This is a genomic window from Clostridium intestinale DSM 6191 (genome assembly GCF_900130055.1).
GTDB classification, from domain to species: domain Bacteria; phylum Bacillota; class Clostridia; order Clostridiales; family Clostridiaceae; genus Clostridium_T; species Clostridium_T intestinale.
Genome location: NZ_FQXU01000009.1, coordinates 184,524 through 242,194 on the forward strand (window position 1 = coordinate 184,524; position 57,671 = coordinate 242,194).

Annotated in this window: 50 protein-coding genes, 1 riboswitch and 1 other annotated feature (1 of these 52 only partly in view); of the genes, 37 read left to right on the top strand and 13 right to left on the bottom strand. The window is 30.5% G+C overall.

Going from position 1 to position 57,671, the window contains the following annotated elements; translation table 11 throughout:
- The first annotated feature begins 596 nt into the window (after positions 1–596).
- From BUA92_RS15145 to BUA92_RS15185, 9 genes are all read left to right on the top strand, one after another.
- Entirely contained in the window at positions 597–806 is a 210-nt protein-coding gene (locus BUA92_RS15145) for a FeoA family protein (protein ID WP_021803039.1), read from the top strand.
- A 36-nt stretch (positions 807–842) separates the two neighbouring features.
- Positions 843–1,064, top strand: coding sequence for a FeoA family protein (locus BUA92_RS15150; protein ID WP_021803038.1), 222 nt, complete (start codon positions 843–845; stop codon positions 1,062–1,064).
- Between the two features lie 57 nt (positions 1,065–1,121).
- Positions 1,122–3,272 (top strand): ferrous iron transport protein B, encoded by a 2,151-nt coding sequence (gene feoB, locus BUA92_RS15155; protein WP_073020848.1) that lies wholly within the window; start codon positions 1,122–1,124, stop codon positions 3,270–3,272.
- A 1-nt stretch (position 3,273) separates the two neighbouring features.
- Positions 3,274–3,411, top strand: coding sequence for a FeoB-associated Cys-rich membrane protein (locus tag BUA92_RS15160; RefSeq protein ID WP_021803036.1), 138 nt, complete (start codon positions 3,274–3,276; stop codon positions 3,409–3,411).
- A 98-nt stretch (positions 3,412–3,509) separates the two neighbouring features.
- Complete coding sequence (locus BUA92_RS15165) at positions 3,510–3,983, top strand: GNAT family N-acetyltransferase (protein ID WP_073020850.1); 474 nt, start codon at positions 3,510–3,512, stop codon at positions 3,981–3,983.
- A 42-nt stretch (positions 3,984–4,025) separates the two neighbouring features.
- A complete protein-coding gene (locus BUA92_RS15170; RefSeq protein ID WP_242950175.1) occupies positions 4,026–4,631 on the top strand; it encodes a protein kinase in 606 nt (201 codons plus the stop codon).
- Between the two features lie 297 nt (positions 4,632–4,928).
- Positions 4,929–6,221 (top strand): phosphopyruvate hydratase, encoded by a 1,293-nt coding sequence (gene eno, locus BUA92_RS15175; protein WP_073020852.1) that lies wholly within the window; start codon positions 4,929–4,931, stop codon positions 6,219–6,221.
- A gap of 134 nt (positions 6,222–6,355) precedes the next feature.
- Positions 6,356–6,586: a preprotein translocase subunit SecG gene (gene secG, locus BUA92_RS15180; protein WP_073020854.1), complete on the top strand. Its 231-nt coding sequence runs from the start codon at positions 6,356–6,358 to the stop codon at positions 6,584–6,586.
- Positions 6,587–6,666: 80 nt separating this feature from the next.
- Complete coding sequence (locus BUA92_RS15185; RefSeq protein ID WP_073020856.1) at positions 6,667–8,373, top strand: methyl-accepting chemotaxis protein; 1,707 nt, start codon at positions 6,667–6,669, stop codon at positions 8,371–8,373.
- A 48-nt stretch (positions 8,374–8,421) separates the two neighbouring features.
- Here the strand turns inward: BUA92_RS15185 and metA are convergent, their stop codons facing one another.
- The 4 genes from metA to uvsE all read right to left on the bottom strand — a co-directional run bounded on the left by metA (position 8,422) and on the right by uvsE (position 12,655).
- Positions 8,422–9,339 carry a homoserine O-acetyltransferase MetA gene (metA, locus tag BUA92_RS15190; protein WP_073020858.1) on the bottom strand — a complete coding sequence of 306 codons (918 nt, stop codon included), beginning with the start codon at positions 9,337–9,339 and terminating at the stop codon, positions 8,422–8,424.
- A 93-nt stretch (positions 9,340–9,432) separates the two neighbouring features.
- Complete coding sequence (locus tag BUA92_RS15195) at positions 9,433–10,788, bottom strand: PFL family protein (protein WP_073020860.1); 1,356 nt, start codon at positions 10,786–10,788, stop codon at positions 9,433–9,435.
- Between the two features lie 14 nt (positions 10,789–10,802).
- On the bottom strand, positions 10,803–11,072 hold the full coding sequence (locus BUA92_RS15200; protein WP_073020863.1) for an ACT domain-containing protein: 270 nt from the start codon (positions 11,070–11,072) through the stop codon (positions 10,803–10,805).
- Between the two features lie 49 nt (positions 11,073–11,121).
- Positions 11,122–11,283 (bottom strand) — a binding site (T-box leader).
- A 124-nt stretch (positions 11,284–11,407) separates the two neighbouring features.
- Positions 11,408–12,655: a UV DNA damage repair endonuclease UvsE gene (gene uvsE / locus BUA92_RS15205; RefSeq protein WP_073020865.1), complete on the bottom strand. Its 1,248-nt coding sequence runs from the start codon at positions 12,653–12,655 to the stop codon at positions 11,408–11,410.
- Between the two features lie 123 nt (positions 12,656–12,778).
- Here uvsE and msrA point away from each other — a divergent pair, with 123 nt between their 5' ends.
- The 9 genes from msrA to recJ all read left to right on the top strand — a co-directional run bounded on the left by msrA (position 12,779) and on the right by recJ (position 25,465).
- The gene (gene msrA, locus BUA92_RS15210; protein WP_073020867.1) at positions 12,779–13,255 is read left to right on the top strand and encodes a peptide-methionine (S)-S-oxide reductase MsrA; all 477 of its coding nucleotides are present in this window, start codon (positions 12,779–12,781) and stop codon (positions 13,253–13,255) included.
- Between the two features lie 63 nt (positions 13,256–13,318).
- Positions 13,319–14,665, top strand: a complete 1,347-nt coding sequence (gene gdhA, locus BUA92_RS15215) for an NADP-specific glutamate dehydrogenase (RefSeq protein ID WP_073020869.1) — start codon at positions 13,319–13,321, stop codon at positions 14,663–14,665.
- Positions 14,666–14,815: 150 nt separating this feature from the next.
- Positions 14,816–15,082: a DUF1294 domain-containing protein gene (locus tag BUA92_RS15220; protein WP_073020871.1), complete on the top strand. Its 267-nt coding sequence runs from the start codon at positions 14,816–14,818 to the stop codon at positions 15,080–15,082.
- A 268-nt stretch (positions 15,083–15,350) separates the two neighbouring features.
- Entirely contained in the window at positions 15,351–16,742 is a 1,392-nt protein-coding gene (locus BUA92_RS15225) for a glycosyltransferase family 2 protein (RefSeq protein WP_073020873.1), read from the top strand.
- 225 nt (positions 16,743–16,967) lie between these two features.
- Positions 16,968–18,920 carry a DNA gyrase/topoisomerase IV subunit B gene (locus tag BUA92_RS15230; protein ID WP_073020876.1) on the top strand — a complete coding sequence of 651 codons (1,953 nt, stop codon included), beginning with the start codon at positions 16,968–16,970 and terminating at the stop codon, positions 18,918–18,920.
- 15 nt (positions 18,921–18,935) lie between these two features.
- Positions 18,936–21,839, top strand: coding sequence for a DNA topoisomerase IV subunit A (locus tag BUA92_RS15235; RefSeq protein ID WP_073020878.1), 2,904 nt, complete (start codon positions 18,936–18,938; stop codon positions 21,837–21,839).
- Positions 21,840–21,851: 12 nt separating this feature from the next.
- Entirely contained in the window at positions 21,852–22,415 is a 564-nt protein-coding gene (locus tag BUA92_RS15240; protein ID WP_073020880.1) for a DJ-1 family glyoxalase III, read from the top strand.
- Between the two features lie 58 nt (positions 22,416–22,473).
- Positions 22,474–23,682 carry a M16 family metallopeptidase gene (locus tag BUA92_RS15245; RefSeq protein WP_073020881.1) on the top strand — a complete coding sequence of 403 codons (1,209 nt, stop codon included), beginning with the start codon at positions 22,474–22,476 and terminating at the stop codon, positions 23,680–23,682.
- 10 nt (positions 23,683–23,692) lie between these two features.
- The gene (gene recJ, locus BUA92_RS15250) at positions 23,693–25,465 is read left to right on the top strand and encodes a single-stranded-DNA-specific exonuclease RecJ (RefSeq protein ID WP_073020883.1); all 1,773 of its coding nucleotides are present in this window, start codon (positions 23,693–23,695) and stop codon (positions 25,463–25,465) included.
- 510 nt (positions 25,466–25,975) lie between these two features.
- On the opposite strand, the gene BUA92_RS15255 is transcribed toward recJ, so the two are convergent.
- Complete coding sequence (locus BUA92_RS15255) at positions 25,976–26,158, bottom strand: alpha/beta-type small acid-soluble spore protein (RefSeq protein WP_073020884.1); 183 nt, start codon at positions 26,156–26,158, stop codon at positions 25,976–25,978.
- Positions 26,159–26,331: 173 nt separating this feature from the next.
- Here BUA92_RS15255 and BUA92_RS15260 point away from each other — a divergent pair, with 173 nt between their 5' ends.
- The 5 genes from BUA92_RS15260 to BUA92_RS15280 all read left to right on the top strand — a co-directional run bounded on the left by BUA92_RS15260 (position 26,332) and on the right by BUA92_RS15280 (position 33,699).
- Positions 26,332–27,405, top strand: coding sequence for an undecaprenyldiphospho-muramoylpentapeptide beta-N-acetylglucosaminyltransferase (locus BUA92_RS15260; protein WP_139259355.1), 1,074 nt, complete (start codon positions 26,332–26,334; stop codon positions 27,403–27,405).
- Between the two features lie 354 nt (positions 27,406–27,759).
- A complete protein-coding gene (locus tag BUA92_RS15265; protein ID WP_073020886.1) occupies positions 27,760–28,188 on the top strand; it encodes a flavodoxin in 429 nt (142 codons plus the stop codon).
- 86 nt (positions 28,189–28,274) lie between these two features.
- The gene (gene nifJ, locus BUA92_RS15270; protein ID WP_073020887.1) at positions 28,275–31,784 is read left to right on the top strand and encodes a pyruvate:ferredoxin (flavodoxin) oxidoreductase; all 3,510 of its coding nucleotides are present in this window, start codon (positions 28,275–28,277) and stop codon (positions 31,782–31,784) included.
- 300 nt (positions 31,785–32,084) lie between these two features.
- On the top strand, positions 32,085–32,708 hold the full coding sequence (locus BUA92_RS15275) for a DUF47 domain-containing protein (protein WP_073020889.1): 624 nt from the start codon (positions 32,085–32,087) through the stop codon (positions 32,706–32,708).
- On the top strand, positions 32,701–33,699 hold the full coding sequence (locus tag BUA92_RS15280; protein ID WP_073020891.1) for an inorganic phosphate transporter: 999 nt from the start codon (positions 32,701–32,703) through the stop codon (positions 33,697–33,699). The genes BUA92_RS15275 and BUA92_RS15280 overlap by 8 nt, the downstream gene beginning before the upstream one ends.
- 55 nt (positions 33,700–33,754) lie before the next feature.
- Here the strand turns inward: BUA92_RS15280 and BUA92_RS15285 are convergent, their stop codons facing one another.
- Positions 33,755–34,243 (bottom strand): flavodoxin family protein, encoded by a 489-nt coding sequence (locus BUA92_RS15285; protein ID WP_073020893.1) that lies wholly within the window; start codon positions 34,241–34,243, stop codon positions 33,755–33,757.
- Positions 34,244–34,371: 128 nt separating this feature from the next.
- Here BUA92_RS15285 and BUA92_RS15290 point away from each other — a divergent pair, with 128 nt between their 5' ends.
- The 4 genes from BUA92_RS15290 to adhE all read left to right on the top strand — a co-directional run bounded on the left by BUA92_RS15290 (position 34,372) and on the right by adhE (position 40,431).
- On the top strand, positions 34,372–34,980 hold the full coding sequence (locus tag BUA92_RS15290) for a DJ-1/PfpI family protein (protein WP_242950177.1): 609 nt from the start codon (positions 34,372–34,374) through the stop codon (positions 34,978–34,980).
- A 110-nt stretch (positions 34,981–35,090) separates the two neighbouring features.
- Positions 35,091–36,254, top strand: coding sequence for an enoyl-ACP reductase FabV (fabV, locus tag BUA92_RS15295; RefSeq protein WP_073020896.1), 1,164 nt, complete (start codon positions 35,091–35,093; stop codon positions 36,252–36,254).
- 47 nt (positions 36,255–36,301) lie between these two features.
- A riboswitch (purine riboswitch) is annotated at positions 36,302–36,403 on the top strand.
- A gap of 257 nt (positions 36,404–36,660) precedes the next feature.
- Positions 36,661–37,233 (top strand): xanthine phosphoribosyltransferase, encoded by a 573-nt coding sequence (locus BUA92_RS15300; RefSeq protein WP_021803010.1) that lies wholly within the window; start codon positions 36,661–36,663, stop codon positions 37,231–37,233.
- A 606-nt stretch (positions 37,234–37,839) separates the two neighbouring features.
- Positions 37,840–40,431 (top strand): bifunctional acetaldehyde-CoA/alcohol dehydrogenase, encoded by a 2,592-nt coding sequence (gene adhE, locus BUA92_RS15305; RefSeq protein ID WP_073020898.1) that lies wholly within the window; start codon positions 37,840–37,842, stop codon positions 40,429–40,431.
- A 28-nt stretch (positions 40,432–40,459) separates the two neighbouring features.
- Here adhE and BUA92_RS15310 read toward each other — a convergent pair whose 3' ends face one another.
- Positions 40,460–41,578, bottom strand: a complete 1,119-nt coding sequence (locus BUA92_RS15310; RefSeq protein WP_073020900.1) for a hypothetical protein — start codon at positions 41,576–41,578, stop codon at positions 40,460–40,462.
- Positions 41,579–41,660: 82 nt separating this feature from the next.
- Here BUA92_RS15310 and BUA92_RS15315 point away from each other — a divergent pair, with 82 nt between their 5' ends.
- The 3 genes from BUA92_RS15315 (at position 41,661) to hcp (ending at position 45,085) form a co-directional block, all read left to right on the top strand.
- The gene (locus tag BUA92_RS15315; RefSeq protein ID WP_073020902.1) at positions 41,661–42,437 is read left to right on the top strand and encodes a hypothetical protein; all 777 of its coding nucleotides are present in this window, start codon (positions 41,661–41,663) and stop codon (positions 42,435–42,437) included.
- Positions 42,427–43,293, top strand: coding sequence for a CPBP family intramembrane glutamic endopeptidase (locus BUA92_RS15320; RefSeq protein ID WP_073020904.1), 867 nt, complete (start codon positions 42,427–42,429; stop codon positions 43,291–43,293). The genes BUA92_RS15315 and BUA92_RS15320 overlap by 11 nt, the downstream gene beginning before the upstream one ends.
- Positions 43,294–43,453: 160 nt before the next feature.
- Positions 43,454–45,085: a hydroxylamine reductase gene (hcp, locus tag BUA92_RS15325; protein WP_083553549.1), complete on the top strand. Its 1,632-nt coding sequence runs from the start codon at positions 43,454–43,456 to the stop codon at positions 45,083–45,085.
- Positions 45,086–45,596: 511 nt separating this feature from the next.
- On the opposite strand, the gene BUA92_RS15330 is transcribed toward hcp, so the two are convergent.
- From BUA92_RS15330 to BUA92_RS15345, 4 genes are all read right to left on the bottom strand, one after another.
- The gene (locus BUA92_RS15330; RefSeq protein ID WP_073020910.1) at positions 45,597–46,436 is read right to left on the bottom strand and encodes an AraC family transcriptional regulator; all 840 of its coding nucleotides are present in this window, start codon (positions 46,434–46,436) and stop codon (positions 45,597–45,599) included.
- A gap of 83 nt (positions 46,437–46,519) precedes the next feature.
- The gene (locus BUA92_RS15335) at positions 46,520–47,560 is read right to left on the bottom strand and encodes a zf-HC2 domain-containing protein (protein ID WP_073020913.1); all 1,041 of its coding nucleotides are present in this window, start codon (positions 47,558–47,560) and stop codon (positions 46,520–46,522) included.
- A complete protein-coding gene (locus tag BUA92_RS15340; protein WP_073020915.1) occupies positions 47,553–48,056 on the bottom strand; it encodes an RNA polymerase sigma factor in 504 nt (167 codons plus the stop codon). The genes BUA92_RS15335 and BUA92_RS15340 overlap by 8 nt, the downstream gene beginning before the upstream one ends.
- A 351-nt stretch (positions 48,057–48,407) precedes the next feature.
- Entirely contained in the window at positions 48,408–48,827 is a 420-nt protein-coding gene (locus tag BUA92_RS15345; RefSeq protein ID WP_073020919.1) for a GNAT family N-acetyltransferase, read from the bottom strand.
- A 203-nt stretch (positions 48,828–49,030) separates the two neighbouring features.
- Between BUA92_RS15345 and BUA92_RS15350 the strand changes: the two genes are divergently transcribed.
- The 4 genes from BUA92_RS15350 to BUA92_RS15365 all read left to right on the top strand — a co-directional run bounded on the left by BUA92_RS15350 (position 49,031) and on the right by BUA92_RS15365 (position 52,705).
- Positions 49,031–49,522, top strand: a complete 492-nt coding sequence (locus BUA92_RS15350; protein WP_139259353.1) for a hypothetical protein — start codon at positions 49,031–49,033, stop codon at positions 49,520–49,522.
- A 51-nt stretch (positions 49,523–49,573) separates the two neighbouring features.
- On the top strand, positions 49,574–50,059 hold the full coding sequence (locus BUA92_RS15355) for a hypothetical protein (RefSeq protein WP_073020924.1): 486 nt from the start codon (positions 49,574–49,576) through the stop codon (positions 50,057–50,059).
- 584 nt (positions 50,060–50,643) lie between these two features.
- Positions 50,644–51,792 carry a trans-sulfuration enzyme family protein gene (locus BUA92_RS15360; protein WP_073020926.1) on the top strand — a complete coding sequence of 383 codons (1,149 nt, stop codon included), beginning with the start codon at positions 50,644–50,646 and terminating at the stop codon, positions 51,790–51,792.
- 1 nt (position 51,793) lies between these two features.
- Positions 51,794–52,705 carry a PLP-dependent cysteine synthase family protein gene (locus tag BUA92_RS15365; protein WP_073020930.1) on the top strand — a complete coding sequence of 304 codons (912 nt, stop codon included), beginning with the start codon at positions 51,794–51,796 and terminating at the stop codon, positions 52,703–52,705.
- A gap of 74 nt (positions 52,706–52,779) precedes the next feature.
- Here BUA92_RS15365 and BUA92_RS15370 read toward each other — a convergent pair whose 3' ends face one another.
- Both BUA92_RS15370 and rbr read right to left on the bottom strand, forming a co-directional pair.
- Positions 52,780–53,616 (bottom strand): methyl-accepting chemotaxis protein, encoded by an 837-nt coding sequence (locus BUA92_RS15370; RefSeq protein WP_073020934.1) that lies wholly within the window; start codon positions 53,614–53,616, stop codon positions 52,780–52,782.
- A 70-nt stretch (positions 53,617–53,686) separates the two neighbouring features.
- Complete coding sequence (rbr, locus tag BUA92_RS15375) at positions 53,687–54,274, bottom strand: rubrerythrin (protein WP_073020937.1); 588 nt, start codon at positions 54,272–54,274, stop codon at positions 53,687–53,689.
- Between the two features lie 181 nt (positions 54,275–54,455).
- Between rbr and BUA92_RS15380 the strand changes: the two genes are divergently transcribed.
- The 3 genes from BUA92_RS15380 to BUA92_RS15385 form a co-directional block, all read left to right on the top strand.
- Positions 54,456–55,097, top strand: coding sequence for a restriction endonuclease (locus BUA92_RS15380; RefSeq protein ID WP_083553545.1), 642 nt, complete (start codon positions 54,456–54,458; stop codon positions 55,095–55,097).
- Positions 55,098–55,107: 10 nt separating this feature from the next.
- Positions 55,108–55,284 carry a hypothetical protein gene (locus tag BUA92_RS23355; RefSeq protein ID WP_175550914.1) on the top strand — a complete coding sequence of 59 codons (177 nt, stop codon included), beginning with the start codon at positions 55,108–55,110 and terminating at the stop codon, positions 55,282–55,284.
- A gap of 129 nt (positions 55,285–55,413) precedes the next feature.
- Positions 55,414–57,671 carry the 5' portion of a hypothetical protein gene (locus tag BUA92_RS15385; RefSeq protein ID WP_073020940.1) on the top strand. The gene runs 127 nt beyond the window's last position, so only the first 2,258 of its 2,385 coding nucleotides appear in the window; the start codon lies at positions 55,414–55,416; its stop codon lies beyond the right edge, outside the window.

Sequence of the window (57,671 nt, forward strand, 5' to 3'; positions counted from 1 at the left end):
TGAATGTCTGAATGTCTGAATGTCTGAATGTCTGAATGTCTGAATGTCTGAATGTCTGAATGTCTGAATGTCGTAATGTCGTAATGTCGTAATGTCGTAATATCATAATGTCGTAATATCATAATGTCGTAATATCGCAATATCGTAATTTATTATGTTGAAGTTAAAAGGAATTTAATGGAGCTTGAAAAGAAGAGCTTCTACAGGATAGAAGTTAAAAGGAATCTAATGGAGCTTGAGAAGAAGCTCCTACAGGGCAGAGGTTAAAAGGAATCTAACGAGACTTGTGAAGAAGTCTCTACAGTATATATGTGCACTCCTAATCGGTAGGCGTGATCCTCAGCGCCAGTCTAATCCTTAGACTAAATAAAAATGAATCTAATGGAGCTTGAGAAGAAGCTCCTACAGGATATATGTGTGTAAATGTATACTTAAGAAAAAGTAGGATATTAATAATAAAAATGTTAAAAAATATACTAAAAGATATTGAAAATTATTATCTATAGGTGTATTATTTAATCATTGAAAAGAATTTTCATTTGCATATAGATAAAAGGCTATGGATATTTATTTTAAATGAAAAGGGAGTGAACGGTATGCCAATTACAATGATAAAAGTAGGCGAAACAAATATTATAAAGAGAATCACAGGTAATGATGAGACTAGACGTCATCTAGAACATCTTGGGTTTGTTATAGGGGGAAATGTAACAGTGGTTAACGAGATGGCTGGTGATTTAATTGTTAATGTAAAAGATGCTCGTATAGCATTAAGTAAGTCTATGGCAAACAGAATAATGGTGTAATAAGTAGGATGTTTATATAGAAAGGGGATATATAATATGAAAACATTAAAAGATGTTAAGTGTGGTGAATCTGTTAAGGTTGTTAAACTACATGGACAAGGCGCTATTAAGAGAAGATTTATGGACATGGGTATAACTAAAGGAACTGAGGTTTATATAAGAAAAGTAGCTCCACTTGGAGATCCTGTAGAAATTAATGTAAGAGGATATGAACTTAGTTTAAGAAAAGAAGACGCATTAATGATTGAGGTAGATTAAGGAAGCTAATTTTTACTAATATATACTTTAAAGAACACACCAATAGGAGGGATATAAATGTCAATTAAAATAGCTCTTGCCGGAAATCCTAATAGTGGTAAAACCACAATGTTTAATAGTTTAACCGGTAGTTCACAACACGTAGGTAACTGGCCTGGGGTAACTGTAGAAAAAAAAGAAGGTAAACTTAAAGGTTATAAAGATATAATTATACAAGATTTACCTGGAATATATTCGCTTTCACCTTATACTTTAGAGGAAGTTGTTTCGAGAGAATATTTAGTTAATGAAAAACCAGACGCTATTATAAATATTATTGATGGTACTAATATTGAAAGAAATTTATACTTAACTACACAACTTAAAGAAATAGGTTTACCTATGGTTGTGGCAGTAAATATGATTGATGTCGTTAGAAAAAATGGCGATGTTATAGACATAAAAAAATTAAGCCAAGCTCTTGGCTGTGAGGTTATTGAAGCATCAGCTTTAAAAGGTATAGGATCAAAAGAAGTAGCAGAGAAAGCTATAGAACTTGCTAAAGCTAAAAAAACTACTCAAGTTGTTCATAAATTCTCAAAAGATGTTGAAAGTTCAATAGAACAAATAGCTGAAATTATAAAAGTTCCATTAAATAATGAAAATGTTCATTGGACTGCTATAAAATTATTTGAGAGAGATGAAAAAGTTAAAGAAAAAGTAGTACTTTCAAGTGATGTTAAAAATAAAATCGAAGAGATTATAACAGCTTGTGAAGCTAAACTTGATGATGATAGTGAAAGTATTATAACTAGTGAGAGATATGATTATATAACTGAGGTTATAAAGCAATCAGTTAATAAGAAAAATAAAACTAACCAAACAACATCGGATAAGATTGACAAAATTGTAACAAATAGATGGCTTGCTTTACCTATATTTGCATTAGTAATGTTTGGAGTTTATTACGTATCTATATCTACGGTGGGAACATTAGCTACTGACTGGGTTAATGATGTATTGTTTGGAGATATTATACCAACAGCAGTAGGAAACTTCTTAACTTCAATTGGAACAGCGGATTGGCTTAACTCATTAATATTGGATGGTATAATAGGTGGAGTTGGAGCTGTATTAGGTTTCGTACCTCAAATGATGGTACTATTTTTATGCCTAGCTATAGTAGAAGATTGTGGATATATGGCACGTATAGCCTTTATAATGGATCGTATATTCAAAAAGTTTGGACTATCAGGTAAATCATTTATTCCAATACTTATTGGTACAGGTTGTGGTGTTCCAGGGATTATGGCATCACGTACAATTGAAAATGAAAAAGATAGAAGAATGACAATAATGACAACTACATTTATTCCATGTAGTGCTAAGTTACCTATAATAGCTCTTATAGCAGGAGCCTTATTCCCAGAATCAACTTGGGTTGGACCATCTGCTTATTTCTTAGGAATAGGAGCAATAATCACATCAGGTATTATGCTTAAGAAAACAAAACTTTTTGTTGGAGATCCAGCACCATTTGTTATGGAACTTCCTGCATATCATGTACCTGGAATTAAGAATCTTCTTATTCATACATGGGACAGATCAAAGGCGTTTATTAAGAAGGCAACTACTGTAATACTTCTTGCTACTGTTGGTGTATGGTTCTTAAGCTCATTTAGCTGGAGCATGGAAATGGTTGATACTACTGATTCTATACTTGCTAGTATAGGACGTGTTATAGCACCTATATTTGCACCACTTGGATGGGGTGAATGGCAAGCAGCTGTAGCAACATTTACTGGATTAATAGCAAAAGAAAATGTAGTAGGAACATTTGGTATTCTTTATGGATTTGCTGAAGTTGCTGAAGATGGTGCAGAGGTTTGGGGAAATCTTCAAGCTGCATTTACGCCACTTGCTGCATACTCATTCCTTGTATTTAACTTAATTTGTGCTCCATGTTTTGCAGCTATAGGTGCATTACGTGGTGAAATGAAATCAGGAAAGTGGACAGCTTTTGCTCTTAGCTATCAAACAATATTTGCATATGTACTTGCATTAATTGTATTCCAAGTAGGATCATTTATTTCAGGTGGAAGCTTTGGAATAGGAACTGCTGTAGGATTTGCATTAATTGCAGGAATAATATATTTATTATTTAGAAAACCAAGTAAAGTTTCTTCAAAAATTATTGAAGGATCAATAGAAAAAAAGGCGGCGATGTAATATGGCTACATTTATAGTTGGAGCTATTGTATTTGGCATCATAGGTTTTGCAGGATATAGAACTTATAAATCCTCTAAAAGTGGAGGAAGTTGTAGTGGGTGCTCTGGTTGTAGTAAAGCATCTAGTTGTAAACACTAAAATATAATGTTTTAAAAGGTACAGGCTATACAAAAATAGTCTGTACCTTTTATTATTTAGACACTATAATTAGAATATTAAAAATTGTAGGAGAAAATATGAAAAAATTTATTAAGCCGCAAGAAAAATATTTTAAAAGTTTTATAAGTGCAATTAATGATAGCAAAAATAATAAAGAAGATAATGAACTAAATTATAGTGTTCGTAGCTTTGAAATATTCATGGAAGAAGTTTCAAAGGTTTGGGAAAGTGAAGAATACTATTGGTTAGTAGATGGTGAAAGATTTTTAGGTGATGTGGTTTTAAGAAAAAAACCATCAGTAGAGCAGCTCGTGATTGGAGGGAATGTAAGTTATTTTGTTTCTATATCTGAAAGAAATAAAGGGTATGGAAAGATGTTATTAGAATATGGATTAAAAAGAGCAAAGGAACTAGAGTTAGATAAAATAATAATAACTTGCTATGAGGATAATAAATACTCAAAGAGGCTTATAGAAGGGGTTGGGGGAATTTTAGTAAATAGCTTTTTTTTAAAAAGTATGGATAAATTCCTTTTAAGATATTTATTGTAATTGTCAAAATAAGGGAGTGGTGCATAGTATAAATATAAAGCAATGTATTTGGGTATAAGTATGGATAAAAAATATGATGTCAGCTTAGATTTTGATGAAGAAGTTGAAAAGCTCTTTAGACAAGGTGAGTATTTAGACAGAGGACATAATGGAGTTGTGTATCTACTGCCTGGTAAAAAAATCATAAAGATATTTTATGATAAAAAAATCTGTTTAAAAGAAGCCTATACCTTAAAAAAGGCTAAAGGATCTAAATATTTTCCTAAAATGACGAAGTACGGAGATTACTATATTATAAGAGAAATGGTAGATGGAATCAGATTAGATAAATACATCAAAAAGGTAGGCTTAACTAAAGATATATCTAGGCAGTTATATGATTTGATTAAGGAGTTTAAAAGGCTAAAATTCACCAAACTGGACATAAGATGTAGAGATATATACGTTGATGATAAAGGGAACATAAGAGTTATAGATCCAAAAGATAATTACGTAAGAAGAAGAGAATATCCTAGACATTTAATGAAGGGGTTAGAAGGAGTAGATGCATTAGAAAGCTTTCTTGAAAATATAAAAGAGTTTGATAGAAATGTGGCCAAAGTGTGGAAGAGCAAAATTGATAAATATTTTAAACTTAATATTAAATGATTAGGTAAAAAAGAAGCTATTAAAAATCTGAGATAGCTTCTTTTTTATTTTTTGGTACTAATATAGAAAGTAGGTAATATAATTTTTAGGAAGGTTTAACATGAAAATAAATGATAATTGATTTCAATTGGTTGAATTTATGTAAAATAAAAGGTATAATATAACTGTAAAAAGGAAAAATACTATTATTATAGTAATAATTAGTACGAAAATGTTTTAAAATTAACATAGCTGTATTATTATTATTACAAAATGAAATAATAAAATGAGTATTTAAATTTAAGGAGGTAATTTCTTATGAAACAATACGTTGAGATTGTAGACGTAGTAGCTAGACAAATATTAGATTCAAGATGTTTTCCAACTGTAGAGGTTGAGGTAGTACTAGAAGATGGAACAGTAGGTAGAGCAGCAGTTCCTTCAGGAGCTTCAACTGGTATATATGAAGCAGTTGAGTTAAGAGATGGAGATAATAGCCAATACTTAGGTAAAGGTGTTTTAAAAGCAGTAGAAAATGTTAATGAAGAAATCGCTACAGAATTAATAGGAATGAACGTTTTTGATCAGCCTTTAATAGATAAGGTATTAATAGATTTAGATGGTACAGACAATAAAGGTAAATTAGGAGCAAACGCTATATTAGGTGTTTCTTTAGCTGTAGCTAAAGCTGCTGCTAACTATCTTGGATTACCTTTATATCAATATATAGGTGGAGTAAATGCAAAAGTTCTTCCAGTTCCTATGATGAACATTATAAACGGTGGTAAACATGCTGATAACTCAGTTGATTTACAAGAATTTATGATAATGCCAGTTGGAGCTGCAAGCTTTAGCGATGCATTAAGAATATCTGCTGAAGTATACCATGCATTAAAGAAGATCTTAAATGATAAATCTTATGCTACTGGTGTGGGTGATGAAGGTGGATTTGCACCTAACCTAAAGAGTAACGAAGAAGCTTTAGAAGTTATTATAGAAGCTATACAAAAAGCTGGTTATGAGCCAGGAAAAGATGTATTTATAGCTATAGATGCTGCATCTTCAGAATTCTATAAAGATGGTATGTATGTATTAGAAAATGAAGGAAAAACTTTAACAGCAGCAGAAATGGTCGATTTCTATGCTAAATGGGTAGAAAAATATCCAATAATATCTTTAGAAGATGGAATGGCAGAAGAAGATTGGGAAGGTTGGAAGCTACTAACTGATAGATTAGGAAGCAAGATCCAATTAGTTGGAGACGATTTATTTGTAACTAATACTAAGAGATTAGAAGATGGTATAAATAAAGGAGTTGCAAACTCAATCTTAATTAAACTTAACCAAATAGGAACTTTAACTGAAACATTAAACTCAATAGAGATGGCTAACAGAGCTGGATACACAGCAGTAGTATCACACAGAAGTGGTGAAACAGAAGATGTTACAATAGCTGATTTAGTTGTTGCTGTTAACGCAGGACAAATAAAAACAGGAGCTCCAGCAAGATCTGAAAGAGTTGCTAAATACAATCAATTATTAAGAATTGAAGAAGAATTAGGAGAAGTTGCAGAATACAGAGGTAGAAAAGCATTCTTCAACGTAAAATAGTTTTTCTTAAAGGTAATGGGGTTAATCTCATTACCTTTTTTAAGTCTAGGATTAACATTAATAATTATTGTAATAATGGAAGCATTATGTTATTATATACTAAGGTATTTTAAACGGAAAGTAGGAGGTGCCCAATGGAGACACTATTGATAGTATTAGAATCGCTATTAGGATTAGGAATAATTATAACCATATTACTTCAACCTAGTAAATCAGATGGATTAAGTGGATTAATTCAAGGCAGAAGCGAAACATTTTTTTCAAAGAATAAAGGTAGAACAAGAGAGGCAATGTTAGCCCGAATAACGGTTGTTTTAATGGCAGCATTTGCAGTTAATACCATAATTTTAAATTTAATAAAGTAATTAACTCAGCCATATTGGCTGAGTTTTGTTCTAAATATACATAAAATATAACAAAAGATTACAAGAAAGGTGGGAGTAAGATGGATAATCTAAAAATTAGTAAAAAAATAAGAATACTTTCTATTGGTTCAATTATAATAACGCTTCTATTTGGTGGAATATCTACTGTTTTTTTGAAAGTTGCAGATAACAAAATAGATGACCTTTATAATAACAATGTAGTATTCTTACAAAAGTTAGTACAAATAAACAATAGTTCTAGAGACTTAAGGGTAGCACTTTCATCGGCGGGACAAAATTATAAAGATAAAAATGTTTTAACATCCTTGCAAGAAGACTATAAGAGAAAACTTAAACAACTAAATGATGAGATTAAAGATGTTACGGATAATAATTATGGCATAAAGGAAAGTTATATCGGATTATTGCAAACACGTTCGCAAACATTAAATAACATAAATATTGATTTAAAAGATTATGTTACAAATGAGGACAAGGTTAAAAAAGATATAATAACGGCTACGGAATCCTTAGGCTCTATAGATGGTACTTTAGATATAATATCCAAAAGTAAAACTGAAGAAGTAGCAACTCTTAAAGCGAATAATAAAAAAGAAATGGGATTAATAATAAAGGTAATAATTGGATTAGTTTTATTATTTGCAGCTTTAAATGTAGCAATTACGAGAGCGGTTACTCAAGGGATAGTTAAATCAATAAAAGAATTTGTAGAGTACATAAAAACTATATCCTCAGGAGATTATAGAAAAGAAATTCCAGAAAAATTAAAAACTAGAAAAGATGAAATTGGTACTATGTATTTAGCACTAGACGAGATGCAGAGAAATACTAAAGCAGTTCTTTCTAAGGTTAAAGAAAGTTCAGATGTAACAGTGGAAACATCTAGTTCAGTAAATAATCTAGTAAATAACCTTCATAATAAAGTTAAGGATATGAGTGAAACTACAGAACATATAGCAGCAGGTATGGAAGAAACAGGTGCATCTACGGAAGAAATGAGTGCATCATCTCAGGAACTTGAAAAGGCCCTTGAAGGTATATCTGATAAAGCTAACCATTCACTTAACATAGTTCATGATATAACAAAGAGAGCAAATTCATTAAAAGAAAAATCATTGCTTTCAAAGGAAACAGCATCAGAGATAGGTAGAAAACATCAAAATGACTTAGCTTCTGCTATAGAGGATTCTAAATCAGTTGAGAAAGTTAAGATACTAACAGAGTCTATATTAGAAATAACATCACAAACTAATCTTTTAGCCTTAAATGCAGCTATAGAAGCAGCTAGAGTAGGGGAAGCAGGAAAAGGCTTTGCAGTAGTTGCAGACGAAATAAGAAAACTTGCGGAAGATTCTCAAGAAGCTGTAGGAAAGATACAAAGTGTTACATCTGGAGTAACTGGTACAGTTAATAGATTAGTGGAAAGTTCAAAGGCTCTAATAGATTTCATAAACAACATAGTTATAAAAGATTATGAAACTTCTGTTGTAACTGGTGAAGATTATGCAAAAGATGCTGATTTCATGCAAGAGATAATAACAGATTTCTCTAGCACATCAGAAGAAATATTAGCTTCTATTAGAAACTTAAATGAAGTTATCACAAATATAGCTGAAGCTTCAAATCAAGGAACCATAGGAATAACTAATATTACAGAAACAACATCATATTTATTGCAAGATGCTAATGAAATATTAGAGATGGATGAAAAATCACAAAGTGCTAACGATAAATTAGTAAAAGAATTAGAAATGTTTAAGATATAAATAAAAACCATTATAGCTATAGGTTGTACAAGCTATAATGGTTTTTCTCTATTTTAAATCTTCTAAATTAAACGGAGTCTTTTGATATACACAATAATTCAGCCAGTTAGAAAAAATTATATTAGCTGATGCTCTCCAAGTAACGTAAGGAAGTTTTGAAGGATCGTTATTAGGGAAATAATTATCAGGAATATCTATATCTAAACCTTTATTTACGTCACGTAAATATTCATCTCTTAAAGTAGATCTTTCATACTCTAGATGACCAGTTATAAATATCTTTCTCCCAGACTTTTCAGAAACTATAAATACACCAGATTCTTCAGATTCAGAAAGAATTTCTAACTCAGGAATTTTTGCTATATCTTCTCTTAATACTTCTGTATGCCTTGAATGAGGAGCATAGAAAATATCATCTAATCCTCTTAAAAGTTCATGATTATTTTTGTATACTACATGAGGGTAAACCCCAAATACTTTATTACTTAGTTTATATTTTGGAACTCCATAGTGATAATATAATCCAGCTTGCGCTCCCCAACAAATATGCAAGGTTGAAAATACATTATGACTGCTCCAGTCTAAAATTTCTTCAAGCTCATTCCAATAGTTTACTTCTTCAAATACCAAATGTTCAACTGGAGCTCCAGTTATAATTAATCCATCAAACTTTTGGTCTTTTACATCTTCAAAATAATTATAGAATTTATCTAAATGTTGAGAAGCCGTATGGGAAGAAGTATGAGTACGAGTTTGAAGTAATGTTATATCTACTTGTAATGGTGAATTAGCTAAATGCCTAAGCAGTTGAGTTTCTGTTGAAATTTTTGTAGGCATTAGATTTAAAATAGCTATTTTAAGAGGTCTTATATCTTGAGACTCAGCCCTTGAATCACTCATTACAAATATATTTTCCTCTTTTAATATATTAAAAGCAGGTAAATCGCTAGGAATTTTTAAAGGCATTTTTTTGCACCCCCATTTTATTATTAAGCTGAGGACTCAAGTACTCAGGTAGTCATGTACTTAAGTGCTCAAGTAGTCAGGTTTTAATTTTTATTAGTTTTTAAATGAATGTATAGGAGCTGGTATTCTTCCACCCCTTTGAATGAAATCAAAAGAAGAGAATTTATTTGTAGGCATTACAGGAGCGTAACCAAGTAATCCACCAAAATGAACTATATCTCCAACTTTAGTACCAGGAGCAGGGATGAGTCTAACGGCAGTTGTTTTATTATTTATAACACCTATTGCAGATTCATCAGCAATCATTGCAGCTATAGTTGAAGCAGAAGTATCGCCAGGGATTGCTATCATATCTAATCCAACTGAACAAATAGCAGTCATAGCTTCAAGTTTTTCAAGATTTAAAGAGCCCTTCATAACTGCATCAATCATTCCAGCATCTTCAGAAACAGGAATAAATGCGCCGCTTAATCCACCAACGTGGCCACAAGCCATAACTCCACCTTTTTTTACTGCATCATTTAGAAGTGCAAGAGCAGCTGTAGTTCCATGAGTTCCAACAACTTCTAAGCCCATCTCTTCTAATATGTGAGCAACAGAATCTCCTATAGCAGGCGTTGGAGCTAAAGATAAATCTACTATTCCAAATGGAACCCCTAATCTACTTGAAGCTTCAAGAGCAACTAACTGACCCATTCTTGTTATTTTGAAGGCTGTCTTTTTGATTGTTTCAGCAACCACATCAAAAGATTCACCTTTCACTTTTTCTAAAGCAATTTTAACAACACCAGGACCACTTACACCTACATTAATTACTTTATCAGCTTCCCCAACTCCGTGAAAAGCTCCAGCCATAAATGGATTATCCTCTACAGCATTAGCAAATACAACAAGCTTAGCACAACCTAAACCTTGAGTATCTTTAGTAAGTTCAGCAGTTTGTTTAATTATTTCTCCCATTTGTTTAACAGCATCCATGTTAATTCCACATTTACTTGAACCAACATTTACAGAGGAGCACACTTTTTTAGTTTTTGCTAAAGCTTCAGGTATTGATTTGATAAGTATTTCGTCTCCTTTGGTGTAGCCTTTATGTACAAGAGCAGAGAATCCACCTATAAAATCTACGCCTAAAGTTTCAGCAGCTCTATCTAAGGTTTCAGCAAACTTAAGATAGTTATCTGCATCAGTTGCACCACCTATTATTGAGATAGGAGTAACTGATACTCTTTTATTTACTATAGGAATACCAAACTCTGTTTCAATTTCATTACCCACTTTAACTAAATCTTTGGCAGAGTTAGTTATCTTATCATATATTTTAGAGCATGCTTTATCTATATCTGGATCTATGCAATCAAGTAAAGATATACCCATAGTTATGGTTCTTATATCTAACTTTTCTTCTTCAATCATTTTTATGGTTTCTAAAATATTATTAACGTTCATTAGTTACCCCCCAATTATAGTGTGTGCATGGAATTAAAAATTTCTTCTCTTTGGATTTTTACATTAACTCCAAGAGATTCACCTTTTAAAACTAAAGAATTTTTTATGTCTTCGAAAGATTTTTCGCTTTTTTCTAGGTCTAACATCATTATCATAGTAAAATATCCTTGCATTATTGTTTGGTTGACATCAAGAATATTTATATTTAATTCTTGAAGCTCATGACTTATTCCAGCTATAATTCCTACTTTATCTTGTCCTAGTACTGTTAAAATTGCTTTCATTGATATCTACTCCTATCTAAAATTTAATAAACAAAAAGGACCTTACCAATAAAGGGACGAAATAATCCGCGGTTCCACCCTTCTTAGCAAATGCCCAACTTAAAAGATAAATACTCCAAAGTTCCCTTCATAATATTAACCTAGTTGTTTCCACCAAACACAACTTCTCTGTAAGGATTATATTATTACTTTTCTTTTTCATCGCATAAATATTTAATTATATTGATTATTTTATATTGTATATGTAAAATTGTCAATTTGTAAAGAAATAAATTAATAATAAATATATTATTTAATAATTCAAAGAAATTTATTAGAAATAGTTAATTGTTATTTTAGGGTATTTCATGAAAAAAATAACCCTTTTTTAAATACTCAACATCGTATTTATTAGTAAGTTTAAATAGATAATCTTTAGCACTAGAAAACTTTTTTTCACTCATCATTTTTGTGAAATGATTTTTTTCTTGAGTTTTTGAGATGTCTTTAAAGTATCCCCATACATGATGTAAAGTATTTATATAGTTTCCTTCATCCAAAGGATTTTTTAAAGTTTCATCTATATATTTATATAAAGATAATATATCTCCATTATCCTTAATTATTTTCCTACATGTTTTATAAGATTCATAATTATATGCCATAACAACATACTTATATTTAGCCCATTCTTCTGTTATTGTGGACTTAGTATTAGTTCCTTTAAGAGAATTTAGGGAATTAATAACCTTTATAGCAGATATATCTTTATCTTTAACCTCAAGCATTATATCTGGATTAAAGTCTTTTGCTTCTTTAAAATATTCTAAAAAGTCCTCAATATTAATTGTTGTAGAGTGAGAACCTATTTTTTTATTTTCGGCTTGCTGAGAATAATGAACTTTCATATTTCCATCTTCTTTTTTCCAGGTTTTGTGTACTAATTTATAAATTTCTTTGACACTTAAGTCATTACTACCATAACAAGTATTATGAAGATTATCATATACAACAGGAATATTAATTTTTTCACTTATTTCTAAAACGTCTTCTAAAGAATAATTTTTTTCATCATTTTCTATAATCATTCTTTTTTGTGCAGAAGAGGAGAGTCTTTTGAAATTTTCTATAAAGCGTTTTTTAGCAAGAGGCTTATCACCATAAACTCCACCTATATGTAAAATTAATTTATGAGTATAGTCAAGCTCTAAAGAATCTAAAAAATCTGTGTGATATTCAAAGTCTCGTATGGATTTATTTACTATATCTTCACTTGGAGAATTAATAATGGTATATTGACCAGGATGCATGGATACTCTAAAAGAATTTTCTTTTATGTAATTTCCTATAGAGGTTAGCTCAGATTTAAATATGGTTTTCCAAGGTAAATCATTAATTTCATGGCTTCCTAGAGGAATTATATCTGAAGATATTCTAAAAAGGTCAATCTCTCTTTTTTTATTATATTCTAGTATTTTATGTAAATCTGAAAGATTACTTTCTATAATTTCTGAAGCTTTTTCATATGTAAAGTCTTTAAGTAATAGTCTTCTATTGGTTCTAAAGGGGATAGTTAAAGGGATACATGCATAGCCTATTTTCATAAAAAGTTTCTCCTTAATTTTATAAAGTAAATTTAGTATATATTTTAAACATAAAAGTATTCCTTATAATTTTTTTTAATAATATAATAATATAATATAACATTTTTTAAAGAGGTGATTTTTATGAAAAAAATAGTTTTAGCTGGAGGATGCTTTTGGGGAGTTGAAGAGTATTTTTCTAGAATTAATGGAGTTAAGGAAACTAAAGTAGGTTATGCTAATGGACATAAAGAAAATCCAACCTATGAGGAGGTATGTACAGGATTAACTGGTCATGCCGAGGTTATATACATAGAGTATGCAAAAGAGGAAGTAACTTTAGATAAGATTTTAGAAAAATATTTTGGAATAATAGATCCAACAGTTTTAAATAGACAAGGACCAGATATAGGTCATCAATATAGGACTGGAATATATTATATTGATGAAGAAGATTTAGAGGTTATAAATGAATATAAAGAAAAAGAACAATTAAAATATGATAAACCAATAGTTACAGAGATAGAACCATTAAAATGTTTTTATGATGGAGAAGAATATCATCAAAGTTATTTAAAAAAGAATCCAGGTGGATATTGTCATATTAATTTAGACGCTTAAGATATGTAACATATAGCCTTTCTAAATTTTTAAGGCATAACAATTTTTTGCTAGGAGGAAGATATGAAAGGTATTGAATATGTAGAATCGGTATTAGATATAGTTAAAAAAAGAAATCCAGGGGAGATAGAATTTTTTGATGCAGTAAGAGAGGTATTAACCTCTTTAGCACCTGTATTTGATAAAAATCCTAACTTTATTGAAGCTGCTTTATTAGAAAGGATAACTGAACCAGAAAGATTAATATACTTTAGAGTTCCTTGGGTAGATGATACAGGAAAAATTCATGTAAACAGAGGATATAGGGTTCAGTTTAATTCAGCTATAGGACCTTATAAAGGTGGTATCAGATTTCATCCTACAGTAAACCAAAGTATTATAAAGTTTTTAGGGTTTGAGCAGATTTTTAAAAACTCACTAACAGGCTTAGCTATAGGTGGCGGAAAAGGTGGAGCTGACTTTGATCCTAAGGGAAAATCAGATAATGAAATTATGAGATTTTGCCAAGCTTTTATGGGAGAATTGTATAAATATATAGGCTCAGATATGGATATACCAGCAGGAGATATAGGTGTTGGTGCTAGAGAAATAGGGTATATGTATGGATATTATAAAAAGATAAAAAGCATGAGTGATCAAGGTGTATTAACTGGAAAAGGTATTACCTTTGGAGGTAGCCTAGTTAGAACTCAAGCTACGGGATACGGCCTTGTATATTTTACAGAAGAAATGCTAAAGAATAAAGGACTAAGTTTTAAAGGGAAAAAAGTGATCGTTTCAGGATCTGGAAATGTAGCTATTTATGCTATGGAAAAAGCTATAGAACTAGGAGCTAAAATAGTAGCTTGTTCAGATTCTAGTGGATATATATATGATGAAAATGGCATTGATTTAAAGATGCTTAAGGACATAAAAGAAATAAAAAGAGCAAGAATTAAGGAGTATATAAAAGATAAACCAACAGCTAAGTTTGTAGATAATTATAAGGGGATTTGGAGTAATAAATGTGATATAGCTCTTCCTTGTGCAACTCAAGGTGAGATAGATGAACATGGAGCAAGTGAACTTATAAAAAATGCTGTTATAGCTGTATCAGAAGGTGCTAATATGCCCTCTACATTAGATGCTATAGATTTATTTTTAAAAAATAATATATTATTTGGTCCATCGAAAGCTGCAAATGCTGGTGGAGTAGCTTGTTCAGCACTAGAGATGTCTCAAAATAGTATGAGATATGCTTGGAGCTTTGAAGAAGTTGATGAAAGATTAAAAGAAATAATGAGCAATATATTTAATAATATAAAAAATACTGCAAAAGAGTATGGTGAAGAAGATAATTTAATTATTGGAGCCAATATTGCAGGTTTTATAAAAGTGGCTAATGCCATGTTAGCACAAGGGGTAGTATAAATTTTATGCTGTATCTTTAAGTTTAAAGATACAGCATTTTTTCATTTGATAAAAAATCTTAAGAAATTTGTAGTGGAATTTAATAAAATTTTAGCCTATCCTTAAGAGAGAAGGAATAATAAATTATTTCGTTTATAGAGAGGTATTGTTTTGAATAAACATATTTATATATATTTTTTTATATTAAATTTAATAGGATTAATCATAATGTGGAAAGATAAAAGAGCAGCTATAAAAAAGAATTGGAGAACTAAAGAAAGTACTATATTTTTAATAGCTATGTTTGGAGGAAGTTTAGGAATAATAGGTGGAATGAATTTCTTTAGACATAAAACTAAACATAAAAAGTTTACATATGGAATTCCCAGCATTCTTATTGTTCAAATACTAATATATATGTATTATATTAATTTTTAACTTATCAAAAATATAAAGTGTATTTTATTATTTTTGATTTAATCAGTATAAATTTTAAAAATATTATCATATTTTAATTAAATTGCAATAGTTTTTTAAGAAAAATATAAGAAAAATAATACATACTTGAGAGTAAGAGAGCACTTGATTTTTTTTATACTATGCAATATATTAGTAGGGGTACATAAATGGAATAGACAATTAATTTTTTAAATGGAAATAAAATTGGATGTACATGAATTTAAATATAATTTTAGGAGTGAGTAGGATGGAATACTACATTTCAGTCATTACTGGCATATTTCAAATATTTGTATTTTGTATTACTGGATACTATTTGATAATAGCGGTATTTGGTCTTTTTAGAAAAAATAAGGAGAAGGATTATACAGCAAATAAGAAATATGCGTTAATAGTTGCAGCTCACAATGAAGAAGTTGTTATTAGTAATTTGCTGGACAGCATGGGAAAGCTTAATTATCCAAAAGAGCTTTATGATGTATTTGTAATTGCAGATAACTGTACAGATAAAACAGCTGAAATTTCTAGAGCACATGGTGTTAAAGTTTTTGAAAGAAATGACAAAGAAAAAAGAGGTAAAGGTTACGCTCTTGAATGGATGTTTGATAAAATATTCAAAATGAAAGAGAACTATGATGCAGTTGCTATATTTGATGCGGATAATTTAGTTTCAACAGAGTTCTTAAGAGAAATAAATGCTAAGATGAATGAAGGATTTAAAGTTGTCCAAGGCTATCTTGATTCTAAAAACCCAGAAGATTCATGGATTGCAAGCGCTTATTCTATAGCATTTTGGTCTCAAAATAGAATGTTCCAATTATCAAGAGAAAACTTAGGTTTATCTAACCAAATTGGTGGAACAGGTTTCGCAATAGACATAAATATTCTTAAGAAGCTTGGATGGGGTGCAACTTGTCTAACAGAGGATTTGGAATTTAGCTGTAAGCTTATTTTAAATAACGAAAGAGTTGGTTGGGCTCATGATGCAATAATATATGATGAAAAACCACTTACTTTAAAACAATCTTGGAGTCAAAGAAAAAGATGGATGCAAGGATTTGCAGACGTTGCAACAAGATTTTTCACAAGACTTGTTAAAAAAGCAATAAAAGATAGAGACTTTAGAGCTTTTGATTGTGCTTTATATGTTGCACAACCTTTTGTAGTTCTACTTTTAGGAATATCATTAGGATTGTCATTCTTGCAAGCCAATGTAGAAAGTGGATTGAATATATTTGAAATAAAGAGTCTATTTAGTAATACTGTATGGGGAATTTTCTTGATGGTACAATTTTTATTTACCCCTTTTGTATTATTTAAGGATAAAAAGGTTTCAGGAAAATTACTTGCGGTTTTTGCAGCATATTCACTTAATGCGTTTATTTTCCCAGTATTGTTAGATGGCGTTAAAAATATGTATATTATTACTGGAGTTCATGCGCTTTATACAATAGGATTTTTTATTATTTCCTTTGTATTATTAGGCAAAAAGGGTTTCTTAGCTTTCTTTAGATACTTATTGTATGCCATTTATACTTTAACTTGGATACCTATAACCATTCAAGGTATATTAAACAAGAACAATAAAGAGTGGAGTCATACAAAACACGTAAGACAAATAGGCATTTATGATGTTTAATTGATTGTTAACCCAATGTAAATCATTGGGTTTTATTTTGCAAATAAATAAAATAACATAATTTTACAGAACATCCGTTTGACAAAGGGGAGAAAATTAGGTATATTTTTTACTATCTAGTGAACATATTATAAATAAACTAATAAAAATTTCGAATATCTTAAAGTGTAGATAATAATTTAAAATATAAATTTATGACTTAATGAGGAAGTACGGAGGGGAAGAATGAGTAAAGAAAGTAGTATGCATAAGTATGATGTGACCTCTTTAACATCTTTAGAGAAATTGGAACCAGTTAGAGTAAGACCAGGAATGTATATAGGTTCTACAGGAAGCAAAGGCTTGCACCATTGTGTATGGGAGATACTAGATAATGCAATTGATGAAATATCAAATGGATATGGTGATAAAGCTACTGTAGTTTTAAATAAAGATAAAAGCGTTACTATAATAGATAATGGGAGAGGTGTTCCTACAGGAATACATCCTATAAAAAAGAAGTCAGGTGTGGAGATGGTGTATACAGAGCTTCACACAGGAGGAAAGTTTGATAATGAAAACTATAAAACATCAGGAGGACTTCATGGAGTTGGTGCAGCTGTAGTAAATGCATTATCAAAATGGCTAGAAGTTGAAGTTAGTCAAAAGGGTAAAAAGTATCTTCAAAGATTTGAATATACCTTTGACAAAGAATTAAAAAAGGATATGCCTGGAACTCCAGTTCATCCTTTAAAAGAAGTAGGAAAAAGTAATGTAACTGGCACTAAGGTAACTTTTTTACCAGATACAGAGGTTTTTACATCCACAGATTTTAAATTTGATGTAATAGATGAAAGATTAAAAGAACTAGCCTTTCAAAATAAGGGAATTAGATTAGAGTTTAGAGATGAAAGAAAAGAAGAAGCTGTAGTAAAAGAATATTATTCTGAAAGAGGACTATTAGATTTTATAGAATACTTAAATGAGAGTAAGACTCCACTTCATCCATCACCAATAATATTCGATGGAGAAAGAAGCGCTCAAAGCATTAATATGTATGGAGAGATATGTATTCAGTTTACAGACTCTACAACAGAATATATAGCTAGCTATGTTAATAATATACCTACAACAGAAGCTGGTACTCATGAAACTGGATTTAAAACAGGAATGACTAGGGCCTTTAAGGAATGGGCTAAAAAACTTAATTTAGTTAAAGAAAAGGATAAGGATTTTGAAGGTGATGACCTAAGAGAAGGTATGACTGCTATTGTAAGAATAAAAATAACAAATCCTATATTCGAAGGACAAACAAAAACTAAGTTAGGCAATAATGAAGCTTATACCATGATGAATGATTTAGCTTATACTAAACTTTGTGAATGGATTGAGGATAACAAAGAGATTGCAACATCTATTATTAATAACGCTTTAGATGCAGCAGCTAGAAGAGAGAAAATAAAAAAGATTAATGAAGCCGAAAGAAAGAAAATAGGAAAAGGTACAGCTCCATTAGCCGGAAAAATAGCTGTATGTACAATGAGAGACAAAACTGTTAACGAGTTTATTGTAGTTGAAGGAGATTCAGCTGGTGGTTCTGCTAAGCAAGCAAGAGATAGAAGATTCCAGACTATTATGCCATCTAAAGGTAAAATAATGAATACCGAAAAGCAGAAACTAGAGAATGTTTTAGCTTCAGAAGAACTTAAGATATTTAATACAGCAATAGGAACAGGAACTTTAGATAACTATAAAGAAGAAGATATGAAGTATGATAAAATTATAATCATGAGTGATGCTGATGTTGATGGATATCATATTAGAACCTTGTGGATGACATACATTTATAGATATATGAGACCACTTATAGCAAACGGGCATTTATATTTAGCACAACCTCCATTATATAAAGTATATAAAAATACTAGAAGTGGAGAAGTTCATAAATATGCCTACTCAGATGAGGAACTAGAAAAAGCAAAAAAAGAAATAGGTAAAGGTGCTCTTATACAAAGATATAAAGGATTGGGTGAGATGAATCCAGAGCAATTATGGCAAACAACCTTAAATCCTGAATCTAGAACCCTTTTACAAGTTACTATAGATGATGCAGCAAAAGCAGAAAAAATGGTTTCATTGCTTATGGGTGATGTAGTTGAACCAAGAAAGAAATATATGTATAAGTACGGAGAGTTTTAAGAAAGGGTGACGGGAATGGCTAAAAAGAAGACGGAAATACCACAGGATAATAATATAGTTAGAGTACCTTTAGAAGAAGCAATGCCAGATAATTACCTGCCATATGCTATAGAAGTAGCCAAAGACAGAGCTTTACCAGATGTTAGAGATGGTTTAAAGCCTGTACATAGAAGAATATTATATGGAGCATATTTATTAAAAGCATATCCAGATAGACCTTACTACAAGTCAGCTAGAATAGTTGGAGATATATTAGGTAAATTCCATCCTCATGGAGATTCATCTGTATATGATGCAATGGTAATACTTGCTCAGAACTTTACTACTAGAGAACCATTGATTGATGGACAAGGAAACTGGGGTTCTATAGATGGTGATGGGGCGGCTGCAATGCGTTATACAGAAGCTAGGCTGGCACCAATTGCTATGGAAATGTTAAGAGATATTGATAAAGATGTTGTGGAAATGGTTCCTAACTATTCAGATAGTGAAATGGAGCCAAGGGTGTTGCCTGCAAAATATCCAAATCTTTTAGTAAATGGGACATTTGGTATAGCTGTAGGTCTTGCAACAAATATACCTCCACATAACTTAAAAGAAGTAATTGATGGAACTTTAGCCTATATCGATAATAATGAAATAACAACAAAGGACCTTATGAATTACATAAAGGGACCAGATCTTCCAACTGGAGGAGTTATCATAGGTAGAGAATCTATACAAACTGCCTATGAAACTGGAGAGGGAAAGGTAGTTCTAAGAGCTAAAACTTCTATTGAGAAGCTAGAGAATGGAAGAGTAGGAATTGTAATAACAGAATTCCCATTTAGAAGAAATAAGGCGAAGTTACTTCAAACAATATCTGAAATGACTGGTGATAAGAGACATGCTAAAGCCTTAGAAGCTATAACAGATATTAGAGATGAATCAGATAGAACTGGTATTAGGGCTGTTATAGAATTAAGAAAAGCTTCAGATGAAGAGGCAGCTGATAAAATATTAAAATATTTATTTAAGAAAACAGATCTTCAATGTAATATTAGCTTTAACATGGTTGCACTAGCAGATGGAAAACCAGAAACACTAGGAGTTAAATCTATAATTACTCATTATGTGAATCATCAGAAAGAAGTAATAACTAGAAGAACCACAAAGGAATTAGAAAATGCTGAAAAGAGATTCCACATAGTTGAAGGGTTTATAAAAGCAATTAATGTTTTAGATGAGGTAATAGCAACAATAAGAGCTTCCAAGTCTAAAAAGGATGCTGGAATAAATCTTATAAATAAATTTGGATTTACAGAACCTCAAGCTGAAGCTATATTGGAATTGATGTTATATAGATTAACAGGGCTAGAAATAAATATATTTGAAAAAGAATATAAAGAGCTTGAAAAAACAATAAAGAAATTAAAAAAGATTCTTGCAGAAGAAAAAGAATTATTAAAAGTAATTAAAGCAGAGCTTTTAGAAGTATCAGAAAAGTTTGCAAATCCAAGAAGAACTCAAATCATCCATGATGAAAATGAAGGTAAAATAGATATAGAAGAGTTAATTGTGGTAGAGGATGTTGTTATAACGCTTTCTAAGGATGGATTTATTAAAAGAATTCCTTTAAAAACCTATGCTAGAATTAATGCTGATCCAGAGGATATAGAGTATAGAGAAGGTGACTTCTTAACATATACTTTAAATGGTAATACCAGAGATTCATTAGGTTTATTTACGGACACTGGATACATGTATCAAGTAAAAATAGATGCTATTCCAGATATGAAGTGGAAAGATAAGGGCGTTAGAATAGATGAAATTATAAAAACCATCAATTTAGATAAAGAAAACATAGTAGGAGCTTTTTCAATAGATAACTTTACACCTAATAATTTATTTAAGTTTATAACCACTAATGGTGGAATAAAAAAGAGCACTTTAGATAAATTTATAAGTGGATATACAAAACTTCAAGCTCTTAAATTAAAAGATGGTGATAAGCTTTTAAACGTAACACGCATAGAAGAAAATAAACAAGAAGAGTTTTTAAAAATTGAAACTAAAAATGGATTAGTTTTCACAGTTGAAGAACCTAAACTTGAAGCAGTTGAGAGAAATATTATTCCTCAAGCACTGTGTTTACTTCCGGGAAAAGATGAGATAGTTAAAACTGAATATGTAAGTGAATATAATATTTTAGACTTTATTGTTGGAATAGATAAAAAAGGTAATATAAAAATAAGTAAAGATGGTAAACTTCCAGCATCACTAATGAAAGCTCGCACTAATACAAATGATGATATATTGATTTTCTCAAGCCTTGGTAAAGTTTTTAAACTAAAAGCAGCACAGATTCAAGAGATAAATGAAATACATCTTGATAAATTAGTAGATTCCTTTGATAAAGAGGAGGAAATAATTAACATAGTATCTGTAAGTGAATATTATGAACAAGAATATGTATACTTCTTCTCTAAAAATGGATTAATTAAGAAAACTTCTTTAAAAGAATTTAAAGGAGATTATAATAATGTGCAAGGATACAAATTAAAAACAACTAAAGATAGTATTGTATCAACCTCAATAGATGGGGAAAACCCTAATATACTTATAGTAACGAAAAAAGCTATGGGAATATTGTTTGAAGGTAATACAGTAAATGCTATGGGAAAACTAGCATCAGGAGTTACAGGGATATCCTTAAAAGATGAAGATGAGGTAGTATCAGGAAAATGTTTATCAACCCTAATTGTAAATGGCGAAAAATGTGGGTATAATTATATTAAAAAGCTGATTATTACTTCAAAAAATAAGGAAAAGAAGGAAGTAGCCTTAGAAGAGTTAAAACTTCAAAACAGAGCAGGAAGAGGAAATAGCTTAATGCTCATAGTACTAGAAGATAGCGTTAAAGAGGTTGTTTTCAAATAAGAGGAGGTTTTTATGAAAAAACTTATAATTATGTTAGCTGATGGATTCGAAGAAATTGAGGCATTAACAGTTGTGGATGTTTTAAGAAGAGCAGATTTCGAATGTCACATGGTAGCATTAGGGGAATTAGAAGTTAGAGGATCTCATGACATTGTAGTAAAGGCAGACAAAAGTATAACAGAGGGTAATTTCTTTGATTATGATGGAGTTATCTTACCAGGAGGAATGCCTGGTGCTAAAAACTTAAGGGAAGATATTAAAGTTATAGAACTAGTTAAAGAGTTTTATGCCTCTGGTAAACTAGTTGCAGCTATCTGCGCTGCACCAATAGTTTTAGAAAAGGCTGGCATAGTTAGTGGTAGAAGTGTAACTTCATATCCAAGCTTTAAAGACGAATTAGAACATAGCTTATATAAAGAGGACTTAGTTGTTAGAGATGAAAACATCTTAACTAGTAGAGGTCCTGCAACAACATTAGCTTTTGCATATGAGATATTAAATTACTTCGGTGCAGAAGATAAGGCAGAAAACTTAAAAGAAGGCATGGTTTATAACTTGCTTAAAGAAAAAATATAGTCATAAAAGAAACTTTGCTAAAGCAAGGTTTCTTTTATTTAATAACAGGAGATATGTTATGGAAAGATTTAAATTAGATAATGGTGTCAGAGTAATATATAATCAAATACAAGGAGATATGACTTCATTTTGTATAGGCTTTGAAGCTGGTGCAAATAATGAGATTGGTTATAATTATGGTGTAGCTCATGCATTAGAACATATGCTGTTTAAAGGAACTAAAAACAGAACTGAAGCAGAAATAAACATAAGTTTAGATAAGATATTTGCCTTCAATAATGCTATGACGAACTATCCTTACTCAATATATTATGGAAGTTGTTCTTCCTATGATTTTAAAGAAGGATTTAGTATTTTTAGAGATATAATTATTGAGCCAAGCTTTAAAAAAGAAGGCTTCAAGGAAGAAATGGATGTAATACTTCAGGAATGGAAAGAGTGGAAGGAAGATTTCGAGCAATATTGCGAAGATGAACTATTTTATAATTCCTATAATCAAAAAAGAATTAAGGAAATGATTATAGGGAAAGAAGAATCTATAAAAAACATTAGCTTACAAGAACTTAAAAACTTTTATGAAGAATATTACCTAGGAGATAATTGTGTAATAACCATAATATCCTCACTAGGAATTGATGATATAAAAGCTATATTAAAAAACTTCACTATTAAAAGTAGTAAATATAATAAGCCAAAGTTTCCAGAAGAAAATAATAAGTCAGGAACCTATTATAAAGAGGTTCAAGGTTTTAATGGAGCTAAAATACAATATATTTTTAACATAAATGACTTAACTTACGAAGAGTTAGAAGCATTAAGCCTATATTCACTATTTATAGGGGAAGGAATGAGTTCTTTACTTTTTGAAGAAGTTAGAACTAAAAATGGATATGCTTATGATATATCTTCATCTGTTAAAAAAGAAAAAGGCATAGAAGTTTTTTCAATAAATACTTCCACTTCAAAAGAAAATATTAATAAAACTATTTCCTCAATAAATGAGACCTTAAAAAAATCTGTTGAAAACTTAGAAAAGCTGTCTCTAAAAGATATTGATGTTTTGAAAAAAAGATTAATATTAAAAAGAGAGTTTTGGCTAGAACGTTCAGTTGAACTAGCAAAGTATATAACTACAAATGAGGTTATGTTTAATAAGGGAGTAGAAAGTCTAAACTTTAAATATAATCTAGAAAGCATAAATCAGGTGGATATTGTTAATGTAGTTAAAAAGGTTCTTAATAATCCGTCTATTGAGATTTTATACTAAAGGAGAAGAAATGAAAGAAAAATGGATAATGAGAGAGGAAAAAAAGATAGAGGAGCCAACTTATAAGGAATTAGGATTAAATCCTATTATGGGGAAGATTTTATCTAATAGAGGTATAACAACAAGTAAAGATATTGATTTATTTATAAATGGGTCTGTAGATGATCTTCAAGATGGGTTTATGATGAAAGATATGCACCTTGCCATTGATATAATAAAGAAGTATGTTCTTGAAAAGAAGCCTATACTGATTTATGGAGATTATGATTGTGATGGAGTAAGTTCCACATACATATTATTAAAAGGACTAAAAGAGTGTGGAGCTAAGGTCTCATACCATATACCTCATAGAGAAAATGAAGGTTATGGTATGAATGAAAAACGAATAGGTGAGCTATATAAAGAAGGTTATGAGATAATTTTAACCTGTGATAATGGTATATCGGCTTTTAATGAAGTTGAATATGCAAAAAGTCTTGGAATGAAGGTTGTAGTTACGGATCATCATGATATACCTTTTGTGGAGTTAGAAGATGGAAGAAATGAAGAAAAAATACCTCCAGCAGATGCTATAGTAAATCCTAAGCAAAAGGATTGTTCCTATCCTTTTAAAAATCTTTGTGGAGCAGGAATTGCATATAAATTTATCTTGTGTTTGTGTAAGGAATTGGGAATAGCTACCTCTAGAGTTGAAGATTTAGTTGAAATAGCAGCAATAGCTACAGTTTGTGATGTTGTTGATTTAGTTAATGAAAATAGAATAATAGTAAAAGAAGGTTTAAAAAGATTAAATAACACTAAAAATTTAGGCCTTAAATCATTAATTAAAGCAAATAATCTACAGGATAAAATATTAAATGAATATCACTTAGGTTTTGTTATAGGTCCTTGTATAAATGCCACAGGAAGATTGGAAACAGCAGATTTGGCATTAGAATTATTAATGTCAGACAATGAAAAAGCAAGTAATGAATTGGCGCAAAAATTATTGACTCTTAATAGAGAAAGACAAGAGATGACCAATGTAAGTTTAGAAAAAGTTATAGATATTATTAGAGATAAGGGTTATGAAAAAGATAAGGTTCTTTTTGTATATGAGCCTAGTATACATGAAAGTTTAGCTGGAATTGTAGCAGGAAGAATAAGAGAGCGATATAATGCTCCTGCTATAGTAATGACTTCAGGAAAAGAAATGCCTAAGGGATCTGGTAGAAGTATTGAAAAATATAATATGCACAAAGAATTAACAAAGTGTAGTGACATTATCGAAAAATTTGGTGGACATCCTATGGCAGCAGGGTTATCAGTAAGAGAGGAAAATCTGCCTAAGCTTAGAGATGCTTTACTTAATAACTGTGAGTTAACAGAAGAGGATATGCTACCAGAAATAAGAATAGATATGCATCTCCCTTTTAGAAATTTAAATTATTGGCTTATAGAAGAAATTGAAGCTTTAGCTCCTTTTGGGAAAGGGAATCCTAAACCCTTATTTGGAGAAAAAGATGTATACTTAAAAAGAATATGGTTTATAGGAAATGAACGTAATTCAATAAGAGTTTCCTTCTCTTTTGATAATACAACTATAACTGGGATAGCATTTAATATTGGTGATGAATTTAGAAAACTTTTAAATAGACACTTTGGAGAAGTTAAAGCATTAGAAATTGAAACTAGTAGTTATTGCAATATAAAGTGTGCTTTAGTTTATTATCCATTAATTAATGAATATAACGGAAACAAAACAATACAAGCTAAAATTGAATCACTAAGATTTATAAAGTGAAACTTTTCAGGTGGAGTTTTATGCTCCAGCTGAATTTAGTTGAACTAATCCAGGAGCTAGCTATCGGATTAAGTAAAAGATAATTGAGACTTTATGCTAAACATTTGGTATAAAAGTCTCTTTTTATTTAGGTTAAGTTTTAAAAAATCATAAGAACAGCGCTATTTTGGAACAGTGAAACAGTGGAACAGCGGAACTGAGAAACAGTGAAACAGTGAAACATTGCTGCATAAAAACATAAAAACATAGAAACATAGAAACAGTGCAAAAGCGGTAAATAGGAGCAGTGGAACATAGGTAAGATTTTAAATAATAAATAGAAATAAAGGAAGAGGAGCTGTTAAAGCTCCTCTAAAACTAATGTATGGTAGATTTTAAGTGTATAATTATATTAAAAAATTAATATAATTTTATAGCACTTATTATAAGTTTTGTTTGAAGAATTAATTAAATTTCTTCGGAATTCTTATAAGCTTTGTTAAGGAACTAAATAATTTTCTGCGAAAATTACTATAAATTTTGTTCGTACTTTTCTACCATTCTTTTAACCATTTCACCACCAATAGATCCTGCTTCTTTAGAAGTTAAGTCTCCATTGTAGTCTTTTAGTTGAACACCAAGTTCACCTGCTACTTCGTGTTTGAATTTTGATAATCCATTTCTTGCTTCTGGTACTAATTTTTTATATGCCATAATTGACACCTCCTAATAAATTTGATTGTGATTATATGTTGTCCTTATTGGTGAGAATTATAATATAAAAATAAAGGGTAAAGTGGAAAAGCTTTCAAAAGCTTGTATTTAATATTGACTTTTTATTAAAAAAAGTTGAAAATTCATAGAGTGAAGTTAAAAAAAAGGGGATGATTTATTTGTATAAAATAATAATGACAGGTGGAGGAACTGCAGGTCATGTAACTCCAAATTTAGCGTTAATACCTAAGCTTAAAGATAAGGGCTTTCAAATAAAATATATAGGAAGTAAAGATGGAATAGAAAAAGAGATAATTACAAAAGAAAATATAGAATATTATTCTATAAGCTCAGGGAAGCTTAGAAGATATTTTGATTTAAAAAATTTCTCTGATCCATTTAAAGTGGTTAAAGGATTATTTCAGGCGTTTATAATAATGACAAAAGAAAAACCAGATGTAGTTTTTTCAAAAGGTGGATTTGTTGCTGTACCTGTAGTTATGGCGGCAACTATGAAAGGAATACCAGTAATAGCTCATGAATCTGATATAACTCCTGGTCTTGCAAACAAATTAAGTGCACCTTTTTGCAATAAGCTTTGTGTAACGTTTCCAGAAAGTATTAAGTATATAAAAAAGGACAAGGGAATATTAACTGGATCTCCTATTAGAGAAGAAATTCTAGAAGGAAACAAAGAAAAAGGTAAAAAAATAGCAGGGTTTACAGATGATAAAGAAATTATATTAATTATGGGTGGAAGTTTAGGCTCTCAAATAATTAATAATGCGGTTAGAGGAAATCTATCAAAACTTCTGAATGAATTTAATATAATTCACATATGTGGTAAGGGAAATATAGATAAATCTCTAGAAAATTATAGAGGATATAGTCAGTTTGAATATGTTTCTGATGAACTTCCTCATCTTATGAAAGCTTGTGATTATGTTATATCAAGAGCAGGATCGAACTCTATCTTTGAATTTTTAGCTTTAAGAAAACCAATGTTGTTAATTCCTTTATCTAAAAAAGCAAGTAGAGGGGATCAAATACTTAATGCAAATTCATTTAAAAAGTCTGGATTCTGTTTAACATTAGAAGAAGAGGAATTAAATGAAACAACTCTTATTAACTCAATAAATGATTTAAAAAATAATAAGACTAAGCTAATATCCACTATAAAAAATAGTTCTATGGAAAGTGGAGTTAATAATGTAATTAAGGTCATATTAGGTAGTATTAAAAAGTAATATAGTGGTTTATGTAGATAAGAAAGATGGTTTTATTTCCTGGGAAAAGTTTGTGAATTTAGTATAATAGGAATAATTAAAATATTAAGAAAATTAGAATAATCTAGAGATATACAATAAATTTTAGCTATAAAGACAAATTATCGAGCAATATAGAGTATATTGGAGAAATATCCGTAAATATAAGGCTAATACCCAAATACTTTTAATTATGAACTAATTTTTAACTTAACTGATAATATGAAACTTGCAAAATAAATCCTTTGTTATATAATATTTATGTAAGCTTTAAGAAGGCATAAATTAGCAAAATACAATCTTGTTAACATTTTAACAAACCAAGAGGTGATTAAGATGAAAAAAATTAGCATTATTTATTGGAGTAATGGTGGAAATGTTGAGGTTTTAGCTAATGCTATAAAAGAAGGTGCAGAGAAGCTAGGAGCAATAGTAAATATAAAACTAGTTTCAGAAGCTAACATATCAGATGTTATTGAAGCAGATGCAGTAGCTTTAGGAAGTCCTTCTATGGATAGTAATAGAGTAGAACAAAAGGAAATGGAACCGTTTGTTAAAGAACTTAAACTAATACCTAATGATAATAAAAAAGTTGCTTTATTTGGATCATATGGTTGGGATGATGGAGAATTCATAAATGAATGGAATTTAAGAATGAAAGATTATGGATTCAATGTTATAGGAACACTAGCTGTAAAAGAATCGCCAGAAGATAATGAGCTAAAAATTGCGATGGAATTAGGAAAAAAGCTTGCAGAAAACTAGTCTGTTTATATATATTTCAGAATTAATGTGTATTTTGAGGTATATTAAATAAATATCTAAGTTGAATAGAAAGAGGGGTCAACACGATGAGAAAAATGAAAACTATGGATGGTAATGCAGCAGCAGCTCATATAGCTTATGCATTTACCGAAGTTGCAGCGATTTACCCAATAACTCCTTCATCACCTATGGCAGAAAATGTTGATGAGTGGGTTGCCCAAGGAAGAAAGAATCTCTTTGGACAAACAGTTAAAGTTATGGAAATGCAATCAGAAGCAGGAGCTGCTGGAGCAGTTCACGGTTCACTACAAGCTGGTGCATTAACTACTACTTTCACTGCTTCTCAAGGTCTATTATTAATGATTCCTAATATGTATAAAATTGCAGGAGAATTACTTCCAGGAGTACTTCACGTATCAGCTAGAGCATTAGCTACATCAGCTCTTAACATATTTGGTGATCACCAAGACGTTATGGCAGCTAGACAAACTGGTTTTGCTATGCTTGCAGAAGGTTCAGTTCAAGAAGTTATGGATTTAGCAGCTGTTGCCCATTTAACAGCTATTAAAACAAGAGTACCATTCTTAAACTTCTTTGATGGATTCAGAACATCTCATGAAATTCAAAAAATTGAAGTTCTTGAATATGATGAATTATCTAAGTTAGTAGATTGGGAATGTGTAGACAGTTTTAAAAGAAGAGCTTTAAACCCTGATCATCCTGTAACAAGAGGAACAGCTCAAAATGCTGATATCTATTTCCAAGAAAGAGAAGTAGTTAACAACTACTACAACAACTTACCAGATACAGTTGAAAGCTACATGGCTGAAATAACTAAATTAACTGGTAGAGAATATCACTGTTTTGATTACTATGGTGCACCAGATGCTGATAGAGTTATCATAGCTATGGGTTCTGCAACAGATGTATGTGAAGAAACTATAGATTACTTAACAGCAAAAGGAGAAAAAGTTGGTTTAGTTAAAGTAAGACTATTCAGACCTTTCTCAAATGAAAGATTATTAGCTGCTATTCCTAAAACTGTTAAGAAAATAGCTGTTTTAGATAGAACTAAAGAACCAGGATCAGCAGGAGAACCATTATACCTAGATGTTAGAAATGCATTCTTTGGTAAAGATAATGCTCCATTAGTTGTTGGTGGTAGATTTGGTTTAGGATCAAAAGATCCAAATCCAGCACATATTGCTGCAGTTTATGCTAACTTAGCAAAAGCTGAACCTAAAAATGGATTCACAATAGGAATTGTTGATGACGTTACTAACTTATCACTAGATGTAACTGAAGATATTGATGCTACACCAGTAGGAACTACAGCTTGTAAGTTCTGGGGATTAGGATCAGATGGTACAGTTGGTGCTAATAAGAGTGCTATCAAAATCATCGGAGATCATACAGAAATGTATGCACAAGCATATTTCTTCTATGATTCTAAAAAATCAGGTGGTATAACTGTATCTCACTTAAGATTTGGTAAAAAAGCAATTAAATCACCATACTTAATAAACAAAGCTGATTTCGTTTCTTGTTCTAACCAATCATATGTTAATAAGTACAATGTACTTGATGGATTAAAACCAGGTGCAACTTTCTTATTAAACACTATATGGTCTCCAGAAGAATTAGAAACAAAATTACCAGCTTCATATAAGAAATTTATAGCTGAAAACAACATTAAGTTCTACACTATAAATGCTGTTAAGATAGCTCAAGAAATAGGTCTTGGTGGAAGATTCAACATGATAATGCAATCAGCTTTCTTTAAGCTTGCTAGCATAATACCAGTTGAAGATGCCGTTAAGTACTTAAAAGATGCTGTTGTTAAATCATACGGCAAAAAAGGTGAAAAAGTTGTTAACATGAATTATGCTGCTATTGATAGAGGAATCGAATCAATCGTTGCTATAGATGTACCTGAAAGCTGGAAATCAGCTGTAGAAGCAGAAGCTGCTGTAACTGCTGTACCAGAATTCATAAAGAAAATAGTTGAACCAATGAACAGACAAGAAGGAGATAAACTTCCTGTATCTGCATTCTTAGGAATGGAAGATGGTACATTTGAAAATGGTACTGCTGCTTACGAAAAGAGAGGAATAGCTATAAACGTTCCTGAATGGCAAGCAGATAAATGTATTCAATGTAACCAATGTTCATATGTTTGTCCTCATGCTGTAATCAGACCATTCTTATTAAACGAAGAAGAAAAGAATGCAGTACCAGAAGGATTAAAATTAGTTCCAGCTAAGGCATTAAAGACAGAAACTCCATTATCATACACTATGGCTGTAAGCCCACTAGATTGTACTGGTTGTGGAAACTGTGCTCAAGTATGTCCAGCACCTGGAAAAGCATTATTAATGAAACCACAAGAATCTCAACATGTTGAAATCGAAAGATGGGATTTTGTAACTAAGAAAGTAGCTGCAAAACCAAACCCAATGAATAAATTAACATTAAAAGGAAGCCAATTTGAGCAACCATTACTTGAGTTCTCTGGTGCTTGTGCTGGTTGTGGAGAAACTCCATACGCTAAGCTTGTAACTCAATTATTTGGTGATAGAATGATGGTAGCTAATGCTACTGGATGTTCATCAATTTGGGGAGGATCTGCACCTTCAACTCCATACACTAAGAATCATCAAGGATATGGTCCAGCTTGGTCTAACTCATTATTTGAAGATAATGCTGAGTTTGGATTAGGTATGTTCTTAGGAGTTAAAGCTCAAAGAGAAAGATTAGAAGAACAAGCTAAGAAAGCAATAGAAGCTGGTGTATCTGAAGAAGCTAAAGCTGCTTTAGAAGACTGGTTAACTAATGTTAACAGTGGCGAAGGAACTAGAACAAGATCAGAAAGAGTTGTTGCAGCTCTACAAGGTGAAACTAACGAATTCGCTAAAGAATTATTAAAGAATAAAGACTACTTAACTAAGAGATCTCAATGGATCTTTGGTGGAGACGGTTGGGCTTACGATATAGGATTTGGTGGATTAGACCATGTTATTGCATCAGGAGAAGATGTAAACATACTTGTATTTGATACAGAAGTTTACTCAAACACTGGTGGTCAATCATCTAAGTCAACTCCAACAGCTGCTATAGCTAAGTTTGCTGCATCTGGTAAGAGAACTAAGAAGAAAGATCTTGGAATGATAGCTATGAGCTATGGTTATGTATATGTTGCTCAAATTTCTATGGGAGCAGACAAAAACCAAACTCTTAAAGCTATAGCTGAAGCTGAAGCTTATCCAGGTCCATCATTAATCATAGCTTATGCTCCATGTATAAACCATGGATTAAAAGCTGGTATGGGTAATTCTCAATTAGAAGCTAAAAAAGCTGTTGATTGTGGATATTGGGGTATGTACAGATTTAACCCAACATTAAAAGATGCTGGTAAAAATCCATTTACCTTAGATTCTAAAGAACCTAAAGAAGACTTTAAAGAATTCTTAATGGGTGAAGTTAGATACTCATCTCTTGCTAAGGCATTCCCAGAAGCAGCTGATGCTTTATTTGAGAAAACTTACCAAGATGCTATGGAAAGATTAGAATCTTACAAGAAGTTAGCTAATCAATAATTAATAATAAATAACAAATAAAAGGGATCTAGAGCTTTCTAGGTCTCTTTTTTTAGGTTCTAAATGTTAAGAATATGTTAAGGAAGTAAATGTTATTTAACTTAAGAAGATAAAAAAACATGCACAAATACTAAAAAGAAGCATTTATATAGGCTGAAAAATGACAAATAGATAAATGTAAATGTTTTTTAACGCAAGAATAACAAACTTATGCTGGTCTTAATATTCTTAATATAGATTTAACAATGGAGTATTATTATAAGGTAGTATTACTATATACATAAGGAGAGGACAGATATCATGTTTAATTTTTCACCTAAAAATGATAAGTTTTATGATTTATTTATCGAGTTTACTAGTATTATAGAAGAGGCTTCAAATGAACTTACGTTATTGTCAAGAAACGTAGAGGATGCAGAAGATATAAGCTTAAGATTAAAGGATATAGAACATAAAGGTGATGACTTAGTTCATAAGATTTTACAAGAACTAAATAATAGTTTTATAACTCCACTTGATAGAGAGGATATATTACTAATAGTTAAAAGACTAGATGATGTCGTTGATAATATAGAGGACATATCTGGAAGATATCTTATGTACGATATAAAAACTAGTAGAGAAAAAAGTTATACTATAGTGGACCTTATAAATGAATCTTGCCAAAAGATGAGGGATTTATTTATAAAGTTACAAAATTTCAAAACTGATGACAGTATTTATAAGGTAATATCAGAATTAAATCTTTTAGAAACAAAAGGTGATTATGCATACAGAGATGGTATGAGAGAGCTTTTTACAACAGAAGTAAATAATATTGAAATTATAGTTTGGAAAGATTTATATGAAAAGCTAGAAAAAACATTAGACTCCTGTGAAACCTTAGCTAATGTTGTTGAAGGAGTTGTAATGAAGCATGCTTAATTCTACTCAACTAATAACTATAATAATAGTTATATTAGCTTTAGCATTCGATTTTATAAATGGATTTCATGATACAGCTAATGCAATAGCTAGTTCAGTAACTACAAGAGCACTTTCTCCACAGAAGGCAATTTTAATGTCAGCAGGGTTAAACTTTATAGGAGCACTTGTTAGCACAAAGGTTGCAACAACTATTGGATCAGGTATAATACACGATGGTGGAGCCCCTATAAAAGTAGTTTTAGCCGCTATTATTGCAGCTATTATATGGAATTTAGTTACTTGGTATGTTGGTATTCCAAGTAGTTCTTCTCATGCTCTTATAGGAGGACTAATAGGAGCAGCTATAGCATTTTCAGGAAGTATACATACAGTAAATTGGGCAACCTTTTTTATTAAAGTAGTTTTGTGGTTATTTTTATCGCCTGTTATAGGATTTATATTTGGATACATAGTCATGACCACTATAAACTGGATTTTTAGAAAAACTAAACCTGCAAAAGCAACAAAAGGATTTTTAAAAGCTCAGGTTTTATCAGCAGCTTTCCTTGCATTTAATCATGGAAGTAATGATGCTCAGAAATCAATGGGAATAATATCTTTAGCACTGTTTAGTGGTGGTGTGATAGGAAGTTTCCATGTTCCGTTATGGGTTAAATTAGCCTGCGCAACTGCGATGGCACTAGGAACCTCTGTAGGTGGATGGAGAATTATTAAGACCATGGGAAGTGGGATGGCAAAATTAACTCCGGCTTCAGGGTTTTCAGCTGATTTAACAAGCTCAGCCGTAATATTTACTGCTACTATGATGGATGCCCCAGTAAGTACTACACATATAGTATCTACCTCTATTATGGGAGTATCAGCAGCTAAAAGACTTTCAGCTGTAAGATGGGGAGTAGCAAAAAATATTGTTACAACTTGGGTGGTAACTATACCATCTTGTGCACTAGTTGGTGCTATAGTTTCATTAATTGTAAATCACATATAAGATTATTTAACTCGGTAGAAATGCCGAGTTTTATTATATATATAAATAAAAAAACTCAGCCTAAGCTGAGTTTTTCATTTATCAGGAAGCTTTCTAAATTACCCATATAATTTAGAGCTTTAACATCTCTTCTATTTATAATAATTTTGAAGTTTGGATTTATGTTTAAAATTTCTTCAATCAATGAAAAAGTTTTTTCACCGCCATTGCCACCCTGAGTACAAAAAAGGCTAATTGAATTTATATCTTCTTTGTATTTATTAATAAAAGTTCTAATAGCTGGTGGTATGTGTGAAGCCCATACTGGGAATCCTAATATTATATGATTAAAGTGTTTTGGATTATTTGAGATAGGAGCAATTTTTGTTTCTTTTCCAGTTATAGCTTCATAACTATTAGTTAAAAAACTAAAAATTCCTTTTCTTTTTTTCCAATCTATAATTTCTTCCATGGGACAGTTTAATAAGTCCGATAGGTCTTGGGCTACTGATGCAGTATTTTTTGTCCTTGAGTAATAATAAATGATACTACTGGCACTTTCCATTTCTTTCCCCCTAAAATATTAACTTAAATACTATTATAACAGAGATTTTTAAGAAGTAAATGATATAATTAACTACTTAAGTTTTATATCCATGGAAAATTTAGTATAATTTAATAAAAGAAATTTAGGTGGTGGTTGAGATTTATAGAATAAATGTTGTATTGTTTAATGACTTTGAAACTTTAGATGTATTTGGACCAGTAGAGATTTTTGGATGTGTTAAAGAAGAGTTCAAAATGAATTTTATATCTATGGATTCCGGTATAATAACAAGTTCTCAGGGGGTAAAAATCCAAACAGATAAGTATGAATATTCTCCAAAATATAAAGAGATATTGTTTATTCCAGGGGGAGCTGGAACTAGAAAAGGTGTAGAGGACTATAAACTATTAAAATATATTAAAGATATATCACTTAACTCAAAATATATATTAACTGTTTGCACAGGTTCTGCATTATTAGCTAAGTCAGGTTTACTTGATGGAAGAGAAGCAACTTCTAATAAGAGAGCTTTTAATTGGGTTAAGGAGCAAAGTGATAAAGTATTGTGGATAAAAGAGGCCAGATGGGTAAAGGATGGTAATATATATACATCTTCAGGAGTTTCAGCAGGTATAGATATGAGTTTAGGATTTATAAGTGATATCTTAGGAAGAGATGTAGCTTTAAATATATGTAATAGAATTGAATATATATGGAATGAAGATCCTAAAAAAGATTTATTTAAAGTTGAATAATAGAGAAAAAATTAATGACTTAATTATAAATGTATGCTATATTATTTTATATGTAAAATATTTTGATTATCAAAGTTTATTAAAAGAAAAGTAAGTTGGAGGATTAAAATATGAGGATTGAACCTAAGTTTAGAGGTTTTATATGTACAGCAGCTCACCCGATTGGCTGTGAAGAAAATGTTAGAGAACAAATAGAGTATGTGAAATCAAAAGGTGAAATTGAAGGAGCTAAAAACGTACTAATAATAGGAGCTTCTACTGGATATGGATTAGCTTCAAGAATAGTTGCAACTTTTTCAACAGGTGCTAATACCTTAGGAATAAGTTTTGAAAAAGAAGCTAGTGAAAAAAGAACAGCAACACCTGGCTGGTATAACAATAAAGCATTTGAGAAATTTGCAAAAGAACAAGGTGGATTTCACAAAAGTATAAATGGAGATGCTTTTTCAAATGAAATAAAAGCAGAAGCTATTGATGAAATAAAAAATAATATGGGTAAAATAGATTTAGTAATATATTCTTTAGCATCACCTAGAAGAAAAGATCCTGTGTCTGGAGAGGTTTATTCTTCAGTATTAAAGACTATAGGAGAAGACTTCAAAAGTAAGACTTTAGATTTCCATAGTTTTAAGATAAGCGATGTTGAAGTGGAAAGAGCAACAGAAGAAGAAATTCAAGGAACCATTAAAGTTATGGGCGGAGAAGATTGGAAGCTGTGGATGGAAGCTTTAAAAGAAGCTAACGTATTAGAAGAGGGAGTAAGAACATTAGCTTACTCTTATATAGGTTCTGAATTGACTTATCCAATGTATAATAACGGAACTATTGGAATGGCTAAAAAGGATTTAGATGAAAAAAGCAAAGAAATAAACCTTATGCTAAAAGATCTAAAAGGTGAAGCTTATGTATCTGTAAATAAAGGCTTAGTAACTCAAGCATCTTCCGCTATACCTGTAGTATCGCTTTATATATCTATAATGTTTAAAGTTATGAAGGAAAAAGGAATACATGAAGGTTGTATAGAGCAATGTTATAGATTATTCTCAGAAAGATTATATGGAGGAGAGTTAGCTCTAGATGAAGCAGGTAGAATTAGAATAGATGACCTAGAAATGAGAGAAGATGTTCAACAGGAAATTAAAGATATATGGGATAAAGTTAATAGTGAAAATGTAAGAGAGTACTCAGATGCAGAAGGATTTAGAGAAGATTTTCTTAAGCTGTTTGGATTTGGGTTTGAAAATATAGATTACACTAAGGATGTTGAGATTTAAAATAAAAAAAGTTGATTTGTTCTTAAAAATAATATAACATAAAGTTAAAAGAGAATATAACTTCAGTTCGTATATGCATGGAAATATGGTCCAAGTGTCTCTACCGGGAGCCTTTAAACTACCCGACTACGAACGTTATTTTGGTGTTTTTAACTTATGCCTATGAACTGAAGTCTTTTTAGTTCATAGGTTTTTTTTATTCTTTAGAAAGCTAAATACCTTATGATGTAGACGTATTTCATAGCTTTATTAAACTCAATAGATTTATTTACATATAAAGAATAAAAAACAAGAAAATTGAGCACCTGCCAGTTTTTCCTCACATGCGTTTGGAAAGGCAGATGTGCAAAAAAAATCGACGGCTAAAAGTCGCCTTGACGATTTTTTATTATTAGGAGGAAAAGTAATGGAATTATTAAAAAACAAAATAAGAGAAGAAGGAAAAGTTTTACCAGGAAATATACTAAAGGTTGATTCCTTTTTAAATCATCAAATGGATGTGAAACTTTTTAATGAGATGGGAAAAGAGTTTAAAAAAAGAATGGAAGGAAAGAAGATAGATAAGATACTTACTATAGAGGCTTCAGGAATAGGTATAGCTACTATATTATCGCAACACTTTGACTATGTTCCTGTAGTATTTGCTAAAAAGATAGCATCAGCTAATATGGATAAAGAAGTATATCATTCTAGAGTTCAATCTTTCACTAAAAATAAAATTTATGATGTAGTTGTTAATAAAAGATTTATAAATAAAAAAGAAAGAATACTTATTATAGATGACTTCTTAGCTAATGGATGCGCTGCTTGTGGATTAATAGATGTTGTTAGACAAGCTGAGGCTGAACCAGTAGCAGTAGGTATAGTTATAGAAAAAGGCTTCCAACCTGGAAGATCGGAAATAGAAAAGCAAGGAGTTCCAGTGGAATCTTTAGCAATAATAGATAAATTAGAAGAGGGACAAGTTTACTTTAAATAAAAAGGAGACTTGTTCTCTTTTTTTAGTTATTAGGTTAACAAAATTTGTTTATTTATATAAATGTGTACGTGTAGTTATTTAAAAAAATATGAATAATATAGGGGATTTTATAACATAATAAATATAATTACTAGTAAATAAGAATTATTTTCGATTGAATTAGTAATGCTAAATAAATATATATCAGCATTATTCCTTAGAATATGTGGATATATCTAAAAACAATTAAAATAGTGCCATTAATAATATGTTATCTCGTTAAATATTTATTTAACAAATCAATATAAAATACCTATGTTAAATAATTAATTAATAAAATATAGTTGATTTTATTAATGATATAGCATATAATTATATTAAGAAGTAACAGATGAATAATAATATTTAAAAGGAGTTGAGAGTATGAACGTAATAAAGTATATGATCTCTAGGGAGTTTAGAAACGGATACTCCAAAGACTTGAGAGATAAGGTTAACAGCGAATTAGATTCTAACGAAAAGATATATAAAAAAAGATAGCCAGTCTAGGCTATCTTTTTTTATTCATAATAATACTAAAAGGGTAAATACTAGAATAGAAAATATTCAAACTTTTAGGAGGTTAGTATGAAAGTTACAAATGTTGAGGAACTAATGGAAAAATTAAGATTAGTTAGGGAAGCACAAAGAAAATTCTCATCTTTTTCTCAGGAAAAGGTTGATGATATTTTTAGGGCAGCAGCTATAGCGGCAAATAATGCAAGAATTAAATTAGCGAAAGCAGCTGTAGAAGAGACTGGAATGGGAATTGTAGAGGATAAGGTTATAAAAAATCATTTTGCATCTGAATACATATACAATCAATACAAGGATATGCACACCTGCGGTATTTTAGAGCATGATGCTTCTTTTGGAATAACCAAGGTAGCTGAGCCTATAGGTGTTGTTGCAGCAATTGTACCGACTACAAATCCAACTTCAACAGCTATTTTTAAAGCATTGATTTCATTAAAAACAAGAAATGGAATAATCTTTTCCCCTCATCCAAGAGCTAAAAATGCAACTATACAAGCTGCAAAAATAGTTCTAGAAGCAGCTGTAAAGGCAGGAGCACCAGAGAATATAATTGGTTGGATAGATGAGCCTTCTGTAGAGCTCTCACAGCTTGTAATGAAGGAAGCAGATATAATATTAGCTACTGGAGGTCCAGCCATGGTAAAGGCAGCTTATTCCTCTGGAAAACCAGCTTTAGGAGTAGGCGCAGGTAATACACCAGCAATAATTGATGAAACAGCACACATCAAAATGGCTGTAAATTCAATATTATTATCTAAAACCTTTGATAATGGAGTTATATGTGCATCAGAACAATCAATTATAGTTATGGAGTCAATTTATGATAAAGTAAAAGTTGAATTAAAAGAACGAGGAGCTTACATATTAAAGGGAGAAGAAGTAGAGAAAGTAAGAAATATAATCTTAAATGATAAAGGCGGATTAAACTCAAACATAGTAGGTCAAAGTGCTTATAAGATAGCAGAAATAGCTGGAGTTAAAGTTCCAGAGGAAGCTAAGGTATTAGTTGGAGAAGTTGAATCTGTAGAAATGGAGGAGCCCTTCTCTCATGAAAAGTTATCACCAATATTAGCTATGTACAAAGTGCAAAATTTTGAAGAGGCATTAATAAAAGGGGCAAGACTTATAGAACTTGGAGGGTTTGGTCATACATCAGTTTTATATACAGATCAGTTAAGATCACAAGATAGAATAGAGAAGTTTGGAATAGCAATGAAAACTGCTAGAACCATAGTAAACATGCCAGCTTCTCAAGGGGCTATAGGAGATATATATAACTTTAAACTATCGCCATCTCTGACCTTAGGCTGTGGTTCTTGGGGAGGAAACTCTGTTTCTGAAAATGTTGGACCTAAGCACCTATTAAATATAAAACATGTGGCTGAGAGGAGAGAAAATATGCTTTGGTTTAGAGTTCCAGATAAGATTTACTTTAAATATGGTTCTCTAGGAGTTGCATTAAGAGAACTTGGAGACATGGGTAAAAAAAGAGCTTTTATAGTTACTGATAAGGTGTTATATGATTTAGGATATACTACTAATCTAGTTAGGATATTAGAAGAAGGTAAAATAGATTATAAAATATTTTTTGATGTTGAGCCAGATCCAACTATAGCTACAGCTAAAAAAGGTGCTGAAGAAATGGAGAGATTTAAGCCAGATGTAATAATAGCCTTAGGTGGAGGTTCTCCAATGGATGCTGCTAAAATAATGTGGGTATTATATGAGCATCCATCAGTTAAATTTGAAGATTTAGCCATGAGATTTATGGATATTAGAAAGAGGGTATATAAGTTCCCAACCATGGGTGAAAAAGCTTATTTTGTAGCCATTCCAACCTCAGCAGGAACTGGATCAGAAGTAACTCCATTTGCAGTTATAACTGATGAAAAAACAGGGGTTAAATATCCTTTAGCTGATTATGAGTTAACCCCAGATATGGCTATAATAGATGCAGAACTTATGATGAATATGCCAAGAGGACTTACTGCAGCTTCAGGAGTAGATGCCCTAACTCATGCTATAGAGGCTTATGTGTCTGTATTAGCATCAGAATATACCAATGGATTAGCATTAGAATCCATAAGGCTTATATTTAAGTATCTACCTTTAGCTTATAATGAAGGAAATGATAATGTAAAGGCAAGGGAAAAGATGGCACACGCAGCAACAATAGCTGGTATGGCATTTGCAAATTCCTTTTTAGGAGTATGCCATTCAATGGCACATAAACTTGGATCTATGCACCATGTTCCACATGGAGTTGCCAATGCACTGTTAATAAATGAGGTAATTAGATTTAATGCTGTGGATGACCCAAGAAAACAAGCTGCTTTTCCACAATATAAATATCCCAATGTTAAATGGAGATATGGAGTAATAGCAGATTATCTAAACCTTGGAGGAAATACTCCAGAAGAGAAAATAGAGAGATTAATAGAAAAGATAGATGAATTAAAGGCTCAAGTTGGAATGCCAAAAACAATCTCAGAGTTTGGCGTGTCAAAAGATAAATTCTACTCAAGCTTAGATGAAATGGTAGAGCAAGCTTTTGATGATCAGTGTACAGGAGCTAATCCAAGATATCCACTTATGAGTGAAATAAAACAGATGTACATAAATGCATTTGAAGGAAAGAAATAATAGTAAAGGACAGCAATTAGGCTGTCCTTTAGTTTGAAATTAAGTTGGTTATATCTTTTTCAAAAGGGTCTAGGCTGTTATATAAGTGATACCTTATTTCACCATTGTAATTAGTTCTAAATAACATAAGATATTTATTAGGATTTCCTAAACTTGGACATACATCTATGTTTTCAATATAAGGTAGGTTATAACATAGAGTTTCGTAGCTAGAGTCTAAGGGATTATAACTAATTATCTTTCCAGAGGAATCATAAGAACTAAAAACTATCTTAGTTCCAGCATAGGTTTTATAACCTGATGCAATAGGAGCTTTAGTACTTTTTATATTTAAAGAATCTGTAGTATTATCTGAAAAAAGTTTAAGGTTATAAAGGTTATTTTCTTCTTTAGAAATACTTAATGAACCTCTTGAATAATTATCACTAAATAGCTCTGAAGAATAATATATGTTTTCATGAAGTTTGGTTTCTTTTTCTAGAGGACTGAGAGTATAGTTTGTATTTAGGGGATAGCTATACAGGTTCATACCGCCACTTTCAGGTTTATTATAGTAAATAGTAGTATTGTTTAAAGTATCAATAGAAACTATGTTGTGAATATTCAATATGAAATCATTATCCTCTTTTGGCGTAAGTATATATTCTATGTTAAAATCCTTAGAGTTTGATTTTAATATGTTAGGAGAAGATTCATAAACAAAAAAGTTATAATAAGATGATGGATATAAATCTTTATAAGGTTCATTAAGGGACGATACATTAATACTTCCCGGACTAAAAGTAGGGATATTTATAATGTGTGTTGAGTTAAATAAATAAATATTAGACATAGGAAAATTAGAAATTCTTATTTTAAAAGGTTTTCCATCAGATATATAACCTAGATTATTATCTAAAGTGTAAGAAGATTTATTAAAATCATAAACTCTAATATTAACATTCTCTTGAGCTTCAGTTAAAATCAAAAGTTTTGGCTCTTCTTCTGAATTAATTAGTTTGGTATATACTCTTTTATTATCTATAGTAGAAAATAACATATCGCTATCTAAATATTCATAATTTAGTTGTTTTTGTTTCATTGTATTTGTAGTTATTAACGAAATAATAGAGATAATTAATAATAAAGGCAAAACAAATCTCTTCATAAATTCTCCTTAAGACTATGGTAAATATATGGTATAATAACATTATATACTAAAAAATAGAAATAAAAAAGGATGCTAATTTATGAGTAGATATGTAAAAGAGGGATTTGAAGAGTTAAAGGATAAGATATTATTTATTATTTGTATACCTCTGTTCGTAGATATATTAGGTTTGATATTATATGGAAAAATATTTAATGAAAAGTTTGAAAGAAGTATAAACTTAATTAACTTAAAACTTGGTGTTATAGGAGTACCACCTTCTGCATCATATCTAATTGATGGATTTCCAAGTGAACTTGGTATATATTTATCAACTACTTTAAACACAGAGTTTCTTCTTACATATCTAATTTTTATACTCATAATGACATTCATAATAAGTGGATACGGAAGTTTGTTGGTTAACTCTCAAAAGGCATCTATAAAAATGTTTTTTAGAGATGGATTTAAGAATTGGAATAAATTTTTTATAGTTTATTGTCCCAATTATATCTTTGCAATATTATATATGATTGAAAGCCCATATAAGTGGTTAGCATTAGTAGTATCTTTTATATATAATATAGTTATATTTTACATAGTGCCAGTCCTTATACTGGATTATGAAAATATAGCTAAAAGTTATTCTAAGTCTTTTAGAATGTTAATCAATAATTTAAGTAAAACCATAGGGTTGTTATTTGAAATGAGTATATGTTTTTTAGTATTAAACATACCCGTATCAATTTTGGTGAATAGTTTTGGATATATAGGAGTATATATTTCAATAATTCCGATAATAACATTAGGAGTAATATCAAATAAAAGTTTTATTAAGCTATATGAATTACACAAGGGGGATATAAATGATAACTAAACTTAAAAGAGTATTTGGCATATTAGGTGAATTTGAAAAGGGTAGACTTAAGGTTGAACGTATAGGTTTCTTCAAAGCTTTAGGGGTATTATTTATTTGGCAGCTATTTGCCATGCTACCTGAGCTTATTTCAACAGGAATATATGCTATAAAAAAAGAATACTACATGATACCTGTAAGTTTTATACTTCAATTTATATGTAATTTATTTTTTGTATATATAATTTTTAGAATTTTTACTCTGCCTAACACTGAAGAAGTAAGGAAAAAGGCAGTTAAAACAAAAAAAATGATACTTTTTAGTATTTTAATATTATTTGGATATAGAATTTTTTATGTTGGAACCTTAGAACATATAATGAATATACTTCCTATGCCAAAATTTATAGAAGACATATTTAATATGCTACAAATAGATGATATTCAAGCCTGGGGATTTTTACTTAGCAGTATATTTATAGCTCCTATAGTAGAAGAGGTTGTATGTAGAGGGATAATATTTAATGGTCTTAGAAAGCGTTACTCAGACCTATGGGCTATATTAATATCATCATTTTTATTTGGGTTTATACACCTAAACTTACAACAAGGAATTAATGCTTTTATTATTGGTGTATTGTTCTCTTGGGTGTATGTTAAAACAAATTCACTATATCTTTGTATAGCCCTCCATGCTTTTAATAATTTCATTATAAATCCTATGTATTATGTAATAGGTGAAGATGAAAAGGGAGTCATTGTATCAATAATATTTGCTGTCTTTGGATTACTGATATCAGTTATAGGTATTAGATATTTTATAAAAGAAACAGACAAAATGAAAGAAGAAGATTCCATAGAAATAATTGAATTTTAGATAAATGAAAAAATCTTGTTATTTTAGCAAGATTTTTTTTGTTTGTAACCTTAGTTACCGAAAATATCTTTTATACCCTCTATAATAAAATTGTCGATAGGGACAAGTGATTATGAAAAAAGAATAATTTATATAAATGGAGGAGTTTTAAAAGATGAGTATGTTTTGTTATCAATGTCAAGAAACAGCAGGATGCAGCGGATGTACAGTAAGAGGAGTTTGTGGTAAATCACCAGAACTTGCAGGTCTACAAGATCTACTAATATACACTACTAGAGGTTTATCAGAAATTACTACAAAAGCTAGAGAACAAGGGATAGAAGTATCTCAAGATGTAAATCACTATATAACAATTAACTTATTTACAACAATTACAAATGCTAACTTTGATAATGAAGTATTTTATGGCAGAGTTAGAGAGACTCTTAAGATAAAAAATGAATTATTAGCTAAATTAGCTAACAAAGAAGGTTTATCAGCAGCAGCACTATGGACAGCTGAAACTAACGAAGAGTTTGAAGCAAAAGCTCCTAGCATAGGTGTATTAGCTACTGAAAATGAAGATGTAAGAAGTTTAAGAGAACTTGTAACTTACGGATTAAAAGGTATGTCAGCATACATGAAACATGCTAATGCATTAAACTACAATAATGAAGAAATAGATGCTTTCCTACAAAAAGCTTTAAGCAAAACTTTAGATGATAGCTTAACAGCAAATGAATTAGTAGCTTTAACTTTAGAAACTGGTAAAGTTGGAGTAGATGCAATGGCATTATTAGATGGTGCTAATACTGGAACTTATGGACATCCAGAATTAACAAAAGTTAATATAGGAGTTGGAACTAACCCTGGAATATTAATTTCTGGACATGATTTAAAAGATATAGAAGAATTATTAAAACAAACAGAAGGAACTGGAGTAGATGTTTATACTCACTCAGAAATGCTACCAGCTCACTACTACCCAGCATTCAAGAAGTATTCACACTTTGTAGGAAACTACGGAAATGCATGGTGGAAACAAAATACAGAATTTGAAAGCTTTAATGGACCAATCCTTATGACAACAAACTGTATAGTACCTCCAAAAGCTTCATACAAAGATAGATTATTTACTACTGGAGCTTCTGGATTTGAAGGATGTAAACACATAGAACCAGGTAAAGATGGAGCAGCTAAAGATTTCTCAGAAATAATTGAATTAGCTAAGAAATGTGCAGCACCAACAGAAATAGAAACTGGAGAAATAATTGGTGGATTTGCACATAACCAAGTATTTGCATTAGCAGATAAGGTTGTAGATGCAGTTAAATCAGGAGCTATAAAGAAATTCTTCGTAATGGCAGGTTGTGATGGAAGAGCTAAATCAAGAAATTACTACACTGACTTTGCAAAAGCCATTCCAAGTGACACAGTAATCCTAACAGCTGGTTGTGCTAAATACAAATACAACAAGTTAGATTTAGGTGATATCGGAGGAATTCCAAGAGTATTAGATGCAGGTCAATGTAACGACTCTTACTCATTAGCATTAATCGCTCTAAAATTAAAAGAAGTATTTGAACTTGAAGATATAAATGAATTACCAATAGCATTCAACATTGCTTGGTATGAGCAAAAAGCTGTAATAGTATTATTAAGTTTATTATACTTAGGAGTGAAGAACATTCACTTAGGACCAACATTACCAGCATTCCTTTCTCCAAATGTAGCTAAAGTTTTAGTTGAAAACTTTGGAATCGGTGGAATAACAAACGTTGAAGATGATGTTAAAATGTTCATGGAAATGTAATTAATATAGAAGGAGCTATCGCAAGGTAGCTCTTTCTTTTATTTTATAGAAAGGCTAAACATAAAATAAGGCCCAAGATAAGGTGCAAGACAGGGTCCAAGATGAGGCCCAAGATAAAGCTAAAAGAATTTAACGAGACTTGCACTATTCGGTAGGCGCGTCTTTCAGCATCAGTCTAATCCTTTAGTAGAAGGAATCTAATGGAGCTTGAGAAGAAGCTCCTACAGTGCAGAGGTTAATAGGAATTTAATGAGACTTGGGAAGAAGTCTCTACAGTATAGAAGTGCAGAAATTCAGAAACGTAGAAATTTAGAAATTTAGAACATCAGAAGATCAGAAGATCAGAAGTTTAGAACATCAGAAAATCAGAAACGTACAAAATTATAAAGATATTGAAAAGAAGAATTCCTACCGCATCGTGGAGTATAAAATAGGCTGAGTCTCCTTAATAATAAGTTATCATAAAGGAGGCACAGCCTAAAGTATTAATAAATTTAATTCGGCTCTGAAGTTATTTCTCCTTAACAGGTATCCAAACTTCACTTATATAATCTTCTGATTTAATATCACCATCTGTGTAATACTCAATAGCAAAGTCTGGAATTAATTCATAGGAGGATTGAGGAAGCCATTCGCTATATACTCTTTTCCATAAATCTTGTATTGAGTTTGGCATTGCCCCCACACATTTAAAAACAGCCCAATCATAGCTTGGAACTTCAAGAATTTCAAAACCTTCTGGAATTAAAGTAGATTCATTGTAGAATTCTCCAATACCATACTTAAACTCCTTATCTCCAATGTTTTCTTGTATACTTATACCTATTTCACCACATACAACCTTACCTAGTCCAGCTTTAAAATATTCATCCCAAAATAACGGAATATCAATTAAATTACTCTCCATATTGAAGGTTTTTGATTTTATAACTAGCTTAAAAACATCTTTTTTGATTATTTTATAATCCATAACACTACCACCTATCAATTGAATTTTTATTATAAGACGATTAAAGGATTTTAGATTTTCACCTTTTCTTTTTGCTTGATTAGGAGTTATTCCATGAAATCTTTTAAAAGCTTTTGAGAAACTTTCAGGTGTTTCATATCCATACTTTAATGCAATATCTATGATTTTTACATCTTCCTTAATTAATTCTTGGCCGGCTAAAGAAAGACGTCTATTGCGAATATATTCTCCTATTGTTAAGTCTGTTAAAAGGTTAAAGGTTCGTTGAAAATGAAATGATGAGATACAAACATGGGCTGCAATTTTGCTGCAGTCTATGTCTTCTGATAAGTTTTCTTCAATATAATCAATTGCTTTATTTAAGGTTTGTATCCATTCCATTTAATCATCTCCTTAAAATAATCATATCACGAGGCATAATTGCAATCCTGTTTTTAAGTGCTTAGTTTTGTCCATAATAATATCTAATTTTCGGATTTTAGTGTGAAGTTTTCTTCTTTATCATTCCATTTCACAGTGAAGTTAATTTGATCTGTATTTCTAAGAGGGAGACTATTGCCACCGCTAAATCCAAGTGCACCAGCATAACCATCATCAGAAAGTATAACTCCAGTAGAGGTACCTTTTGCTGACCCAGCCTTATACTCAAATGTAAATTCACCAATGCTATTTATATCAGACTTTTTATATTTAAGTGAAGGATAGGTATTTTTATAACTATCATAATGAGATACTCCATTTTCGTCCTCGAACCAATTTTCATAATATTTTACTTTAAAAGTTCCTTCCCAGTTTTCACTTTCACCAGTAAAATTTAGTATTTTACCATCATTTAGATATTTAAAAACCGTATCATCTATTAAGTTTAGGGTTTTAAGTAAACTATTGATTTCATCTTCTGCTTCAGGTATTTTTGAAGGTTTATATACTAAAAAAGAATTGTTTGCTTTATAAGAAATAGACTTAAGAGAAGGGATATAGTCATTCTTAATATCTTTATCTACTATATTTTGACGTATTACAAAGGAATCAAAAATATATATTAAAAGTTTATCAGATGTATTGTCTACATTATAAACAGTTGGTTTAATTCCACCTATATAATCCTCATCATCTATAGGGGAATTATCTTTACTTAATATTATACCTTGATCCTTAAAAGTTTTAACTATAGATTTTGAGGTTAAGAGCTTATTTTTAGAGTTTTCTCCTATTTTGTATCCAATTGTTCCGATAGCTATAAAAAAGGTTAATACTATAGCTACTACAGCTATGCTCCACTTCTTAAGCCTTTTTATAAGTTGCTTAAAGGTATTAGGATTAGGTAGGGTATCTTCAAAGCTTTCTAGTTTTATTTCCTCTTTTGAATACTCTTGAAGTAAGGAGTTACAGTTTTCACAGTCATTTAAGTGAGCTTCAATTATTTCTTTTGTTTCATTACTTACATCATCTTCGATATATAGAGGGAGTAAATCTTCAATTAAATTACAAGGAATTTTATTCATTTATATTGCCTCCTTCACTATAGATTTTTTTAAAAGCCACTCTTCCACGGTGAATATTTACTTTTACCCAAGAAAGAGAGTGGTTAGTTATTATGGCTATCTCTTCATAAGAAATACCTTGCCAATCCCTAAGCCAAAGCACTTCACGTTGATTTCTTGGTATTTGTTTTAGACAATTTTCAATCATCTCAGATTGTTCTTTTTTGTTATATTCATCTTCAGGTGTACTTTTATCAGGAATGTTATAAACATCTTCATTAATAGAACTTGTCTTTAAATTTGTTTTTTTATAATGCTGACTATAGACATTTCTAGCAATTTTATATATCCAAGTAGATACATGAGAATCACCCCTAAATCTGTGAAAAGACCTTACAACCTGAAAAAAAGTTTCCTGAGTAAGCTCCTCAGCCAAATGAAAATCTAAAGTCAATCCATACAAATATTTAAAAATAAACTTCTCATAAGATTCATAAAGCTCCCTTACCCTCTCCAAAAAATCACCCCCTAAACATATAGTGGAAAAGTTTGGGGAAAAGTTACACACCTTATTCCTGTAGCAACCCGACGAAGGAGTGGTTGCATCAAATTCCTGTTTAGACTTAATGCTGTAGTGAACCACGCAGTGGTCACATTAGATTCCTTTTAAACTTAATCCTGTAGAGGCCGTTCCTCAAGCCTCACCAAATTCCTTTTAAACTTATTCCTGTAGAAGCTCCGAAGGAGGCTTCATCAAATTCCTTTTAGCCTTATTCCTGTAGAGGCCGTTCCTCAAGCCTCATCAAATTCCTTTTCACCCTTATTCCTGTAGAAGCTCTAATACACTTGTTCAAATTTTTACCTATCTCTATTTTTCTATAAATTGAACCATACCTGCACCATAATTGTCAGTTGGTCTTGTCCAAAAACCAAATTTTTTATAAAACTCTTCTTTACCTTTAACAGACATCAAACCAACCACAGCTTCATTACAAGCATTTTCATATATGTAGTTCATTATTTTTTCCAGGATTGAAGCTCCAATCCCCTTTCTTTGGTGATCAGGATGAATAATCACATCTTGTATATAAAAGCAGGTGCTATTATCACCAACAACGCGTGCAGTACCTACTACATCTCCATTCAAAAGAATACAAACACCGTATAAGGAGTTATCCAAGCCAAGCTTTAGAGAATTTTTATTAATTTCTCCCCATCCAACTAAAGTTCTTAATTGATTTAGTTCATTTACTGTAGGAAGTTTTTCTATTAATTGATAGTTTTCCATACTTACATCCCCTTTATTTAAAAGTAATAGATTATTTAAGAAATTATAGCATAAATAATTACAAATATGAGGAAGATTATTGAGATTGAAGCGTTTATCAGCTTAAAGAAATTCAGTAGAACTTGAGATAAAGACCTAAATATAGGTGGATGAATACTTCTTTTTTCTATGGAGAACTATACTTAATAAAGGAAGTGAATAGAATGAAATTATTAATATCTATGATTATTGCTTTCAATTTAATAACTAATACTAGTACATTAACTGAACCCAACACTACTAAATTTTCTAATCTCATAGATGTATACATATTAGCCTATGATACTATGCTTACAGGAATTAATGAACCTATATTGGATTACATTATATTAGATATGGAGTCGATATACTTTAAGGATATCACCTATGAAGATAGACAAAAAGCCATACAATATTTTCAAAAGTATAATAAGCCAGTTTTAAATGCATCATTATTTAAGTTGCAACAAATTGGTTTGGCAGATAAACTGAGTAATCTTAAACTGAAAGGTACTTTGTTAATGATGACTAATATTGAAGCGAGTGAAAATAATGCCATGATTATAGAAGGGTATAGATATCACAGCCCTACTGGTGCAGCTAGATTTAGAGTAACACTTAAAGTTAAAGATGATAAGTGGAAGGTTGATAAAGTTGATTTAGTATCTGTATCTTAATTTTAGATAATCTTTTTTTAAAATTTAGAATATTAAAAGGAAGTGATATTAATGAAACAATTAATCTCTCTAATTACAGCTTTTCAATTAGTAACAATCACAGCTCCAGTTAAGGTATCAAGACAAAATGAGGGAATGGGAATAATTGAACCCCTTATTTTAGCTTACGATGCTATGTATACTGGAAACAAAGAACCTGAGAAAGATTACATTATATTGGATATGGAGTCTTTATTTTTTACTGATACTACAGTAGAAGATAGACAAAAAGCCGTACAATATTTTCAAAAGTATAATAAGACAGTTTTAAATGCTTCAGTGGTTACATTGCAACAAATTGGTTTAGCAGATTCTGTAGGAGAGCTTAAAATAAATGCTCACTTGTTAATGCTATCAAAAGTTGATTCAGTGTCTTTAGGAAATTTAGTTATAGAAGGGTACAAGTGGTTTAGTCCTAATTCATATACTCATTTTAGAGTAGGTATAGAAAAAGTAAATAATAAATGGAAAGTTACAAAGGTGGATATACTTAAATAATTTATCAGAAGAAAAATTTTATACATAGTTAACTTATAAGCAAAACTAAAAAGCTACTACTAGATTTTTAGTTTTGCTTTATTTTTTTATTGGACTAGTCAATTCCTTAAGAATATATATAGATATATTCTTTTCTATATAGCTATATAACTATATATAGTGTTTATGCGGCTTTGGAGGGTTTTATCAATAAAAGTGAACACTACATGGATGGGGTGAATACTATGTAGTGAGTAGTAATAATAATATTGATAAAGGTTGTGATAAGCAATAGTATCTTAAAGGAAGCTATAAGAGAGTAATTTCCTCGGCTGAAAGAAATTATTAGTGAAATTTAAGAGAATGCAGCTTTGAACTCTAAGCTGAAATTTTAGTAAGCAAAAGCAGGAGTGCCTGTTATAGCACTAGAGCATTAATGTGCTTTAAATGGAGATAAACTTATCACTGGATAGGTTTAAGAAGAGTGGAATCGTGGACTAACTGCCTCTTTAAGGTAGGAGGTCTTTTTTTATTTATTAATTAATGAATGACTGTGTCTAGAGAAAAGGCACAAGATAAAATTTAATTTTATAGGAGGAAATCATATGAAAAAAGATTCTTTAGTTATACATGGCGGAGAGACAATAGATAAATTTACTGGAGCTGTTAATATTCCTGTATATCTATCATCAACGTTTAAACAACCAGAGTTTGGAGTTAGTTTGGGATATGAATATGCAAGAACAAATAATCCTACAAGGGAAGCTTTAGAAAAATTAATTGCAGATTTAGAAGGTGGTAGTAGAGGGTTTGGATTTTCTTCTGGCATGTCTGCCATATCAACCATATTAAATCTTTTTAAATCAGGAGATAAAATACTTATAAATAATAATGTGTATGGAGGAACTTTTAGAGTAATAAGTAAGGTGTTTTCTAACTATAAACTAAATTATGATATTATAGAGGACTTTAATGAACTTGATTTCTCTACAGTAAGTGAAGATGTTAAAGGAATATTTATTGAGACTCCTACAAATCCATTATTATCAATAACTGATATAGAAAAAATCTCAGAAGAGGCCCATAAGAAAAATATTTTAGTTATAGTGGACAATACCTTTATGAGTCCATATTTTCAAAATCCATTAAACTTAGGAGCTGATATAGTAATTCATTCAGCCACTAAGTATTTGGTAGGGCATTCTGATATTGTAGCTGGACTTGCAGTTGTAAAAGATAAGGAGTTAGGTGAAAAAATAGGTTTTTTACAAAATGCCATTGGAGCTATATTATCTCCCTTTGATTCTTATATGTTAATAAGAGGAATTAAAACCTTAAGTGTAAGATTAGAAAAACATGAGGAGAATGCTAAAAAGATATCTAGGTATTTAAATAATCATGAACTAATTGAAAAAGTTTATTATCCTGGACTAAAAGAACACTTAAATCATGAAATTCAAAAAAAGCAGGCTAGTGGGTATGGTGGAATAATTTCCTTTAAATTAAAAGAAGGTTGTGATTTTAAAAAGTTTATAAACTCATTAAAATTAATAACTTTTGGAGAAAGTTTAGGTGGAGTTGAGTCCCTTTTATGTCATCCAGCAACAATGACTCACGCATCGCTGCCTAAGGATTTAAGGGATAGGATTGGCATTGATGAAAGACTACTGAGACTTTCTGTTGGAATAGAAAATTCGGAGGATTTGATAGCGGAAATAGGAAGAGCTTTAATTATTAGCAAAGGAGAGGATTAATTTGAAATATGCTAATGGAATTAGAGAGTTAATTGGAAATACTCCTATTATAAAGCTGAATAATTTTGAGGTTAAAAGTGGGATAAATATATTTGGAAAATTAGAAGGACAAAATCCAGGAGGAAGTTGCAAAGATAGAATCGGCTTATACATGGTAGAAAAAGCAGAAAGGCAAGGTTGCTTAAAAAAAGGATCAACTATAATAGAAGCAACTGCAGGTAACACAGGAATAGGGATAGCACTAGCAAGTTTAAATAAAGGTTATAGAGTTATATTTGTTATTCCTGAAAAATTTTCTACAGAAAAGCAAACTTTATTAAAGGCCTTAGGAGCAGAACTTATAATAACACCTAAAGAAAAGGGAATGATGGGGGCTTGTGATAAGGCAGAGGAGCTATTAAAAACTATTCCAGATAGTATATCACTAAAGCAGTTTGAAAATGATGCTAACCCTTTGGCCCATTATGAAACTACGGGAAAAGAGATATACGAACAATTAGACGGGGAAATTGATTATATTGTTGCAGGTGCTGGAAGTGGAGGAACTATTACAGGAGTTTTAAAGTATTTAAAAGAGCAGAATTCTAAGATAAAAGGTGTACTTGGTGATCCATATGGGTCAACTATTGGTGGAGGAATTGAAGGCTGTTATAAAATAGAAGGTATAGGGAATAACTTTATACCTAAGACTATGGACTTAAGCTATATAGATATAGTAAAAAAGGTTAAGGATGAGGAAGCTTTTTATTATGTTAAAGAACTTGCTAGAAGAGAGGGGATAGTGGTTGGCTCATCATCTGGTGCAGCTATGGCAGCGGCTATAGCTTTAAGTAAAGATATAGATAGTGGAAATATAGTTGTTATTTTCCCAGATAGAGGGGATAGATATTTTTCTAAAAATATATTTGATTAGATAATAAGTACTAGATTTACTAGCATATATGAAAAACTGTTGAAGGTAAAAGACTCAACAGTTTTTTTAAAAATTTATATTTTCTCAGATAAACTAATTAAGCTTTTTGAAGAAGCATTTAATTCTTCAATAGATGCAGCAATTTGTTCAAGGGTTGCTACCTGATCTTCAAATATTAAGTTAGATTCATTTATATTGTTACTTATGTTGTTTATAGATGAGCTAATACTTTTTAATACCTCATCAATTTGTTTTACTGATTCACTTGTTGAGGAAGATAATTTTCTGATTTCAGAGGCAACTACTGTAAATCCTTTTCCAAGTTCACCAGCACGAGCAGCTTCAATGGCAGCATTTATACCTAGCATATTTGTTTGAGTTGATATACCTTGTATAAATTTTAAAATATCATCAGTTTTTTTAGAAGATTCATCTGCTGCTTGAACCTTTGTATAAATATCATTATTCATATTTAAAACATTCTGAACACCAGATGATAAGGCACTGATTGCTTTAGATATCTCACTTAGAGAAATAGTTAAGTTTTGAGATAAGGAAAGTATCTCATTTCTATTAGCTAAACTTCTTCCCATAAGTATAGAACCAACAACTTCATCGTATTCATTTTTTATTGGAATTGCATAGGATTTAAATGGAACTCCGTAGACTTCTTTAGGAACAATCTTCACAATTACCTCGCCTGACTTTATGGCATCATAAGCAGCTCCAGAGGATGGAATCTTGTCTCCTTCTTTTATTTTTAAAACTAAAGATTTAGAGTTTTGAACTTTTAGATATTTTTGGGTATCTGTTATACCAAAGGATACATCATCATCAAACATAAAAGGAAAATAGGGAAGAAGATTATAAAAGGAATCAATTATGTAGTTATCAGAAATTGAGTTATGCATATATTAGCCTCCTAAAATTATATGTATTAAAAAACGGGAAGTATAAAATTTACTTCCCGTTTGATTACTTTTAGTAATTTTCATCTAATAATCTAAAATATTTTTGATCATGAAGGCAAGCTGGGCATTTTTCTGGAGCTTTAGTTCCTTCAAATAAGAATCCACAGTTACCACATTTCCAGATAACAACTTCATCTCTTTCAAAAACTTTATTAGTTTCAATATTCTCTAATAATTTTTTATATCTTCTTTCATGGAAGCTTTCAACCTTAGCTATATTTTCAAAAGCAGCAGCTATTTGTGGGAAACCTTCTTTTCTAGCTGTTTCAGCAGCTTGTGGATAAAGTTCAGTCCATTCTTCATTTTCACCTTCAGCGGCATATTTAAGGTTGTCCATAGTTTCGTCAGAAAGGGCCACTGGATAAGAAGCTGTGATTTCTATAGCTTCATTCTTAAATTCTTCTTTTAAAAATTTATAGAATCTTTTAGCATGTTCTTTTTCTTGCTCTGCAGTTTCTAAAAATATTTCAGCTACTTGTAAGTATCCTTGTTTCTTAGCAACACTTGAATAATAAGTGTATCTTGTTCTTGCTTGAGATTCACCTGCAAAAGAAGCAAGTAGGTTTTTTGCTGTTTCAGTTCCTCTTAATGATGGCATAAAAATTCCTCCTCTTAAATAAATGGTATATTTTATCACATTAATTATTGTAACATAATAAATGGTAAATTTCAAAGAGCAATTATCTTTTAATAATGCTTCTAAAGACTGCTTTTAGGGTTTCATATTAACCTATTTTATTTTATAATTAGTCTGATATAAAATAAATAAAGGAGTAAAAATGAAAAAGAGATTAAACAAAAGCCAAAAACTAAAAATAACACTATTTATAATATATTGCCTATTTATGATTTATTCCTTTTTTATAAATTTAAATAAGTTAATAAGTATACTTATGTTTATATTATTTAGTGGAATTTATGTACTATATAAGAAAAGAAGAGAAGATAATCTTAAGAATTCTACAATTAAGAAGATAGATAACATGTCAGGTGAGGAGTTTGAAGAGTTTTTACAAGTAATTTTTAAAAATAAGGGGTATAAAACAATGCTAACTCCGGTAACTGGAGATTATGGGGCAGACTTATTAATTAAAAAGAAAGGGGTTAAAACAGTAATTCAAGCTAAAAGATGGAAAAATACAGTTGGTGTGGAAGCTGTACAACAAGTGGTTGCATCAATGAAGTATTATAAAGCAACTGATGCAATGGTTATTACTAATAACTATTATAGCCAAAATGCAATTAATCTTGCAAAAGTTAATAATGTTAGGTTATGGGATAGGGGAGATGTTATAAAATTAATAAAAAGTGGAGAGTGTCCTAAATGTGGGGCGGATTTATTAGTAAGAAAAGGACCATATAGTGAGTTTTTAGGATGTTCAAATTATCCTAGATGTAAATATACAGAAAAAATTAATTAAGGAGAGAAAAATGGAAGTAAAAGTTTTTTTAATAGGAAGAACAGATCCAATAATATATAAAGCTGATAGAATTGATGTTTTAGATTTTGAACTTAATGGAATTAAATATAAACAGATAAGATGTTTCAAAGGAGGATTTAGCAAAAGTGAATTGTTAAAATCAGACCTTATTAAAGAAATAAAGTAGTTTATAAGCAAATTTTACTAAAAAAGTTACCAAAAAGTAATATCTTAAGAAAGTTTTAATAAATTTCTTCGGTAAAAGTATGAAATCTCTAGTAGAATAAAATTACAGGAATTGTTAAGAGGTGAGAGAATGAGAAAAAAAGTGTCGATATTATTTATGTTTCTATTTATTTTTTCTATATTAATACCTTACAAAGCTGTAAAGGCTGCAAAAGGTGCAGAGGAAGTAATAACAGTTAAACCTACATTTGGAGTTGATGGCGTTTATAAATCATACAGAGAGATGCCTATAACTTTAGAAGTGGAAAGTTTAGGGAAAGACATACAGGGAGAGCTAGACGTTATTTACCCGATACAAGATGGAAGAGGAATGGATATTTCTCAAGAAATTAGTATTGCTTCTGGTGACAAAAAGACCTTAGTTTTAAGTATTCCAGTATGGGATAGCCTAAATAAGATAGTGGTGAAAATAAATCAAAATGATAAAGTTATATATGAACAAGAGTTTCAATTAGGAAATAGTAGAAGAATTTCAGAGAATAAGCTAATAGTAGGAGCCTTATCTGAAGATAGCGAAAGTTTGTCCTACATGAACTCATTAAGTCTAAGTCAGAGTCAAAATAATGCTTCTAAAGTTAGTGGGATTAATTTTGAGACTACAGTTATGGCGGTTCCAGTGGAGTTTTTGAAGGAAAATTCTAAGATATTAGACATTTATGATGTAATAGTAATTGATAACTTTGATACTTCTAAATTATCTAAGGGACAGATTACCGCAATAAAGCAATGGGTAGAAAAAGGAAAATTACTTATTGTAGGAACTGGAGTGTATAGTAACAAAACCTTATCCATGTTCAAGGATGGTTATCTAGGAGTAAGTACAGATACCCTAAAAACTATAAATGGTTATCAACTTTTACCTTTTACTATGAAAAATGGGGAAAAAATTATTGATGATCAAGGATATTTTCAAAAAGAAACTAAAAACTCTGGAGCTATAGTAATTTCTTCATATGCATTAGGTTCAGAACCATTTAAAACTCAAATAGGTAAAAGTAGTATTACTAAAGTTCTTGAAGACTCAGTAAGTTCAGCTATGTTAGAGGCAAATTATCAATATGGAGAGATGGATCATAGAGTTCAAACCATGGTTGGTAACGTAGTTGATATTAAGTTGCCAAATCTAAAAGTGCTCTTTGGTTTATTGATACTTTATGCATTAATAGTTGGACCAATAATGTTTATAATATTTAAGAAATTAAAAAAGAGCAGTGGGTTATGGATTGCTATTCCAGTTATGGGACTAGTATTTACGGTGATTATATCGTTGGTAGGAGGAACTACGAGACTTAGAAATCCTATAATGAACATAAAAAACTTTATACAAGTAGATGATGCTGGAGAAGGTAAACTGAACTCTGTAGTTGGAATTATGTTTCCTTATAAAGGTGATTTATCTGTTGAAGAACCAGAAAACTCTAAACTTGATAATTTACTTATGAATCAATGGTATGGACAGGGAGATCAGGATTCATTTAAGAAAAATATAGCTCAAAAAGTATCTTATGTTGATGGCAAAAGAATATATAAAAATAATGGTATGTCTCCATTTTCACCAGCTTATTTTTCACTAGCAGGAGAAAATAAGAAAATAGGTAAAATAGATAGTAATATTTATTTTAGAGAAGGGAAAATAGAAGGGAACCTAAAAAATACTTTAGACTTTCAACTTGAAAGCAGCTATTTATTAACTGCTTCTGGAATTTATGATTTAGGGAATTTAGAAAAGGGGCAGTCTATAAATTTATCTGAAGTAAAAGATAAGTATAAGAATCTTAATGACTTTAATTCCGCTATTAATAATTTTAGTGGTGCTCAAACACCAGAAGATATGGAAGAAAGATTAAGAAATAATATAAAATATTCAGATTTAGAATACTTTACTAATAAGTATCTAAAAATCTATGGAGGTAATAATATAACCATAGGAAAGAACTACCTAATTGGATATATTGATGGAGTAATGGCTGAGAACTTAAATATCGGTGTAGCTAAAGTTGATAAAAAAGAGAAGACATTAGTAGCTATTCCAATAAATTTAAGTTATGAGAATAATGGAGTTATAGAGTATCCATTTGGATTAATTGCTCCAGAACTTAATTCAAAAAGCACTGTACGTGGATTTGATAGTTATAACGGATATATTTATGAAAATGGAGATGCTTATCTCGATTACACTGTGGAAAAGAATTTAAATGTTGAAAGCATATATTTTATGCAAGATACTAGTTCAAATAATAATTATGGAGGAAATCTTCAAAAAGTAAGTAAATTTGAAGTTTATAATTATAAAACTAATTCTTATGAGGAACTTAATATAGATTTAGG

Excerpts from the sequence above, each read along its gene's own strand:
- BUA92_RS15380 (WP_083553545.1), top strand. The coding sequence starts at position 54,456 with ATGAAAAAGAGATTAAACAAAAGCCAAAAACTAAAAATAACACTATTT.
- BUA92_RS15355 (WP_073020924.1), top strand. The coding sequence starts at position 49,574 with ATGAAACAATTAATCTCTCTAATTACAGCTTTTCAATTAGTAACAATC.
- feoB (WP_073020848.1), top strand. The coding sequence starts at position 1,122 with ATGTCAATTAAAATAGCTCTTGCCGGAAATCCTAATAGTGGTAAAACC.
- BUA92_RS15370 (WP_073020934.1), bottom strand. The coding sequence starts at position 53,616 with ATGCATAACTCAATTTCTGATAACTACATAATTGATTCCTTTTATAAT.
- BUA92_RS15160 (WP_021803036.1), top strand. The coding sequence starts at position 3,274 with ATGGCTACATTTATAGTTGGAGCTATTGTATTTGGCATCATAGGTTTT.
- BUA92_RS15330 (WP_073020910.1), bottom strand. The coding sequence starts at position 46,436 with ATGGAATGGATACAAACCTTAAATAAAGCAATTGATTATATTGAAGAA.
- BUA92_RS15360 (WP_073020926.1), top strand. The coding sequence starts at position 50,644 with ATGAAAAAAGATTCTTTAGTTATACATGGCGGAGAGACAATAGATAAA.
- BUA92_RS15265 (WP_073020886.1), top strand. The coding sequence starts at position 27,760 with ATGAAAAAAATTAGCATTATTTATTGGAGTAATGGTGGAAATGTTGAG.
- fabV (WP_073020896.1), top strand. The coding sequence starts at position 35,091 with ATGAGGATTGAACCTAAGTTTAGAGGTTTTATATGTACAGCAGCTCAC.
- BUA92_RS23355 (WP_175550914.1), top strand. The coding sequence starts at position 55,108 with ATGGAAGTAAAAGTTTTTTTAATAGGAAGAACAGATCCAATAATATAT.
- BUA92_RS15245 (WP_073020881.1), top strand. The coding sequence starts at position 22,474 with ATGGAAAGATTTAAATTAGATAATGGTGTCAGAGTAATATATAATCAA.
- BUA92_RS15335 (WP_073020913.1), bottom strand. The coding sequence starts at position 47,560 with ATGAATAAAATTCCTTGTAATTTAATTGAAGATTTACTCCCTCTATAT.
- BUA92_RS15275 (WP_073020889.1), top strand. The coding sequence starts at position 32,085 with ATGTTTAATTTTTCACCTAAAAATGATAAGTTTTATGATTTATTTATC.
- msrA (WP_073020867.1), top strand. The coding sequence starts at position 12,779 with ATGAAAAAAATAGTTTTAGCTGGAGGATGCTTTTGGGGAGTTGAAGAG.
- BUA92_RS15240 (WP_073020880.1), top strand. The coding sequence starts at position 21,852 with ATGAAAAAACTTATAATTATGTTAGCTGATGGATTCGAAGAAATTGAG.
- BUA92_RS15280 (WP_073020891.1), top strand. The coding sequence starts at position 32,701 with ATGCTTAATTCTACTCAACTAATAACTATAATAATAGTTATATTAGCT.
- gdhA (WP_073020869.1), top strand. The coding sequence starts at position 13,319 with ATGAAAGGTATTGAATATGTAGAATCGGTATTAGATATAGTTAAAAAA.
- BUA92_RS15145 (WP_021803039.1), top strand. The coding sequence starts at position 597 with ATGCCAATTACAATGATAAAAGTAGGCGAAACAAATATTATAAAGAGA.
- BUA92_RS15320 (WP_073020904.1), top strand. The coding sequence starts at position 42,427 with ATGATAACTAAACTTAAAAGAGTATTTGGCATATTAGGTGAATTTGAA.
- BUA92_RS15165 (WP_073020850.1), top strand. The coding sequence starts at position 3,510 with ATGAAAAAATTTATTAAGCCGCAAGAAAAATATTTTAAAAGTTTTATA.
- BUA92_RS15225 (WP_073020873.1), top strand. The coding sequence starts at position 15,351 with ATGGAATACTACATTTCAGTCATTACTGGCATATTTCAAATATTTGTA.
- BUA92_RS15300 (WP_021803010.1), top strand. The coding sequence starts at position 36,661 with ATGGAATTATTAAAAAACAAAATAAGAGAAGAAGGAAAAGTTTTACCA.
- BUA92_RS15235 (WP_073020878.1), top strand. The coding sequence starts at position 18,936 with ATGGCTAAAAAGAAGACGGAAATACCACAGGATAATAATATAGTTAGA.
- BUA92_RS15255 (WP_073020884.1), bottom strand. The coding sequence starts at position 26,158 with ATGGCATATAAAAAATTAGTACCAGAAGCAAGAAATGGATTATCAAAA.
- BUA92_RS15150 (WP_021803038.1), top strand. The coding sequence starts at position 843 with ATGAAAACATTAAAAGATGTTAAGTGTGGTGAATCTGTTAAGGTTGTT.
- BUA92_RS15285 (WP_073020893.1), bottom strand. The coding sequence starts at position 34,243 with ATGGAAAGTGCCAGTAGTATCATTTATTATTACTCAAGGACAAAAAAT.
- adhE (WP_073020898.1), top strand. The coding sequence starts at position 37,840 with ATGAAAGTTACAAATGTTGAGGAACTAATGGAAAAATTAAGATTAGTT.
- hcp (WP_083553549.1), top strand. The coding sequence starts at position 43,454 with ATGTTTTGTTATCAATGTCAAGAAACAGCAGGATGCAGCGGATGTACA.
- recJ (WP_073020883.1), top strand. The coding sequence starts at position 23,693 with ATGAAAGAAAAATGGATAATGAGAGAGGAAAAAAAGATAGAGGAGCCA.
- BUA92_RS15200 (WP_073020863.1), bottom strand. The coding sequence starts at position 11,072 with ATGAAAGCAATTTTAACAGTACTAGGACAAGATAAAGTAGGAATTATA.
- BUA92_RS15345 (WP_073020919.1), bottom strand. The coding sequence starts at position 48,827 with ATGGAAAACTATCAATTAATAGAAAAACTTCCTACAGTAAATGAACTA.
- eno (WP_073020852.1), top strand. The coding sequence starts at position 4,929 with ATGAAACAATACGTTGAGATTGTAGACGTAGTAGCTAGACAAATATTA.
- BUA92_RS15350 (WP_139259353.1), top strand. The coding sequence starts at position 49,031 with ATGAAATTATTAATATCTATGATTATTGCTTTCAATTTAATAACTAAT.
- metA (WP_073020858.1), bottom strand. The coding sequence starts at position 9,339 with ATGCCTTTAAAAATTCCTAGCGATTTACCTGCTTTTAATATATTAAAA.
- BUA92_RS15195 (WP_073020860.1), bottom strand. The coding sequence starts at position 10,788 with ATGAACGTTAATAATATTTTAGAAACCATAAAAATGATTGAAGAAGAA.
- nifJ (WP_073020887.1), top strand. The coding sequence starts at position 28,275 with ATGAGAAAAATGAAAACTATGGATGGTAATGCAGCAGCAGCTCATATA.
- BUA92_RS15230 (WP_073020876.1), top strand. The coding sequence starts at position 16,968 with ATGAGTAAAGAAAGTAGTATGCATAAGTATGATGTGACCTCTTTAACA.
- BUA92_RS15170 (WP_242950175.1), top strand. The coding sequence starts at position 4,026 with ATGTATTTGGGTATAAGTATGGATAAAAAATATGATGTCAGCTTAGAT.
- BUA92_RS15185 (WP_073020856.1), top strand. The coding sequence starts at position 6,667 with ATGGATAATCTAAAAATTAGTAAAAAAATAAGAATACTTTCTATTGGT.
- secG (WP_073020854.1), top strand. The coding sequence starts at position 6,356 with ATGGAGACACTATTGATAGTATTAGAATCGCTATTAGGATTAGGAATA.
- uvsE (WP_073020865.1), bottom strand. The coding sequence starts at position 12,655 with ATGAAAATAGGCTATGCATGTATCCCTTTAACTATCCCCTTTAGAACC.
- rbr (WP_073020937.1), bottom strand. The coding sequence starts at position 54,274 with ATGCCATCATTAAGAGGAACTGAAACAGCAAAAAACCTACTTGCTTCT.
- BUA92_RS15315 (WP_073020902.1), top strand. The coding sequence starts at position 41,661 with ATGAGTAGATATGTAAAAGAGGGATTTGAAGAGTTAAAGGATAAGATA.
- BUA92_RS15310 (WP_073020900.1), bottom strand. The coding sequence starts at position 41,578 with ATGAAGAGATTTGTTTTGCCTTTATTATTAATTATCTCTATTATTTCG.